The sequence below is a fragment of the Caulobacter sp. 10L414 genome (assembly GCF_056395525.1).
The window spans coordinates 1-55,670 of the sequence record NZ_JBFTJR010000015.1 but is presented as its reverse complement, the minus strand read 5'-3'; the positions used below and the strand labels follow the sequence as shown (position 1 = coordinate 55,670).

49 protein-coding genes, 1 tRNA gene and 3 pseudogenes (1 of these 53 running past the window's edge) are annotated in these 55,670 nt (G+C 69.8%); 28 read left to right on the top strand and 25 right to left on the bottom strand.

Features of this window, described 5'->3' with window-relative positions; all coding sequences use genetic code 11:
- A protein-coding gene (locus AC1DCG_RS08350; RefSeq protein WP_477028574.1) for an enoyl-CoA hydratase/isomerase family protein crosses the window boundary here: on the bottom strand, positions 1-491 show its 5' portion. It extends 238 nt beyond the left edge of the window; only the first 491 of its 729 coding nucleotides appear in the window; its start codon is at positions 489-491; its stop codon lies off the left edge, out of view.
- A 323-nt stretch (positions 492-814) separates the two neighbouring features.
- Here AC1DCG_RS08350 and ccrA point away from each other — a divergent pair, with 323 nt between their 5' ends.
- Positions 815-2,095 (top strand): crotonyl-CoA carboxylase/reductase, encoded by a 1,281-nt coding sequence (gene ccrA, locus AC1DCG_RS08345; protein ID WP_477028560.1) that lies wholly within the window; start codon positions 815-817, stop codon positions 2,093-2,095.
- Between the two features lie 96 nt (positions 2,096-2,191).
- Positions 2,192-2,431: a DUF2188 domain-containing protein gene (locus AC1DCG_RS08340; RefSeq protein ID WP_477028559.1), complete on the top strand. Its 240-nt coding sequence runs from the start codon at positions 2,192-2,194 to the stop codon at positions 2,429-2,431.
- Positions 2,432-2,440: 9 nt separating this feature from the next.
- Here AC1DCG_RS08340 and AC1DCG_RS08335 read toward each other — a convergent pair whose 3' ends face one another.
- Positions 2,441-5,752, bottom strand: coding sequence for a M1 family aminopeptidase (locus AC1DCG_RS08335; protein WP_477028558.1), 3,312 nt, complete (start codon positions 5,750-5,752; stop codon positions 2,441-2,443).
- Between the two features lie 159 nt (positions 5,753-5,911).
- Between AC1DCG_RS08335 and AC1DCG_RS08330 the strand changes: the two genes are divergently transcribed.
- From AC1DCG_RS08330 to AC1DCG_RS08320, 3 genes are all read left to right on the top strand, one after another.
- Positions 5,912-7,378 (top strand): M20 family peptidase, encoded by a 1,467-nt coding sequence (locus tag AC1DCG_RS08330; RefSeq protein WP_477028557.1) that lies wholly within the window; start codon positions 5,912-5,914, stop codon positions 7,376-7,378.
- A gap of 153 nt (positions 7,379-7,531) precedes the next feature.
- Positions 7,532-8,641, top strand: coding sequence for a Rieske 2Fe-2S domain-containing protein (locus AC1DCG_RS08325; RefSeq protein WP_477036586.1), 1,110 nt, complete (start codon positions 7,532-7,534; stop codon positions 8,639-8,641).
- The gene (locus AC1DCG_RS08320; RefSeq protein ID WP_477028555.1) at positions 8,638-9,141 is read left to right on the top strand and encodes a CPBP family glutamic-type intramembrane protease; all 504 of its coding nucleotides are present in this window, start codon (positions 8,638-8,640) and stop codon (positions 9,139-9,141) included. Before AC1DCG_RS08325 ends, AC1DCG_RS08320 begins: the two co-directional genes overlap by 4 nt.
- A gap of 23 nt (positions 9,142-9,164) precedes the next feature.
- Here the strand turns inward: AC1DCG_RS08320 and AC1DCG_RS08315 are convergent.
- Positions 9,165-9,321 (bottom strand): annotated as a pseudogene (locus AC1DCG_RS08315) (hypothetical protein); the annotation flags it as partial.
- 104 nt (positions 9,322-9,425) lie between these two features.
- Positions 9,426-10,001 carry an SH3 domain-containing protein gene (locus AC1DCG_RS08310; RefSeq protein WP_165260658.1) on the bottom strand — a complete coding sequence of 192 codons (576 nt, stop codon included), beginning with the start codon at positions 9,999-10,001 and terminating at the stop codon, positions 9,426-9,428.
- A gap of 250 nt (positions 10,002-10,251) precedes the next feature.
- On the opposite strand from AC1DCG_RS08310, the gene AC1DCG_RS08305 reads away from it, so the two are divergent.
- On the top strand, positions 10,252-11,670 hold the full coding sequence (locus tag AC1DCG_RS08305; protein ID WP_477028554.1) for a hypothetical protein: 1,419 nt from the start codon (positions 10,252-10,254) through the stop codon (positions 11,668-11,670).
- Between the two features lie 151 nt (positions 11,671-11,821).
- Positions 11,822-13,513 carry an acyl-CoA dehydrogenase family protein gene (locus AC1DCG_RS08300; protein WP_477036588.1) on the top strand — a complete coding sequence of 564 codons (1,692 nt, stop codon included), beginning with the start codon at positions 11,822-11,824 and terminating at the stop codon, positions 13,511-13,513.
- On the opposite strand, the gene AC1DCG_RS08295 is transcribed toward AC1DCG_RS08300, so the two are convergent.
- The 7 genes from AC1DCG_RS08295 to AC1DCG_RS08265 form a co-directional block, all read right to left on the bottom strand.
- A complete protein-coding gene (locus AC1DCG_RS08295) occupies positions 13,510-14,658 on the bottom strand; it encodes an ABC transporter permease (protein ID WP_477028552.1) in 1,149 nt (382 codons plus the stop codon). The genes AC1DCG_RS08300 and AC1DCG_RS08295 overlap by 4 nt on opposite strands.
- Entirely contained in the window at positions 14,655-15,575 is a 921-nt protein-coding gene (locus AC1DCG_RS08290) for an ABC transporter ATP-binding protein (protein WP_477028551.1), read from the bottom strand. The genes AC1DCG_RS08295 and AC1DCG_RS08290 overlap by 4 nt, the downstream gene beginning before the upstream one ends.
- On the bottom strand, positions 15,572-16,561 hold the full coding sequence (locus AC1DCG_RS08285) for an HlyD family secretion protein (RefSeq protein WP_477028550.1): 990 nt from the start codon (positions 16,559-16,561) through the stop codon (positions 15,572-15,574). The genes AC1DCG_RS08290 and AC1DCG_RS08285 overlap by 4 nt, the downstream gene beginning before the upstream one ends.
- A complete protein-coding gene (locus tag AC1DCG_RS08280; RefSeq protein ID WP_477028549.1) occupies positions 16,558-17,199 on the bottom strand; it encodes a TetR/AcrR family transcriptional regulator in 642 nt (213 codons plus the stop codon). Before AC1DCG_RS08280 ends, AC1DCG_RS08285 begins: the two co-directional genes overlap by 4 nt.
- A 239-nt stretch (positions 17,200-17,438) precedes the next feature.
- The gene (locus AC1DCG_RS08275) at positions 17,439-18,041 is read right to left on the bottom strand and encodes a TetR/AcrR family transcriptional regulator (RefSeq protein ID WP_101717068.1); all 603 of its coding nucleotides are present in this window, start codon (positions 18,039-18,041) and stop codon (positions 17,439-17,441) included.
- 138 nt (positions 18,042-18,179) lie between these two features.
- Entirely contained in the window at positions 18,180-18,827 is a 648-nt protein-coding gene (locus AC1DCG_RS08270) for a TetR/AcrR family transcriptional regulator (protein WP_101717069.1), read from the bottom strand.
- Entirely contained in the window at positions 18,824-19,051 is a 228-nt protein-coding gene (locus AC1DCG_RS08265; protein ID WP_165260970.1) for a CC0731 family SpdR-regulated protein, read from the bottom strand. Before AC1DCG_RS08265 ends, AC1DCG_RS08270 begins: the two co-directional genes overlap by 4 nt.
- A gap of 421 nt (positions 19,052-19,472) precedes the next feature.
- On the opposite strand from AC1DCG_RS08265, the gene AC1DCG_RS08260 reads away from it, so the two are divergent.
- From AC1DCG_RS08260 to AC1DCG_RS08245, 4 genes are read left to right on the top strand one after another with little or no spacing between them, the layout of a single operon-like run.
- Complete coding sequence (locus tag AC1DCG_RS08260; RefSeq protein ID WP_477028548.1) at positions 19,473-19,670, top strand: twin transmembrane helix small protein; 198 nt, start codon at positions 19,473-19,475, stop codon at positions 19,668-19,670.
- 46 nt (positions 19,671-19,716) lie between these two features.
- Positions 19,717-20,295 carry a cob(I)yrinic acid a,c-diamide adenosyltransferase gene (locus AC1DCG_RS08255; RefSeq protein ID WP_477028547.1) on the top strand — a complete coding sequence of 193 codons (579 nt, stop codon included), beginning with the start codon at positions 19,717-19,719 and terminating at the stop codon, positions 20,293-20,295.
- Positions 20,296-20,305: 10 nt separating this feature from the next.
- Positions 20,306-21,007 carry a type 1 glutamine amidotransferase gene (locus AC1DCG_RS08250; RefSeq protein ID WP_477028546.1) on the top strand — a complete coding sequence of 234 codons (702 nt, stop codon included), beginning with the start codon at positions 20,306-20,308 and terminating at the stop codon, positions 21,005-21,007.
- Between the two features lie 38 nt (positions 21,008-21,045).
- The gene (locus AC1DCG_RS08245; RefSeq protein WP_477028545.1) at positions 21,046-21,693 is read left to right on the top strand and encodes an Isoquinoline 1-oxidoreductase subunit; all 648 of its coding nucleotides are present in this window, start codon (positions 21,046-21,048) and stop codon (positions 21,691-21,693) included.
- On the opposite strand, the gene AC1DCG_RS08240 is transcribed toward AC1DCG_RS08245, so the two are convergent.
- The gene (locus AC1DCG_RS08240) at positions 21,683-22,378 is read right to left on the bottom strand and encodes a hypothetical protein (protein WP_477028544.1); all 696 of its coding nucleotides are present in this window, start codon (positions 22,376-22,378) and stop codon (positions 21,683-21,685) included. The two genes, AC1DCG_RS08245 and AC1DCG_RS08240, sit on opposite strands and share 11 nt — an antisense overlap.
- 141 nt (positions 22,379-22,519) lie before the next feature.
- Between AC1DCG_RS08240 and AC1DCG_RS08235 the strand changes: the two genes are divergently transcribed.
- Positions 22,520-24,379, top strand: a complete 1,860-nt coding sequence (locus tag AC1DCG_RS08235) for a glycoside hydrolase family 2 protein (RefSeq protein ID WP_477028543.1) — start codon at positions 22,520-22,522, stop codon at positions 24,377-24,379.
- A 100-nt stretch (positions 24,380-24,479) separates the two neighbouring features.
- On the opposite strand, the gene AC1DCG_RS08230 is transcribed toward AC1DCG_RS08235, so the two are convergent.
- Positions 24,480-24,959 carry an SRPBCC family protein gene (locus AC1DCG_RS08230; protein ID WP_477028542.1) on the bottom strand — a complete coding sequence of 160 codons (480 nt, stop codon included), beginning with the start codon at positions 24,957-24,959 and terminating at the stop codon, positions 24,480-24,482.
- A 159-nt stretch (positions 24,960-25,118) separates the two neighbouring features.
- Between AC1DCG_RS08230 and AC1DCG_RS08225 the strand changes: the two genes are divergently transcribed.
- The 3 genes from AC1DCG_RS08225 to AC1DCG_RS08215 all read left to right on the top strand — a co-directional run bounded on the left by AC1DCG_RS08225 (position 25,119) and on the right by AC1DCG_RS08215 (position 29,005).
- Positions 25,119-25,883: an SDR family oxidoreductase gene (locus AC1DCG_RS08225; RefSeq protein ID WP_477041446.1), complete on the top strand. Its 765-nt coding sequence runs from the start codon at positions 25,119-25,121 to the stop codon at positions 25,881-25,883.
- 126 nt (positions 25,884-26,009) lie between these two features.
- Complete coding sequence (locus AC1DCG_RS08220; protein ID WP_477041445.1) at positions 26,010-28,595, top strand: hybrid sensor histidine kinase/response regulator; 2,586 nt, start codon at positions 26,010-26,012, stop codon at positions 28,593-28,595.
- Positions 28,596-28,663: 68 nt separating this feature from the next.
- Entirely contained in the window at positions 28,664-29,005 is a 342-nt protein-coding gene (locus AC1DCG_RS08215; RefSeq protein WP_477028539.1) for a hypothetical protein, read from the top strand.
- On the opposite strand, the gene AC1DCG_RS08210 is transcribed toward AC1DCG_RS08215, so the two are convergent.
- Both AC1DCG_RS08210 and AC1DCG_RS08205 read right to left on the bottom strand, forming a co-directional pair.
- On the bottom strand, positions 29,002-29,454 hold the full coding sequence (locus tag AC1DCG_RS08210; protein WP_477028538.1) for a response regulator transcription factor: 453 nt from the start codon (positions 29,452-29,454) through the stop codon (positions 29,002-29,004). The two genes, AC1DCG_RS08215 and AC1DCG_RS08210, sit on opposite strands and share 4 nt — an antisense overlap.
- A gap of 101 nt (positions 29,455-29,555) precedes the next feature.
- The gene (locus AC1DCG_RS08205; protein ID WP_477028537.1) at positions 29,556-30,269 is read right to left on the bottom strand and encodes an extensin-like domain-containing protein; all 714 of its coding nucleotides are present in this window, start codon (positions 30,267-30,269) and stop codon (positions 29,556-29,558) included.
- A 113-nt stretch (positions 30,270-30,382) separates the two neighbouring features.
- Here AC1DCG_RS08205 and AC1DCG_RS08200 point away from each other — a divergent pair, with 113 nt between their 5' ends.
- Both AC1DCG_RS08200 and AC1DCG_RS08195 read left to right on the top strand, forming a co-directional pair.
- Positions 30,383-31,753 (top strand): MFS transporter, encoded by a 1,371-nt coding sequence (locus AC1DCG_RS08200; protein WP_477036591.1) that lies wholly within the window; start codon positions 30,383-30,385, stop codon positions 31,751-31,753.
- Between the two features lie 39 nt (positions 31,754-31,792).
- Entirely contained in the window at positions 31,793-32,611 is an 819-nt protein-coding gene (locus AC1DCG_RS08195; protein ID WP_477028535.1) for a nucleotidyltransferase domain-containing protein, read from the top strand.
- Here the strand turns inward: AC1DCG_RS08195 and AC1DCG_RS08190 are convergent.
- The 4 genes from AC1DCG_RS08190 to AC1DCG_RS08175 form a co-directional block, all read right to left on the bottom strand.
- Positions 32,608-33,450 (bottom strand): hypothetical protein, encoded by an 843-nt coding sequence (locus AC1DCG_RS08190; protein ID WP_477028534.1) that lies wholly within the window; start codon positions 33,448-33,450, stop codon positions 32,608-32,610. The genes AC1DCG_RS08195 and AC1DCG_RS08190 overlap by 4 nt on opposite strands.
- A gap of 31 nt (positions 33,451-33,481) precedes the next feature.
- Entirely contained in the window at positions 33,482-35,470 is a 1,989-nt protein-coding gene (locus AC1DCG_RS08185; protein WP_477028533.1) for a methylmalonyl-CoA mutase family protein, read from the bottom strand.
- A 254-nt stretch (positions 35,471-35,724) separates the two neighbouring features.
- Positions 35,725-36,210 (bottom strand): VOC family protein, encoded by a 486-nt coding sequence (locus AC1DCG_RS08180; RefSeq protein ID WP_477028532.1) that lies wholly within the window; start codon positions 36,208-36,210, stop codon positions 35,725-35,727.
- 14 nt (positions 36,211-36,224) lie between these two features.
- Positions 36,225-37,055, bottom strand: coding sequence for an oxidoreductase (locus AC1DCG_RS08175; RefSeq protein WP_477028531.1), 831 nt, complete (start codon positions 37,053-37,055; stop codon positions 36,225-36,227).
- Here AC1DCG_RS08175 and AC1DCG_RS08170 point away from each other — a divergent pair.
- Positions 37,054-37,149: pseudogene (locus AC1DCG_RS08170) on the top strand (hypothetical protein); the annotation flags it as partial. The gene AC1DCG_RS08175 and the pseudogene AC1DCG_RS08170 sit on opposite strands and share 2 nt — an antisense overlap.
- Positions 37,150-37,191: 42 nt before the next feature.
- Here AC1DCG_RS08170 and AC1DCG_RS08165 read toward each other — a convergent pair.
- On the bottom strand, positions 37,192-38,052 hold the full coding sequence (locus tag AC1DCG_RS08165) for a TauD/TfdA dioxygenase family protein (protein WP_477028530.1): 861 nt from the start codon (positions 38,050-38,052) through the stop codon (positions 37,192-37,194).
- A 272-nt stretch (positions 38,053-38,324) separates the two neighbouring features.
- Between AC1DCG_RS08165 and AC1DCG_RS08160 the strand changes: the two genes are divergently transcribed.
- From AC1DCG_RS08160 to AC1DCG_RS08140, 5 genes are all read left to right on the top strand, one after another.
- Complete coding sequence (locus tag AC1DCG_RS08160) at positions 38,325-39,530, top strand: aromatic ring-hydroxylating oxygenase subunit alpha (RefSeq protein WP_477028529.1); 1,206 nt, start codon at positions 38,325-38,327, stop codon at positions 39,528-39,530.
- A gap of 1 nt (position 39,531) precedes the next feature.
- The gene (gene ygiD / locus AC1DCG_RS08155) at positions 39,532-40,338 is read left to right on the top strand and encodes a 4,5-DOPA-extradiol-dioxygenase (RefSeq protein WP_477028528.1); all 807 of its coding nucleotides are present in this window, start codon (positions 39,532-39,534) and stop codon (positions 40,336-40,338) included.
- Between the two features lie 12 nt (positions 40,339-40,350).
- Complete coding sequence (locus AC1DCG_RS08150) at positions 40,351-41,424, top strand: acetamidase/formamidase family protein (RefSeq protein ID WP_477028527.1); 1,074 nt, start codon at positions 40,351-40,353, stop codon at positions 41,422-41,424.
- Between the two features lie 6 nt (positions 41,425-41,430).
- Positions 41,431-42,396, top strand: coding sequence for a helix-turn-helix domain-containing protein (locus tag AC1DCG_RS08145; protein WP_116567128.1), 966 nt, complete (start codon positions 41,431-41,433; stop codon positions 42,394-42,396).
- Positions 42,397-42,633: 237 nt separating this feature from the next.
- Positions 42,634-43,410 (top strand): polysaccharide deacetylase family protein, encoded by a 777-nt coding sequence (locus AC1DCG_RS08140; RefSeq protein ID WP_477028526.1) that lies wholly within the window; start codon positions 42,634-42,636, stop codon positions 43,408-43,410.
- A gap of 191 nt (positions 43,411-43,601) precedes the next feature.
- On the opposite strand, the gene AC1DCG_RS08135 is transcribed toward AC1DCG_RS08140, so the two are convergent.
- Positions 43,602-44,756, bottom strand: coding sequence for an aminotransferase (locus AC1DCG_RS08135; RefSeq protein WP_477036593.1), 1,155 nt, complete (start codon positions 44,754-44,756; stop codon positions 43,602-43,604).
- A gap of 201 nt (positions 44,757-44,957) precedes the next feature.
- Between AC1DCG_RS08135 and AC1DCG_RS08130 the strand changes: the two genes are divergently transcribed.
- The 3 genes from AC1DCG_RS08130 to AC1DCG_RS08120 all read left to right on the top strand — a co-directional run bounded on the left by AC1DCG_RS08130 (position 44,958) and on the right by AC1DCG_RS08120 (position 49,988).
- Complete coding sequence (locus AC1DCG_RS08130) at positions 44,958-45,209, top strand: GlsB/YeaQ/YmgE family stress response membrane protein (RefSeq protein WP_101717094.1); 252 nt, start codon at positions 44,958-44,960, stop codon at positions 45,207-45,209.
- Positions 45,209-46,522 carry a PQQ-dependent sugar dehydrogenase gene (locus AC1DCG_RS08125; RefSeq protein WP_477028523.1) on the top strand — a complete coding sequence of 438 codons (1,314 nt, stop codon included), beginning with the start codon at positions 45,209-45,211 and terminating at the stop codon, positions 46,520-46,522. The genes AC1DCG_RS08130 and AC1DCG_RS08125 overlap by 1 nt, the downstream gene beginning before the upstream one ends.
- 484 nt (positions 46,523-47,006) lie before the next feature.
- The gene (locus tag AC1DCG_RS08120) at positions 47,007-49,988 is read left to right on the top strand and encodes a TonB-dependent receptor plug domain-containing protein (protein ID WP_477028522.1); all 2,982 of its coding nucleotides are present in this window, start codon (positions 47,007-47,009) and stop codon (positions 49,986-49,988) included.
- A 163-nt stretch (positions 49,989-50,151) separates the two neighbouring features.
- Here AC1DCG_RS08120 and typA read toward each other — a convergent pair whose 3' ends face one another.
- Together typA and AC1DCG_RS08110 are read right to left on the bottom strand one after the other, a co-directional pair.
- Entirely contained in the window at positions 50,152-51,987 is a 1,836-nt protein-coding gene (typA, locus tag AC1DCG_RS08115; protein ID WP_165260722.1) for a translational GTPase TypA, read from the bottom strand.
- Between the two features lie 522 nt (positions 51,988-52,509).
- Positions 52,510-53,442 carry an N-formylglutamate amidohydrolase gene (locus AC1DCG_RS08110; RefSeq protein ID WP_477028521.1) on the bottom strand — a complete coding sequence of 311 codons (933 nt, stop codon included), beginning with the start codon at positions 53,440-53,442 and terminating at the stop codon, positions 52,510-52,512.
- A gap of 151 nt (positions 53,443-53,593) precedes the next feature.
- Here AC1DCG_RS08110 and cpdR point away from each other — a divergent pair, with 151 nt between their 5' ends.
- Together cpdR and AC1DCG_RS08100 are read left to right on the top strand one after the other, a co-directional pair.
- Positions 53,594-53,950 (top strand): cell cycle two-component system response regulator CpdR, encoded by a 357-nt coding sequence (gene cpdR, locus AC1DCG_RS08105; RefSeq protein ID WP_058350243.1) that lies wholly within the window; start codon positions 53,594-53,596, stop codon positions 53,948-53,950.
- Positions 53,951-54,058: 108 nt separating this feature from the next.
- Positions 54,059-54,133, top strand: a tRNA-Val gene (locus AC1DCG_RS08100).
- A 124-nt stretch (positions 54,134-54,257) separates the two neighbouring features.
- Here AC1DCG_RS08100 and AC1DCG_RS08095 read toward each other — a convergent pair.
- Both AC1DCG_RS08095 and AC1DCG_RS08090 read right to left on the bottom strand, forming a co-directional pair.
- The gene (locus tag AC1DCG_RS08095; RefSeq protein WP_477028520.1) at positions 54,258-55,259 is read right to left on the bottom strand and encodes an AraC-like ligand-binding domain-containing protein; all 1,002 of its coding nucleotides are present in this window, start codon (positions 55,257-55,259) and stop codon (positions 54,258-54,260) included.
- A 1-nt stretch (position 55,260) separates the two neighbouring features.
- A pseudogene (locus tag AC1DCG_RS08090) lies at positions 55,261-55,670 on the bottom strand (hypothetical protein); the annotation flags it as partial.

The following is a 55,670-nucleotide window of genomic DNA, read 5'->3' as shown; positions in this document are numbered from 1 at the left end:
GCGCGGGCGGCGTCGAACTGGGCGCCGGTCAGCAGGTGGGCCTTGGCCCGCGCGGCGCCGATCAGCCGCGGCAGGCGCGTGGCCGAGGCCACCAGGCCGATGTTCACTCCCGAGGCGGCGAAGGTCGACCGGTCGCTGGCCAGGCGGATGTCGCAGGCCAAAGCCAGTTCCAGCCCGCCGCCGAAGCACCAGCCGTCGATGGCGGCGATGGTCGGTACCCGCAGGGCCTCGACCCAGTCCATCAGCCGGTTGAAGTCTTCCACCGCCGCCAGGGCGCCGTCGCCGCGCACGGCGGCCTCGCGCAAGTCGTCCCCCGCGCAGAACACCCCGCCGCGCCCGGTTAGCACCACGGCGCGGACGTCGTCGTCGGTGGCGATCTCGTCCAGGGCCTTCACCAGCTGGGCGCGCAGCGGCAAGCCCAGAGCGTTGGCCGGCGGGGCGTCCAGCTCCAGCAGGATGATGGACCCCGTGGGGCGCGAGACGTGCAGCATAGGAGCCAGTGCTGGGGGGATCGTCGGCGTCATGTCCGCAACCTCGCCCGGCGCGCGGCGAATGGGAAGCATGCAACCTCGAAGGCGACGGGTGGTTTCATGTGCAACCATGCTGCGACGCACAAGGATTCCGCTTGCCAGATCCGAAGCCTTGTCTCAGCCTCAGCCGTACCGGCCTGCCGAGCGTGGCCGGAGAACACGATAAGAACGACGGTCAGGCGGCGCATTTTCACCCCGCGCCGAACCGTACCGCGGAGCGCAGACAGCCATTTCGGCGTTCATGTTGCAGCGCCGAAGAGCCGGGCCCAAAGCCGGGGAGTGACATGACGACCGCGACCCTCGAGACGACCGCGTCTCCCGTGAAGGACCTGTACGAGATCGGCGAGATCCCGCCGCCGTTCCACGTGCCCAAGTCGATGTACGCCTGGACGATCCGCAAGGAGCGGCACGGCGCGCCCGCCAGCGCCATGCAGGTCGAGGTGGTGCCCACCTGGGAGATCGGCGAGGACGAGGTGCTGGTTCTCGTGATGGCCGCCGGCGTCAACTACAACGGCATCTGGGCCGCGCTGGGCGAGCCGATCAGCCCCCTCGACGGCCACAAGCATCCCTTCCACATCGCCGGCTCCGACGCCTCGGGCATCGTCTGGGCGGTGGGCACCAAGGTGAAGCGCTGGAAGCTGGGCGACGAGGTGGTCATCCACTGCAATCAGGACGACGGCGACGACGAGGAGTGCAACGGCGGCGACCCGATGTACTCGTCCAGCCAGCGTATCTGGGGCTACGAGACGCCAGATGGCAGCTTCGCCCAGTTCTGCCGCGTGCAGTCGCGCCAGCTGATGCCCCGGCCCCGGCACCTGACCTGGGAAGAGGCGGCCTGCTACACCCTCACCCTCGCCACCGCCTATCGCATGCTGTTCGGCCACAAGCCGCATGAGCTCAAGCCCGGCCAGAACGTGCTGGTCTGGGGCGCCTCGGGCGGCCTGGGCGTCTTCGCCGTGCAGCTGGCGGCGGTCGCCGGCGCCAACGCGATCGGCGTGGTCAGCGACGACGACAAGCGCGAGTTCGTGCTGTCGATGGGCGCCAAGGCGGTGCTGAACCGCAAGGAGTTCAACTGCTGGGGCCAGCTGCCCAAGGTCAACGGCCCCGAGTTCGCCGACTACATGAAGGAGAGCCGCAAGTTCGGCAAAGCCATCTGGCAGATCACCGGCAATCGCGACGTCGACCTGGTGTTCGAGCACCCCGGCGAGTCGACCTTCCCGGTCAGCGTGTTCGTGGTCAAGCGCGGCGGCATGGTCGCCATCTGCGCCGGCACCAGCGGCTTCAACCTGACCATGGACGCCCGCTTTCTGTGGATGCGCCAGAAGCGCGTGCAGGGCAGCCACTTCGCCAACCTGATGCAGGCCAGCGCCGCCAACCAGCTGGTCATCGACCGCCGCGTCGACCCCTGCCTGTCGGAAGTGTTCCCCTGGGACCAGATCCCGGCGGCCCACGAGAAGATGCTGGCCAATCAGCACCTGCCCGGGAACATGGGCGTGCTGGTCTGCGCCCAGCGCCCCGGCCTTCGCACCTTCGAGGAGGTGCAGGAGCTCAGCGCCGAGGGGTGACGGCATGGAAACGGGGGAACGCGGCGCCTCCATGCAAGACGCCGGCCCGGAACCGGGGTCCCATGTCCCCAGTTTCGAGACCGAAGGAGCCTGCCCATGACCGACATCACCTACACCATCGTCGAGCACGACGGCGGCTGGGCCTACAAGCTGGGCGCGGTCTTCTCGGAAACCTATCCCAACCATGACGCCGCCCTGGCCGCGGCCAAGCGCGCGGCGGGCGAGCAGAAGGTGGCGGGCGACACGGTCGGCATCACCTACGAGGACGATCGCGGCCAGTGGCGGCAAGAGCTGTCCGACGGCCATGACCGCCCGACGACGCACGTGAAGGGCTAGGCCTCGGGCTCAGTCCCGGGCCATCGGCGCCGAGCTCGCCTTGGGGCCGGCGGTGAAGCCGATGAACAGCCTGCGCGCCGGATCACGGAAGGTCGGCTCGAGCGCCGCCCAGTCCTTGGCCGGGCAGGCGGCCTTCAGCGCGCCCATCAGGTCTTCCGAGGTCGGGTAGGGCGCGTTGCGGAAGCGATACCGCTGCACGAACCCGCGCAGTTGCCGGTGCAGGTTGTCCTCGCCGCAGCGGGCGCGGACCGCCAGCAGGGCCAGCGCCGCCCGCTGATAGGCGACGTAGTTCTCGCCGCCCGACGAGGTGACGGCCACGATGGCGGGTTCCGGCTCGCGTCGCCGGTTGCTGTCGCGGAAATAGCTGCTCATCGCCAGCGAGAAGCCCCGGTTGCCGACGCTGGGCCCGCGCAGCCTGTTCATCGCCATCAGCGCCGAATACTCGGCCAGGCCCTCGGTCAGGAAGCGCGCGCCCCGGGCGTCGGCGGGTTCGACCTGGTGGCCCCACCACTGGTGAGCCAGTTCGTGCAGGGTGGTGGCCGTGACATAGTCGTAGGCGTCCGGCTTGCGCAGGTCGGCGACGAAACCGCCCTTTTCCGAATAGGGAATGGCGCCGGCCCAGGCCATGGCGGCGATCTGGTCGTCATAGGCCGGGTACTCGATGATCCGGACGTGGTCGCGCGGATACGGGCCGAAGGCGGCCTCGAAGACCGGCAGGCCCTCGCGCACGGCGGCGACCATGCGCTCGACGTTCATCTCGTGGCCGGGCGTGTAGTAGATCTCGACGTCGACCCGGCCGGCCTTGGCGCGCCGCACGTGATAGCGGGCCGACTGCAGCGAGAAGTCGGCCTGCATCGGGGTGTCGGAGACGAAGCGCACGACGCGGCGGCCGTTCTCCATGCGGTCGAACACGCGGCGGCCCGGCGCGACGGGGATCTGGTCGCCGGCGGTGGTGACGGTGATGTCGCTGGTCAGCCAGTCGGCCCCGCCGCGGGCGCGCTGGGGCGCGAGGGGGTCGCTCGCCCCGCGGGTCGGCCGCTCGCGCGGCAGGCCCTGGCGTTCGCGCGCCAGGCTGTCGGTCAGGTAGCCGCCGAGCGCCACGCCCACGCGCGGCATGAACGCCGCCGAGTGCAGGAAGCTGCCGTTGTCGACGATGCCGAGCGAGCCGCCGTCGGCGCCGAAGCCGTTGTCGCGGATCCGGGTCTCGAAGCTCAGCCGACGCTGTTCGCCCGGCGCCATCGGCCGATCGAGGGTCAGGGTCACGACCTTGTACTCGCTCTCTTCCTGCCGGGCGCCGTCCAGGCGGATCTCCCAGTCGGAAAGGCCGGCGGGGATGTCGAGGTGAAAGGTCTTCAGCGGTCGGCCGGTGCGGTTCTCCAGCAGGTAGTCGCCCCTGGCCGTCAGCGCGTGGCGGCGGGGATCCAGGTCGATGGCGACGCGCATCGAGGCGATGGCCGGGCCGGGCGCGTCGCGCAGGGGGACCATGGCCTTCTCGAAGGCGCCCATGCCGGCCTCGAGCTCGTCGTCGGTGGAGAAGCTGTTGCGGACGTTGGTGTTGACGAAGATGAAGGTCCCGACGGCGGCCATGGCCAGCACGAGGGCGCCGCCGACCAGGGCGGGGCGTCCGGCCAGCCGTTGGCGCGAGCGGATCCAGCGTCGCCGCCAGCCCATCGGCAGGCCGCGCGGCCAGGCCAGCCAGGCCAGGGTCAGAAGGGCCCCCGCGCCGAGCGTCCAATAGAGGCTGAACCACCAGAACACGCCGGTTCCGTCGCCCATCAGGTTCATCTCGCTGGGCGAGCCGCTGGGGGTGTCCATGAAGTCCCACAGCGGGTGCGAGAAGCCCTTGGTCTGGCCGACGGCGGTCAGGGCCAGCAGTCCGGCCATGATCCCCCAGCCGACATAGCGGTTGGGGCTGAGGGCGGCGACGGCGATCGAGGTGGCGGCCAGCACGAACAGCGGCGCCAGGAGCGGCCCGACCAGCAGGACGAAATAGACCTCCGGCCGGCCGTCGACATAGGTCTGCCAGGCCTGCACGCCGAAGGCCGTGGCGCACGCGGCGGCGGCCACGGCGGCCAGCACCACGGCCATCGAGGCCAGCTTGGCCGCCATCAGCGCGAGGTCGGTGACCGGCGAGGCGTCGATGATCTCGGCCACCCGCAGGTCGCGGTCGCGCCAGACGATGTCGGCGGCGTGGAAGACGGCGATGGCCAGGCCCGCCAGCACCACCCAGGGCAGCAGCTCCGGCGTCAGGATGCGCAGGGCCGGTAGGCTGGGGGCGCTGTCGACCGTGGTGTGCGCCCGCAGGCCGAAGGTCGAGACCACCACCATGATCACGACCATCACCCACAGCGACGGACTGCGCCGCAGCCGGGCCAGCTCCCAGCGCAGGCGCGCGGCGAACATCGGCCAGGCCCCGCCGGCGAAGCTGGGGGCGATGCGCCAGGCGTGGTTGCGGTGGACGGGCGCCGGCGCGGCCTTGGGTCCGGCGCGCACCTTGGCGGTGTCGTCGCGCCGCTCGAAAGCCAGCGAGACCGCCAGCAGGACCAGATCGGCGCCCAGCCAGGCCAGGCGGTTGAGGATCAGCCAGCTGTTCTTGGGCAGGGCGTACAGCGCCTGCTGCTCGACGGTCATGTCGCTGACGTCGGCGCGCAGGGCGAACACGCCCATCGGCTCGGCCAGTGAGACGATGAGCCTGCCGGTGCTGTCGAGCAGGTCGAGCAGCCCCAGCGAGGCGACGAACACCATCAGGAAGGCCATCGCCGCGGTGGTGGTGGCGGCGATCGAGCGGGTGATGGCCGCCAGGCAGAAGAAGGCGGCGCTGACCGACATCGCCAGGGGCGCGACCATGACCGCCGCGACCAGCGCGATCTGCGGCCAGTGATAGGGGCCCATCGCCGAGGCCTGCACCCAGGGCGCGGCCGATCCGGCCAGCAGGCCGCAGAAGCCGACCAGGGCGGCGGCGACCGTCGCCGCCTGCACGCCGAGGAAACGGCCCAGCACGTGCTGCCAGCGCTGGATCGGCGTGGCCTGCAGTATCGGCTGAAAGCCGCTGCGGCCGTCGCGAACGGCCGCGTCTCCGGCCAGGGCGGCCATGATCACCACATAGGGCAGGCTCAGGAAGACGACGGCGATGGCCAGGGTGGTGGGGGCGTTGCGGGGCACCTGGCTGGAGCCCAGGGCGTCCATCGCCATCAGCCCGACGCCGCCGAGAAACAGCAGGATCGTCGAGATCCAGTAGAGCGGCTGGCGCACCTGCCGGCCGATCTCGAACAGCGCCATGTGCGCGACCAGGCGGCCGCGCCCGACGATGGAACGCCACAAGACGGAAAAACTGAAAAGCCCCACGCGATCAACCTATGCGGCTGTTCCGTGCCGTACAAGGCTTTCCGATATTTCGATGCGATTAGTATCGAAATGGGGATTGGCAACCTCGCCGCCCCGTCGCACAGTCGCGCCCTGACATTTGGGCGGAGGGGCGTCATGGGGTGGAAGAGCAAGGTCGCGCTGGGCGCGGTCGGCGTTGTCGCGGTGCTGGCCGGCGTGGTCGTGGTGCGCACGGCGACCTTCAAGCCGCCGGCCCCGGCGGGCGACGTCGCCCTGGCCGCGGCCCGTCCGTTCGATGCGGCGAGGGCCGCCGCCCACCTGGGCGAGGCCGTCCGCTTCCAGACCATCAGCCACCAAAACGCCGCCGAAAACGATCTTTCCCAGTGGGACGCCCTGCACGCCTGGCTGCAGGCGACCTATCCGGCCGCCCACAAGGCCATGACCCGCGAGGTCGTCGGCGGCCACGCCCTGATCTACACCTGGAAGGGCTCTGATCCGTCGCTGCCGCCGCTGGTGCTGATGGCCCACCAGGACGTGGTGCCCGTCACCGCCGGCACCGAGAAGGACTGGAAGCACCCGCCGTTCGGCGGCGTGGTGGCCGACGGCGCGGTCTGGGGCCGCGGCTCGGTCGACGACAAGGGCTCGCTGGTCGGCCTGTTCGAGGCGGTCGAGGGTCTTGCGGCCGCGGGCTTTACCCCCAAGCGCACCGTGATCATCGCCAGCGGCCACGACGAGGAGGTCGGCGGGGCCGGCGCCCGGGCCATGGCCGCCACGCTGAAGGCGCGCGGCGTCAAGGCCTGGTTCGTGCTCGACGAGGGCATGGTGGTGGTGGCCGACAACCCGGTCACCCAGGGTCCGGCGGCGATCATCGGCGTCGCCGAGAAGGGCTACGGCACGCTCAAGGTCACTGCTCCGGCCCCCGGGGGTCACTCCTCGACCCCGCCGCCGCAGACCGGGGTGACCACCCTGGCCAGCGCCGTGCTGGCCATCGCCGACCATCCGCACCCGATGAAGTTCGAGGGCCCCGGCGCCGACATGCTGAAGTCGCTGGCCCCCAGCGCCTCGCCGGTGGTGAAGATGGCGGCGGCCAACACCTGGCTGTTCTCGCCGCTGCTGATCAAGCAGACGGCCCGCTCGCCGGCGGGCGCGGCCATGCTGCACACGACGACGGCCCCGACCATGCTGAAGGGCTCGCCCAAGGAGAACGTGCTGCCCCAGGACGCCACGGCCTGGATCAACTACCGCATCGCGCCCGGCGACAGCTCGGCCGCCGTGATGGCCCGCGCCAAGAGCGCCGTCGGCGACCTGCCGGTGACCCTGGCCTGGGAGCGCCAGCTCAACGAGCCCTCGCCCGTGTCGTCGACCGCCTCGGACGGCTGGAAGACCCTGGCCTCGCTGGCCGGGAACGAGACCGGCGCGCCGGTCGCGCCCGGCCTGGTCATCGCCGCCACCGACAGCCGCTTCATGTCGCCGATCGCCGACGACATCTACCGCTTCCAGCCGATCACCCTGTCGATGGACGGCACCAAGATGATCCACGGCACCAACGAGCACATGACCGTGGCCAACCTGGAAGAGATGGTGCGGTTCTACCAGCGGCTGGTGGAGACGGCGGGGCGGTAGCTCTCATTACGCCTGTCATCCCGGCTGGAGGCGCGCAGCGCCGGAGCGCCGGGATCTTCCACGTTTCCAGATACGGCGCCGTGGGAGATCCCGGCTCTTCGCTTTGCTACGGCCGGGATGACAATCGAGGGGAGCCAGGGCTAGAACCGCCTCATGCCCGCCGACGACGCACCCGCCGCGACCAAGACCGCCAAGGCCCCGCCCGCCAAGTTCGGCAAGGGCTTCCTGTTCGACGCCTGGTACTACGCGGCCCTGTCGCGCGAGGTGAAGACCGGCAAGCTCACGCGCTACGAGATCCTGGGCGAGCCGGTGCTGGTCAGCCGGGGCAAGGACGGCAAGGTGTTCGCGATCCGCGACGTCTGCCCGCACCGCGCCGCCCCCCTGTCGGGCGGCAAGCTGACTCAGGAGGCCGACGGCCGCTCCAGCGTCGAGTGCCCCTATCACGGCTGGCGGTTCGGCTCGGACGGCGTCTGCGCCTCGATCCCATCGCTGACCAGCGACCAGAGCCTCGAGGTCTCGCGCATCCGCGTGCGGCGCTATCCGGCGGCCGAGAGCCAGGGGATGGTGTTCGTCTGGATCAGCGGCGACCCGCGCTTCGACGGCGAGCCGGCCGAACCGCCGCCGTCCTTCCCCGGCGTGGTGGGCGGGCAGGCCAAGATCGTCGACTCGATGATCTTCGAGACCCACATGGACCATGCGGTGGTCGGCCTGATGGACCCCACCCACGCGCCCTATGTGCACGAGGCCTGGTGGGCGCGCTCGTCCAAGCGGCAGTCGGAGAAGACCAAGGTCTTCGCGCCCTCGCCGGAGGGCTTCGTGATGCGCCGCCACGGGCGCAGCAAGGCCAATCGCCTGTACGACATCCTGGGCGGCGCGCCGCAGATCGAGATCACCTTCCGCCTGCCCGGCTATCGCTGGGAGCACATCGTGGTGGGCAAGCGTCAGGTGCTGGCCCTGACCTGCCTGACGCCGCTGACCGAGACCAGCACGCGGATCAGTCAGCTGATCTGGTCGGACCATCCGGTGATGATGTTCCGCGCCCTGATCGCCCCCTTCGCCCGCGAGTTCCTGCGCCAGGACGGCCGCATGGTGAACCTGCAGAACGAGGGGCTGAAGTACGATCCGGCCCTGATCTGGATCGACGACGCCGACACCCAGGCCAAGTGGTACCAGCAGCTGAAGCGCGAATGGACCGCCAGCCGCGCCGAGGGCCGGCCGTTCGTCAATCCGGTCAAGGAAACCACGCTGAAGTGGCGCAGTTGACGGCAGTCCGGCGGCGCCTCGTCGCCGTCCTGACGACCCTGCCCGATGCGTCCGGCTGGCGCTGGTGCGCGCTGGCGGCCTTGGCCTGCGGGGCGGCGATGGCCGCGATCGGCTTTACGACCGGCCTCTATCGACTGACCGACATCGCGCCGGGCCTGCCGCTGCGGCTGCTGACCGTCTGGATCATCCCGGCCCTGGGCGAGGAGATCCCGTTCCGCGCCCTTCTGCTGCCCGGCCGCGACGAGACCCGCCGCCCCTGGCTGTGGGTCGCCGTCTCGACCGCGCTCTATGTCGCCTGGCATCCGCTGGAGACGCTGACCTTCCTGCCGCACGCGACGATGTTCCTGCGCTGGGACTTCCTGCTGTGCACGGCGATCCTGGGCGTCGCCTGCGCCCTGACGCGCCTGCGCACCGGCTCGCTGTGGCCGGCGGTGCTGCTGCACGGCGGCTTCGTCGTGGCGTGGCAGACCTGGCTGGGCGGGGTGAGCGCGCTGGGGTGAGGACGACAGTTCGTCCGCTTGTTTCCCGTCATTCCCGCCCTTGTGGCGGGAACCCCTGGTTCCGCTGGTACGTGAGACGCAAGCGGACTGCTCAGCAGTCCGCCCCATCCGTCCTTGCGGCTGACAGAGGGTTTCCCGCCACAAGGGCGGGAATGACGGGGAGAATAGGGGAGCGGCCAGGCGGTCCCTCCAAACACGAAAAAGCCCGCCTGGCCGGGGGACCAGGCGGGCTCGCTCAGGGCGCGCGGGGACGGGGGTTGGGGGGAGCGCGCCCCAAACCTCGATTAGGCGCGGTAGACGTAGGCGCTGGAGACGTAGCCGACGCCGACGCCGTTCTGGCCGACCAGGATCCACTTGCCGTCGCCGGTGCGGCCCAGGGCCTGGAAGGTCTCGCCGGCGACGACCGAGCCGACGCGCATGCCGCTGGTCGAGGCCGAGGCGCGCAGGTTCAGGTTCGAGCGGGCGACGTACTTGCCGGTGATCTTGGTCATCGGCGCGGAGTCGACGTTGTGCGAGATCTTGATGCCGTTGCTGGTCTTGTAAGAGCCGCCGACGTCGTTCGAAGCCTGCTTCTTCTGCATGCTGCAGCCGACGTAGGAACCGGCGCCCGCGCCGACGACGGCGCCGATGGCCGTGCCCGTGCCGCGGTCGTTCTTGGCCAGGTTCGAGCCGGCGACGGCGCCCAGCAGGCCGCCGATGACCGCGCCCGCTTCCTGCTTCTTGCCCGAGGCGTCGCAGCCGACGACGCCGCCCAGGCGCTGTTCGACGGCGTTGGCGGCCGGGGCCGAGGCCATGGTGAAGGCGGTGGCGGCGGCGGCGATGGTCAGGCCGATAGTCTTGATCTTGTTGGTCTTGTGCATGGCGATAATCCTTCGTCCCTTTGAATTGGTCCGGAGCCGTCGGCCCCGTGAGACGCAACATCGCAGGCCGAAGCTGAACCGGGCCGTCAGGTCGTTCGACAGAATTCGTTCATGTTGGAATTTTTTTGAAATGGGGTTCGCGACGATCGAAAAGTCGTGGTGCGCAAATACACAACTCTTGGGCGTATTGTTGAGGTAGGATGTGTCGATGGCGCGGCCCGCAACCCCGCGTCGGGGAGGGGACCGACCCATGAGGAAGATCGCGATTGCGACGGCCGCGACCGTCGCGCTGTGCGCCGGCCTGGCCGGCTGCGACAAGGCGCCGGAAGTCGCCGCGCCCAAGCCCGAGGCGCTGCTGGACGTGGCCGTCATCACTCCGGTGCCGCTGCCGACCACGGCGGACTATCCGGTGGCCGCCGCCACGATCAACGGCTGGATCGCCAACGCGGACACCGCCGCGATGCGCAATCACGCCTGGCAGATCTGGCGGGCCATGGCCCAGCCGTCGGGCCAGTCGTTCAACGGCCAGTCGCTGCCGATCTGGGAAACCTGGGCCGGCACCGACGACGTCTTCCCGCCCGCGCCGCCGGCCGGAACCGCGGCTGCCACGACCGCCACGACGGTGGCCCAGCGCGTGGCCGCGCCGCGCAAGCTGCGCGTCTTCCAGCAGCCCAACCAGTTCCACCACGGCCGCGGCGGCATCACGCCGACCAAGTTCGACACCACGGTCACCTCGTTCAACAAGTTCAGCCCCGAGGCGGCGACCTTCCTGGACGCCTCGCATCCGGGTCCGGGCGGGGTCTCCTATCGCTACTCCAGCACCAGCGACATGCAGAAGCTGAACACCTCCTGGCCGGCGGGCACGACGCCCCAGAACCGCGGCGTGCAGGAGTTCCCGGTGCGCGGCCTCGAGCTGAAGCCGGTGTTCGGCCTGGTCCACGCCAAGGGCCTGACCGTCCAGCCGCTGTGGCAGGGACCGGCGGCCTCGACCAACGCCCAGAACCCCGAACCCCAGACCTGGACCACCTGCGTGCTGGTGGCGCCGACGGGCCAGGGCCCGGTGCGCCCGGCCACCCCGCGCGAGAAGGCCAGCGTCCGCGACCCGGGCGCCTGCACCACCTTCCTGTGGGCGCCGATGAGCACCTTCTACTCGGTCAAGCTCAGCGCCGCCGAGGCCAAGGACTACAACACCGCCAACGGTCTGACCGGCGACGCCGCCGCCGTGGCCGGCGACTTCGCCGTGCTGCAGGCCATGCACGTCAACAGCAAGGAAATCCCGTTCTGGACCTGGCAGACCTTCTGGTGGCAGCCGGGCGCCGACACGCCAAACGGCTTCCCCGGCAGCAAGCAGGGCCAGCCCGCCAGCCTGACCGGTCCGTGGACCAACTACGCCACCTGCACGGCCTACGACCAGACGACCACGCAGGGCGGCTCGACCATGACCGTCTGCTTCAACCCCTATCTGGAGACCAGCACCGGCATCCCGGCCGGCATCACCTCCAACTGCATGAGCTGCCACGGGGTGGCGGTGATCACCGCCGGCAACGCGCCCTATCCGGCCGACTACAAGAAGCCGATCGCGTTCTTCAGCGACCCGCTCTACTTCACGACCAGCAACACCCACGCCGACTTCTCGTGGGCGCTGGCGGGCAATTCCGACCCGAACTGACGACCCTGCGCCCGTCCCTTCCGGGGGCGGGCGCACGCCTTCCCGATCCCGGCTCTCGCGCAACCGCATGCTGCGTCGCGGCATTGCTCGCAGGTGCGAAAGGGATCACAGTGCCGGAAAACATAAGTCCGGCGCAGGGGAGTTTGAGAGCATGACCGACGCGGTCGCCCAAGAGTCCAAGTCCCTGATTCTGCCGGGCCTGACGGGCCTGCTGCGCGAGGCGGCGACCTCGGCCCAGACCTTCGTCGCCGAGGCCCGGCCCGCGGTGAGGGCCGCCGTCGCCGGCGCCGACGGCAAGATCGACCGCAAGCTGGCCGACGCCCAGCAGCACGCCGTGCACGGCTTTGGCTGGTACGCCGCCTATGCCGAACTGATGAACCAGGTCGCCGGCTGGGCCGAGCGGCTGGAGGGCGAGGGGCGGTTCAGCGAGGTCGAGGCCCTGCTGGCCCAGCTGCTGTTCTCCGAATACGCCGCCCAGCTGATCGGCGGCGTGCCGATGAACCAGGGCGAGATCGTTCGTCCCGCCCACCTGGTCATCGATCGCGCGGTGATGAACCGCCTGTTCTCCAACGGCACCATGAAGCTGATGGTCGAGGGCGGGACGCAAGCGGTGAAGACCCGCCTCGCCCAGCGCCTGGCCGAGGCCAAGGGCCGCCCGACGCTGGAGCACACCGGCCTCGACGAGACCTTCGAGATGATCCGCGACCAGTTCCACGCCTTCGCCGAGGAAAAGGTCACGCCCTTCGCCCACGACTGGCACCTGAAGGACCAACTGATCCCGATCGAGCTCGTCCAGGAACTGGGCGAACTGGGCGTCTTCGGCCTGACCATCCCCGAGGAATACGGCGGCAGCGGCATGGGCAAGACGGCCATGTGCGTGGTCTCCGAAGAGCTGTCGCGGGCCTGGATCGGGGTGGGCTCGCTGGCCACCCGCTCGGAGATCGCCGGCGAGCTGATCCTGACCGGCGGGACCGAAGAGCAGAAGCAATACTGGTTGCCGAAGATCGCCAGCGCCGAGATCCTGCCGACGGCGGTCTTCACCGAGCCCAACACCGGCTCGGACCTCGGCTCCTTGCGCACCCGCGCCGTGCTGGAGGGCGAGGCCTATGTGGTGACCGGCAACAAGACCTGGATCACCCACGCCGCCCGCGCCGACGTGATGACGCTGCTGGTCCGCACCGATCCGGCGACCAGCGACTATCGCGGCCTCTCCATGCTGCTGGCCCCCAAGCCGCGCGGCGCCCCGGGCGACGACTTTCCGGCCCAGGGCATGAGCGGCGGCGAGATCGGGGTCATCGGCTATCGCGGCATGAAGGAGTACGAGCTGGCCTTCGACGGCTTTTCCGTGCCGGCCGAGAACCTGCTGGGCGGCGTTCCGGGCCAGGGCTTCAAGCAGCTGATGGCCACCTTCGAGAGCGCCCGCATCCAGACGGCGGCCCGCGCGGTGGGCGTGGCCCAGGCGGCGCTGGAGGTCGGGCTGTCCTACGCGCTGGACCGCAAGCAGTTCGGCGATGCGATCTTCGCCTTCCCCCGAGTGCACAACAAGCTGGCCATGATGGCCGCCGAGATCATGGGCGTGCGCCAGCTGACCTATTTCGCCGCCCGCCAGAAGGACGAGGGCAAGCGCTGCGACCTGGAGGCCGGCATGGCCAAGCTGGTCGCCGCCCGCGTGGCCTGGGCCGCCGCCGACAACGCCCTGCAGATCCACGGCGGCAACGGCTTTGCGATGGAGTACGCCGCCAGCCGGCTACTGGCCGACGCCCGCATCCTCAACATCTTCGAGGGGGCCGGCGAGATCCAGGCCCAGGTCATCGCCCGCCGCCTGCTGGAGGACGGCAACTAGTCCAGCGTCGTCCGATAGCGGGCCATGGCCGCGCCGGCGATCACCACCACGAACAGCGCCAGCGCCCCCAGGCTGGGCCACAGGGCGACGACGTCGAGGCCCTTGAGCAGGGCGCCGCGCACCACCCGCAGGAAGTGGGTCACGGGGATCACGCTGCCCAGGGCCTGGGCCCAGTCCGGCATGCCCCGGAACGGGAACATGAAGCCCGACAGCAGGATCGACGGCATCATGTAGAAGAACGACATCTGCATGGCCTGCAGCTGGGTGCGGGCCACGGTCGAGATCAGGAAGCCCAGCGCCAGCGAGCCGACGATGAACAGCAGGACGCCCAGGCCAAGGGCGATCCAGCCGCCGGCCATCGGCACCGCGAACAGCACCCTGGCCAGGATCAGGATCACCGCCGTCTGGATCAGGCCCACCACCACATAGGGCGCCAGCTTGCCGATCATCACCTCGATGGGACGGGCGGGGGTGGCCAGCAGGCTCTCCATCGTGCCGCGCTCGTACTCGCGGGTGACGCCCAGGGCGGTCATCATCACCAGGGTCATCGACAGGATCACGCCCAGCAGGCCGGGCACGATGTTGTAGGCGGTGACGGCTTCGGGATTGTAGCGGCGGTGGATGACCACCTCGAACGGATCGGCGCCGGGCTTGCCGGCCGCGCCCACGAGGTCGCGCGACAGGGCCGTGCGCGGCAGGCTGGCCAGGGCGGCGATCGCCCCGCCGGTGGCGGCCGGATCGGAGGCGTCGGCCTCGACCAGGATCTGGGCGCCGTCGCCGCGCATCACGCGCCGGGTGAAATCGGCGGGAATGGTCAGGGCGAACTGCACCTCGCCGCGCGCCACGGCCGCGTCCAGTTCGGCGGGCGAGGACGCGGTGCGGACGATCTCGAAATAGCCGCTGTTGACCAGGGCCGACAGGGTCGAGCGGGCCATCGGCCCCTGGTCCTGCACCAGCACCGCGGTGGGCAGGTCGCGCGGGTCGCTGTTGATGGCGTAGCCGAACAGCAGAAGCTGGACGATCGGCATGACCAGGATCATGGCGTAGGTCAGCCGGTCGCGGGTGAGCTGGATGAACTCCTTGATCAGCACCGCCAGGATGCGCGCGCCCGAAAGGCCCGACCTGCGCTCGACGGCTCCGTTCATTGGAAGTTGTCCGACGACTGGCCCATCAGCCGGATGAACACGTCCTCCAGCGTCGGCTGGACCTCTGTCCAGGTCACCGGCGGCTTGCGGTAGGGGGCGATGGCGGCCTCCAGCGCGGCGCGGTCGGTTCCGCTGACGTGCAGGGCCGCGCCGAACGGGGCGGCCATGGCCACGCCCGGCGCCTTGGCCAGGTCCCGCGCCAGCCGGTCGGCGCCCGGTCCCTCGCCGCGGAAGGTGACCAGGCCCGAGCGGGCGATCACCTCCTCGGCCGTGCCCCGCGCCATCAGCCGGCCGTAGGCGATGTAGGCGATGTCATGGCAGCGCTCGGCCTCGTCCATGTAGTGGGTCGAGACCATGACGGTCAGGCCCTCGGCCGACAGGGCGTGGATCTCGTCCCAGAACTCGCGGCGGGCCTTGGGATCGACCCCGGCCGTCGGCTCGTCGAGCAGCAGCAGCCGGGGCTCGTGCATGATGCTGGCGGCCAGGGCCAGGCGCTGCTTCCAGCCGCCCGACAGGCTGCCGGCCAGCTGCTTCCTGCGGGCGGTCAGGCCCAGGCGCTCCAGGCTGTCGGCCACCCGTTCGCGGCGGCGGGGCAGCTCGTGCACGCGGGCGACGAAGTCGAGGTTCTCCTCGATCGACAGGTCCTCGTAGAGCGAGAACTTCTGAGTCATGTAGCCGGTCTGGCGCTTGACCGCCTCGGCCTGCCTGCGGAAGTCCAGGCCCAGCACCTGGCCCTCGCCGCTGTCGGGCGTCAGCAGGCCGCACAGCATGCGCAGGGTGGTGGTCTTGCCCGAGCCGTTGGGGCCCAGGAAGCCGGAGATGCGGCCCTTCTCGACCTGGATCGACACGTCCTGCACCACGTGGCGCGGGCCGAAGCTCTTGTTCAGCCCCGAGACGTCGACCGCCAGGTCGCTCACTTGCCCGCCTCCAGCGGCGCGACGTCGACCGGCAGGCCCGGCGCCAGGGCCGGCCCGGGCGCGGGCCGGGCCTCGACCAAGAACACCAGGCGCTGGCGGGTCTCGCGGCTGTAGATCACCGGCGGGGTGAACTCGGCGCGGGGGCTGACATAGTTGATCCGGGCCGAGCGTTCGGCGCCGCAGCCGTCGCACGAGAACCTTATGTCGGCGCCCACGCGATAGCGGGCGATCTCGGCCTCGGGCACGAAGAAGCGCAGGCGCACGCGCTCGTCGGCCAGCAGCGCCACGACCGGCTGGTTGGCGGCCGCCCACTCGCCGGGCTGGTAGAAGACGTCCTGCACCAGGGCCGCGGCCGGGGCCTTGGGACTGATCTGGTCGAGGCGATCCTGGGCGGCGGCCAGGGCCTGGCGCGCGGCGTCGACGGCCGCGCGGGCGGCGGCCACCGTATCGGGGCGCTGGCCCAGGGTTCCGACGGCCTTGCGGCGGGCCACGGCGACGGCGTTGGCGCGGGCCGTGTCGCGGGCGGCGCGGGCCTGGTCCAGGCGGGTCGGGGCGTAGATGCCCTTGGCGACCAGCGGCGCGATGCGGTCGTAGTCGGCCTGGGCCTGGCGAACCGCCGCCTCGGCGGCCGCGCGCTCGGCGTCGAACACCGCCAGTTCCTGCGGGCGCTGGCCCTTCTCGGCGTCTTGCAGCTGGGCCTGGGCCGTCTGCACCTGGGCGGCGGCCTGGTCGCGGGCGGCGGTCAGCTGGGCCGCGTCGAGGGCGAACAGCGGCTGGCCGGCCTTGACCCGATCGCCGCGCTGCACGGCGACGGCGCTGACCGGCCCGGCCGACGAGGCGGCGACGTACAGCGTCTCGCCCTCGACATAGCCCGACAGCCGGCGAGGGCGATGGGCGTCCGGACCCAGCAGCCGCCAGCCCACGAAGCCGACGACGGCGATCCCGATCCCGATGGCGACGGCGGCGATGCGGGCGGCGGGCTTCATGCCGTGGCCTCCGTGCGCGGGGTCAGGCCCAGCAGCACCGTGTCGGCGTGCTGGTGCACCAGGGCCTCCAGGTTCATGGCCGGCGCGCCGACGGGAGTGAAGGTCTCCTTCCAGATCACGCCCATCAGGATCGGGCCGACGATGCTGAAGGCGTAGAGCCGCGGGTCGCCTGGCGCCACCTCGCCGCGCGCCTGGGCCCGGGCGATGGCGCCGCTCATCAGCGACAGGGCGCGGCTGACCACCTCGTCGTGCCAGACGCGGGCCAGTTCCGGAAAGTTGCGGGACTCGCCGATCACCAGCTTGGCCACCGCGCCCAGGCGCGAGGTTCCGATCAGCTGCACGACCTGGGCGAAGACCATGCGCAGCAGGTCGGGGAAGGGCAGGGTCGCCTGGGCCAGCACCGCCTCGACCCGGTCGAGATTGGGCGCGACCGCCTCGCGCACCACGGCGCGGAAGATGTCGTCCTTGGTCTCGAAATAGAGATAGAGCGCGCCCTTGGAGATGCCGGCCTTGGCGGCGATCTCGTCCAGCCTGGCTCCGGCGAAGCCGCGTTCGGCGAAGACCTCCAGCGCGGCCTGGACGATCTCGCCTGGGCGGGCTTCGCTGCGCCGTCGCCATTTGGGCGGGCCTGGCTGCATGGTCTGCGTCTTCCATATATAACTGACCAGATAGTTATATGCGGCGCTGTGGATAACTCAAGAGGCAGGTGAGCCGGCAAAGCAAAGGCCGCCCTCCTTTCGGAAGGCGGCCTGCAAGGCTTCTGAAAGAAAAAGGGGCCTGCCGCCCGGGCCGGATCGACATTAGCCAACCTGGCCCTTTCCCACCGAGCTCCCCCTCCTTCGCGGGGGGAAACCTGTCGGGGGAGCGTCGAGAGGCTCTAGCGCGGCGCCCAGCCGCTGGCGATCAGGCCGACCTGCCGGTCCATGACGGCCGACATCTCGGCCGCGTTGGCGCCGCGGGCGGCGGCCAGGCGATAGTTGGAGGCGTAGCAGGCCTTGAGCACTTCCACGGTCAGCGGGAAGTCGAGGTCGGGCCGCACGTCGCCGCGCGCCACGCCCTCCTGCAGCACCTGCTCGAGCATGTCCGACAGTCGCTCGTTACGGCCGTAAGGCGTCACGCCCGGGTCGTTGCTGGGGCTGTAGGAGGCGGCGATGTGGGCCAGGAACAGCCGCACCCGCCGAGTCTCGAACTCGTAGTGGATGGCGAAGATCGAGCACAGCCGGTCGGCCGTGGAGCCGCGCAGGAACGGCAGCACCCGGTCGAATTCGGCATAGAGATCGCCCAGGCGGCGCTCCATCACGTGGCTGAGAACCTCGGCCTTGGACGCAAAGGTCGTGAAGACGCTGCCCACCGACACGCTCGCCCGTTCGGCGATGGCGCGGATCGTGGTCTCTTCGTAACCGGTCTCGTTGAACAGGTCTCGCGCGGCTTCGAGCACGCGCTCGCGCGTCGCCTGTTTCTGTTCGTCGCGTACGCCCACGCAGTTCCCCCTCCGGACACGCAGCGCTGATTTCAACACATCAAGACGTGCGCCCGACCCCAACGGGCGCTCGTCTCGTTCTTCTTGTCGTTGACCTGGACGACCGGGGGACGCTTCCGCCCCCCGGCGGAACCGTCCTTAGGCGCGGACGCCGGCGAGGATCAGCTTCAGCTGTTCACGCAGGTGAGCCACCAGGTTTTCGACCGTCCAGCCGTCGTAGACGGCGCGGCGGTAGTTGGCGACATACACGTCCCAAGCGATCTCGGCCACGAGTTTCGCGTCCACGTCGGCCTTCAGTTCGCCGGCCTGCACGCCGCGCTCCAGGGCGTCGGTGATCAGGGCGAACAGGTGCTTGATATCCGTGCGGGCGCGCTTTTCGGCGGCGTCCGAACGGGTCCAGCTGACGGCGATGCTGGCCTGCAGCAGCGGCAGTTGCTCCAGGTGGAAGCTGTAGGCCACGCCGAACAGGCCGATCAGGGCGTCGGCGACGGTTTCGCCTTCGCGGGCGGCCTGCTTCATCTGGGCGTAGATGACTTCGTAGTCGGCGGTCAGGATCTCGTCGAACAGTTCCGACTTGTCCGAGAAGCTGGCGAACACCGCGCCGGTCGACATGCCGGCGGCCTGGGCGATGTCACGGATCGTGGCGCCTTCGTAGCCGCGCTCGCTGAACAGGCGGCGGGCGGCCGACAGAACGCGTTCGCGGGTGCGCTGCTTGGCCAGCGCGCGGCGGGTCAGCTTCACCGGGGTTTCAGAACCGGACTCGATGTTGACGGAAACAAAGCTCATGCGGCGGCCTCCAGGCGGGCGAGCGCGGCTTCGGCGCGCTTTTCAAATTCGATGCAGTACTCGTCGACGACGTTTTGCAGGACGTCGGCGTAGCGGCGGGCGAGATCGCGCCCGTCCTGGGCGGCGTCTCGAAGGTCGGTAATCAGTTGGCGGACTTCCGCGAGGGCTTCTTCCCTCTCGGTCCCGTCGGAACGGGCCGCGGCGAGCCGGGCGCTCTGCGACATGACTTCTCTCTCCAGGCCGGCCGCGGGGAACAAACTGCGCTGAACGATCCGCGGCTTGGCGTTGATCATGTTCAACGAACGCGCACTGTGAATTCAGGTGGGGCCGTCTACCCTTGTGTGCAAGGGAGTTCAACCCACAAAACGTACCAAAATCGATCAACCTTGGCTGAAAATCGTTCTATGGTAGCGCTGCTCATCCGTCGATGCGACAAATGCGCTCAACGAACACACTCGGCGAACATGTTTTGCGATTTTGAGGCGAGCGGGGCGGCGCTGGCGTTCGCTAAACGAGAGGCGCAGAGCCCGCCCGTTTCGGATCTCGATCCGAAACGGATGAGCGGGCTCGCCAATTTCATCTTAGAGGGTGACGGCCGCCGAAAAGCGCTCACGCTTTCGGCTGTCACCCTCTAGGTTGAGCGCCATGGCCAACCTGTTCCAAATCGCCATCCCCGTCGCCCTGTTCGCCGTGCTGGCGACGCTGTGCGTGGGGATCTACGCCCTCTTTCGCGGCGGCGACTTCGGCCGCTCCTATTCCAACCGGCTGATGCGCCTGCGCGTGGTGCTGCAGCTCGTCGCCGTGCTGGTTCTTGTGGCGGCCTTCTGGTGGAGCCACCGGTAAAGCTCTAGCCGGCTGATTTTGCAGCTTTGTTTCAGGAGGTAACGGCGTGGTCGTGCTCAACCGCATCTATACGCGCACGGGCGACAAGGGCTCGACGCGCCTGTCGACCGGCGAGCCGGTCAGCAAGGCCTCCCTGCGGGTCGAGGCCTATGGCGGCGTCGACGAGACCAACGCCTTTATCGGCGTGGCCCGCCAGCACGCCGGCGGTGATCCCGACCTCGACGCCATGCTCGAGCGGATCCAGAACGACCTCTTCGACCTGGGCGCGGATCTGGCCACCCCCGAGCAGAACGAGAAGCCCGAGTGGGAGCCGCTGCGCGTGGTCGAGGCCCAGGTCGCGCGCCTGGAGGCCGAGATCGACCTGATCAACGAACGCCTCTCGCCGCTGACCTCGTTCGTGCTGCCGGCGGGATCGCCGCTATCGGCCGCCCTGCACGTGGCCCGCACCGTCTGCCGCCGGGCCGAGCGGACCTGCGTGGCCCTGGCCGCGACGGAAGGCGAGATCGTCGGGACGCCGGCGCTCAAATATCTCAATCGCCTGTCGGACCTCTTGTTCGTGGCCGCACGGCGCGCCAACTCCGACGGCGCGAGCGACGTGCTGTGGAAGCCTGGCGCGACGCGATAGGATCTCTTCGATGCGCATCGGTCTTCTGGAGACGGGCGAGCCGCCCGAAAGCCTGATCTCGGACTACGGCCGCTACGGCGGCATGTTCCAGCGCCTGCTGGGGCCGGGCCACGACTACGCGACCTTCGACGTCCAGGCCGGCGTGCTGCCCAAGGCGATCGACGCCTGCGACGCCTATGTCGTCACCGGCAGTTCGGCGGGGGTCTATGACGACCTGCCGTGGATCGACCCGCTGAAGGGGTTCCTGGCCAGCGCCCGCGACCAGGTTCCGCTGGTCGGGGTGTGTTTCGGCCACCAGGTGATGGCCGAGGCGTTCGGCGGCAGCGCGGTGAAGTCCGACAAGGGCTGGGGCATCGGCCTGCAGAGCTATTCGGTCTCGCGGGCGGCGCCCTGGATGGACGACGCGGCCCATGTCAGCGCGCCAGGCTCGCACCAGGACCAGGTCGTGGCCCTGGCGCCGGGCGGCCAGGTGCTGGCCGGCAGCGACTTCACGCCGTTCGGCGTGCTGGCCTATGGCGACAAGGCCATCTCGATGCAGTTCCATCCGGAGTTCGATCCGGCCTACGCCACGGCGCTGATCGAAAGCCGGCGGGGCACGCGCTTTTCCGAAGAGCAGGCCGACGCGGCCGTGGCCTCGCTGGCCGCGCCCAACGACAGCAACCGCATCGCCGGCTGGATCGGCGCGTTTCTGGAAAAAGCAACCAAGGCCTGACTTGGCCGTTGCGGCTGGGCAAGCGGGAGAACAACGCCATGCGTCTCGCCACCGTGATGTTCGCCGCCGGCCTGACCCTCGCGGGCGGCGCCGTGATCGCCATGACCCAGGGCGCGGCCGGTCCCGCGCCCGCCGCGCCGCCGGCCGAGGGCCTGAAGACCGTCGCCAGCTTCCAGTCGATCAAGGATCCGGCCGCCCGTTCGGTCGCCCTGTTCACCGAGGCGGGCAAGGTGATCCAGAGCCCGCGCTGCCTGAACTGCCACCCGGCGACCCGGGCGCCGACCCAGGGCGACGACCTGCATCCGCACAATCCGCCGATGGTCGCCGGCCAGAGCGGCCATGGGCCTGTCGGCATGCCCTGCCTGTCGTGTCACGGCCCGGCCAATGTCAGGACCTTCGGCCAGCAGGTCAAAAGCATCCCCGGCGATCCGCACTGGGCGCTGGCCCCGGCCGAGATGGCCTGGCAGGGTAAGCCGCTGGGAGCGATCTGCGCCCAGCTGAAGGATCCGGCCCGCAACGGCGGCAAGACCCTGGCCCAGATCCACGAGCACATGGCCCGCGACCACCTGGTCGGCTGGGGCTGGAACCCCGGCGAGGGCCGCAAGGCCGCCCACGGCACGCAGGCTCAGTTCGGCGAGATCATCAAGGCCTGGATCGACACCGGGGCCAAGTGTCCTAAGGCTTGACCGGCGGAGCCTCGGCAGCCCTCTCCACCATCAGGAGAGGGCGGACGAAGAAGGTCGGGCGCGGCAGGGGATCGCGATAGCCCCTGCAGCAGGGCGGCGGGGGCGGGGTGTGCAGCGCCAGCACGGTCCAGCCGCCGGGCGGGCGCGCCGCGGCGGCGTGGAAGACGATGGTCGGCAGGGCGTAAGGGGGGCGCGTCGTGCCGCAGTGCCACACGGGGACGGTCTCGCCGCGAACGGTCACTGGGCCCGTAGAGGACACCATGGGCGGCGTGAACTTGCTGTTGCCCGGCAGGGCGCCGGCGCCCATCGTCAGCTTGAAGGCCTTGGGCAGCCCTCGGCAGAAGGCCTGGTCGAGCACCGGCGCGGTCGGCGCCTCCTTGGCGAAGACCAGGCGCTCGACGACGCCCGTCTCGTCCGAGTACTCGCAATGGGCCGCCTGGTCCCCCGGCTGGCCCGGCAGTGCGCCGAGGCCGGCGCCGCTGAGCATCGTGCCGGCGCCGGCGGCCGGACATGAAAAGCCGCTGGCCTTGTGGATCAGCTTGCCGTCTGCGGCGGCGAAGACCGCCTGCGCCTCGGGCGTCGCCCGGGCGAGGACGGCGGCGACATCGACGCTCGGCGTCGGTTGTGCGAGGGCCGGGAAGGCGACGGCGGTCAGCAGGGCAGGCAGGGCGGCACGCGCGAACATGGCCGCATAGGTCCATAAGCTCAACCATAAGGCAAGATCGCCTTCCACCTTCGCCCTCTGGACAATCCGCAATCGGCCTGACCAATATCCCGGCAAATGACAACGTTGGCATTACCAGCGTTGCGGAACAGGGAGAGGTGGATGCGACGGGTGTTCGAGCGCGTTCTGGCGGCCGCGGCCGTGCTGGTCATGGCCGCCTCGGCGGCGCAGGCGGGACCGACCCTGACACGGGCCGACCGGCGCGACGGCCAGGACCTGTCGGGAACCTGGAACTACTCGGTGGACCCCTATCGCGACGGGATCGCCGGCTTCCACCGCGGCCCGCCCGGCGTCGGCCACCGCCGCTACGACGACAGCGACGTCGAGCAGGTCACCCGCGCCGATCCCAAGGCGCTCTACGAATACGACATGCAGCGCTCGCCGACCGCGACCCTGCCGGCCTCGTGGCTGACCCACGCGCCGGAGATGCGTCACTACCAGGGCCTCGTGTGGTACCAGCGGCGGTTCGAGACGCCGGCGCTGAAGCCCGGCCAGCGGGCCTTCCTGCGCTTCGAGGCCGCCAACTACACCGCCAAGGTCTATCTGAACGGCCAGGCCGCGGGCGAGCACGAGGGCGGCTTCACGCCGTTCTCGCTGGAGGTGACCAGGCTGCTGCGCGCCGGTCAGAACCAGGTGACCGTCGGCGTCGACTCCACCCCCGCCGTCGACGGCGCGCCGCCACCGGTCACCGACTGGGAGAACTATGGCGGGATCACCCGGCCCGTGCGGCTGGTGATCACGCCCGAGACCTTTGTCGACGAGGCCTGGGTGCGCCTGACCCGCGACGGCAAGGCGATCGCCGCCGACGTGCGGCTCGACGGTCCGGCGGCGGCCGGCGCGGCGGTCAGCGTCAAGGTCGCCGGGCTGAATCTGACCCTCTCCGGCCAGGCCGGTTCCGACGGCGTGGCCCGGCTTTCGGCTCTCGCGCCCAAGGGCCTCAAGCGCTGGGCGCCCGGCGCGCCGGCGCTCTACGACGTGCGTGTCGAGGCCGGCGGCGACGTGCTGACCGACCGCGTCGGCTTCCGCACGGTCGAGGTGCGCGGCGGCGAGATCCTGGTCAACGGCAAGCCGGTGTTCCTGCGCGGAATCTGCCTGCACGAGGAGGAGCTGGGCGAGAACCCGGCCCGCACGATCACCGACGCCTCCGCCCACGCCCTGCTGGCCGAGGCGCGCGATGGTTTGCACGCCAACTTCGTGCGCCTGGCCCACTATCCGCACGCCGAGGTGACCACGCGCCTGGCCGACGAGATGGGCCTGCTGGTCTGGAGCGAGGTCCCGATCTACTGGCTGGTCGACTTCGGCAACGCCCGCACTCTGAAGCTGGCGCGCGACATGCTGGCCGACTCCATCCGCCGGGATCGCAACCGCGCCTCGATCGTGCTGTGGAGCGTGGCCAACGAGACCCCGATCAGCGACGCCCGCAACGCCTTCCTGGGAACCCTGGCCGACGACGTCCGCGCGCTGGACGACACCCGCCTGGTCACCGCCGCCCTGCTGGCCGACCGCAAGGTCGAAGGCGGCAAGCAGGTGATGGGCATCGACGATCCGCTGGCCGCCAAGCTCGACGTGCTGGCGGTCAACACCTATGCCGGCTGGTATTCCGACGACAGCCTGGACGCGGTGGCCAAGATCGCCTGGCGGCAGACCGACAAGCCGATGGTGTTCTCCGAGTTCGGCGCCGACGCCCTGGCCGGGTTCAGCGACCCGGCCCTGATGCGCAAGTTCTCCGAGGACTTCCAGGCCCGCTACTATGTCCAGACCCTGGCCATGGCGGCCAACGCGCCGTCCCTGCGGGGCATGTCGCCCTGGATCCTCAAGGACTTCCGCTCGCCCCGCCGCCAGCACCCGGTCTACCAGCAGGGCTGGAACCGCAAGGGCCTGATCTCGCCCACCGGCCGGCGCAAGGCCGCCTTCAGGGTGCTGGCCGACTATTACGAGAAGCTGGCGGGAGAGGGACGGTAGTTCGTTCCCTCATCTCTTCCCGCCCGTCATTCCCGCCACAAGGGCGGGAATGACGGGAATGAGAAGGACGCGCCCCTAAAGGCGCCGCCCGATACGCTCCCTAGAGCCTCGCCGCCAGGGCCGTCATCTGGTCGGCGGCGACGCCCCAGCCTTCGTGGAAGCCCATCTGCTCGTGCATGGCCTTGTCCTCGGCCGACCAGTGGCGGGCGATGGCGGTGTAGCGGGTCTTGCCGTCGCCCAGGTCCTCGAAGCGGACGACACCGACCATGAACGGCTTGTCGGACGGAACCCAGGCGCTGGTGAAGGCGTCGGTGAAGACGATCAGCTGGTTCTCGACGACCTCCAGATAGACGCCGCGGTTGGGCATCTCCTCGCCGTTCGGGCCGCTCATGACGATCAGGCTGGAGCCGCCGGTGCGCACGTCCATCTCGGCGTGGCTGACGCGCCAGGGCGGGGGGCAGAACCATTCGGGCAGCAGCTCGGGCGTGGTCCAGCACTTGAAGAGCTTTTCGGCCGGCTGGTCGATGATCCGGGTCAGGACCAGTTCGTGAGCGGCGGCGGGGGCGGCGTCGAGGGCCATGGCGTCTTCTCCGTATCGTTGAAAGCAGTGTTCGGCCCAAGGACGACCGGCGTCGCCCCGTCCCGACAGGCTCCGGCTGATTTTTCGCAAGCCGGTTGACCGGCCCGGTCGCGGGGGCCACTGTGCCGGAAATTCAAACAAACGTTTAGGGAGCGCGCCGTGAGCCTCTTCGACCTGTCCGGCAAGGTGGCCGTCATCACCGGATCCTCGCGCGGGATCGGCAAGGCCATCGCCGAGCGCATGGCCGAGCATGGGGCCAAGGTGGTGATCTCCTCGCGCAAGGCCGGCCCCTGCGAGGAGGTGGCGGCGKCGCTCAATGAGAAGCACGGCGCCGGAACCGCCATCGCCGTTGCGGCCAACATCGCCTCCAAGGAGGACCTGCAGCGCCTGGTMGACGAGACCCGCGCCGCCTTCGGCCGCATCGACGTCTGCGTCTGCAACGCCGCCAGCAACCCCTATTACGGCCCGCTGGCCGGGATCAGCGACGACCAGTTCCGCAAGATCCTCGACAACAACATCATCAGCAATCACTGGCTGATCTCGATGGTCGCCCCGGAGATGCGCGAGCGGAAGGACGGTTCGATCGTCATCGTCAGCTCGATCGGCGGCCTGCGCGGCAACGCCATCATCGGGGCCTACAACATCTCCAAGGCGGCCGATTTCCAGCTGGCGCGCAACCTCGCCCACGAGTTCGGGCCCGACAACGTGCGGGTCAACTGCATCGCGCCGGGCCTGATCAAGACCGATTTCGCCAAGGCCCTGTGGGACGACCCCAAGACCCTGGAGCGCTCGACCGCCGGCGTACCGCTGCGCCGAATCGGCGAGCCGGACGAGATCGCCGGGGCGGCGGTCTACCTCGCGTCAAGCGCGGGCAGCTTCATGACGGGGCAAGCTCTGGTGGTGGACGGCGGGGCGACCATCTGAGGCGCGCTCCACCGTCACGTGATAACGGCGGTTTTTGGTGCGGCCTAGGGACGCGCCCCGTCGGAAATTAACCGTCAGCGTAAGAGGTTGCCGCTAGGAAATACGGGTCAATCGAGGACCCGCCGCTTGAAGCGAATCCTGCCCCTGCTGCTCGCGCTTGTCGCCCTGGCCGGCGTGGCGCCGGCTATCGCCGCATCGCCTGATATCGGCGGCCAGGCGGGCAAGCTGCAGACGCTCTATCGCGAGATCGGCGTCCAGCGGGTCGGGCCCGCGCCGCACGCCAACGAGGATGTCGAGCGGGCGGGTCGCCGCGCCCTGCGCCAGCGGGGCGACACGCGGCTCTATGCCCTGTGGCGCGTGCTCTACGCCTACAAGAGCAATCACGTCGACCAGGCCTTCAAGGACTGGATCGCCACGGTGCGCGCCACGGCCCGCTCAGACGGCGACGCCGAGCTGACCACCCTGGCCGAGATGATGGAGGCCGCCTACGAGCTGGAGACCCGGGGGCCGAGCGGCGTCGACGACGCCCGCTGGGCCAGGTTCCTGGAAGGCTCGGGTCGCGAGATCGGCCTGATGGCCGGGGTCGAGCGCATTCGCCTGCTGGCCCGCAGCGGCCGCTGGACCCAGGCCAGCCAGTTCGCCGGCGAGCTGTTCGAGGATCTGGAGGAGCGCGGCTCCATCGCCCGGCCGCTGCTGGCCGAGGCCCATCAGGTGCACTCCTACACGCTGTCGGAAATCGGCGACAAGGACGGCGCCCTGGACCACATGGCCGAAGCCGCGCGGCTGGACGAGCGCGACGCCTTCTACATGCGCAAGATCGAGCGGCTGTACGACATCGCCTACACCGCCGCCGAGCTGGGCGAGATCCAGGCCGCCGAACGGTTCGCCCAGATGCACCACCGGATGAGCGAGGCCACGGGCGACCAGGACCTGCTGACCTGGGACCAGAACCTGTGCGCGGTGATCGCCGACGCCCGTGACGACCCGCGGGCGGTTCTGCGGTGCCTGGTCGACGCCGGCCCCGCCCTGGCCGCGCCGCGCGACCGGGTGTCGGTGTCGATGCTGCGCCTGCGGGCCAAGGCCCTGGCGCGCACCGGCTACGCGGCCCGGGCCCGCGCCGACCTGGCCGTGCTCGACCAGGCGCCGCCGCGCGCGGCGCGCCCCGATCCGATCGGCCGCCTGCTGGTCGAGGCCTACATCGCCAACGCCGAGGGGCGCGGCAAGGACGCTTTCGCCCTGTTCGACCGCTGGCGCGTCACCCACGCCCGCGAAGCCAGCGCCACCCAGGCCGCCACCGCCGCCCAGATCTCGTCGGCCCTGGAGGCCGAACTGCGGGCCAAGCGCAGCGAAAGCCGCCGCCTGACCGCCGAGGTCGAGCTGACCCGCCGCCTGGCCCAGGCCACCGGCGTCATCGCCGCCCTGATGGCCCTGCTGGTGGTCGGCGGGATCGCCTGGGCGGTCTACATGCGCCGGGCCCAGGCCAACCTGAAGGACGCCCGCGGCCGGGCCGAGGCGGCCAGCGACGCCAAGTCCTCGTTCCTGGCGGTGATGAGCCACGAGCTGCGTACGCCGCTGAACGGTATGCTGGGCATGGCCCAGGCCCTGCGCGCCGACGAGCTGGGCGCTGGCCAGCGCGAGCAGGTCGACCTGCTGATCGACTCCGGCGAGACCCTGCTGGTGCTGCTGAACGACATCCTCGACCTGTCGAAGATCGAGGCCGGCAAGCTGGACATCGCCCCGACGGCCGGCGACCTGGTCCAGACCGTCGGCCGCCTGGTCAACGGCTTCCAGCCGACCGCGCGCGAGAAGGGCATCGTCCTGTCGTTCAATGTCGACGGCGATCCGCCGCCGTGCCTGATGTTCGACGTGGTGCGGGTGCGCCAGTGCGTGGCCAATCTGGTGTCCAACGCCCTGAAGTTCACCAGCGAGGGCCGGGTCGAGGTGACCCTGGCCTGCGCGCTGGAGCCCAACAGCGGCCGTCAGGCCGTGCGCCTGACCGTCAGCGACACCGGCATCGGCATGAGTTCCGCCACGCTGGACAAGCTGTTCGGCGCCTTCACCCAGGCCGACGCCTCGACCACCCGCAACTACGGGGGCTCGGGTCTTGGGCTGAACATCACGCGCCGTCTGGCCGAGCTGATGGGCGGCTCGGTCAACGTGCGCAGCCGCGAGGGCGAGGGCTCGCTGTTCACCCTGCGGTTCCTGGCCGATGTCGTCGAGGCGCAGACCGCCCTTGTCGCGCCGGCCGCGGCGCCGGCGGCCGTTCTGGAACTGGACGCCCTGGCCTCGCTGAGCGGGCGACGGGTGCTGGTGGTCGACGACCACCCGGTCAACCGCCGGGTCATCCGCCTGTTCCTGGAACCGTTCGGCTGCGAACTGGTCGAGGTCGAAAACGGCCAGGAGGCGCTGGCCGCAGTCGAGGCCGAGGCCTTCGACATCGTGCTGATGGACGTCAACATGCCGGTGATGGACGGGCTGGAGGCCACCCGCCGCCTGCGCGCCGACCCGCGCTGGCGCAACCTGCCGATCGTCGCCCTGACCGCCGATGTGATGAGCACCCAGATCCGCACCTGCCTGGAGGCGGGCATGGACGCCCACGTCGCCAAGCCGATCGACATGCGCAACCTGCTGACCATCCTCGCCCAGGTGGTGGTCGCCGCGCAGACGCGGGCGTCGGTGCGGTCGCGGAAAGTCGCCTGGGCGCGGGCCTGACGAGGCGATCGCTTCTGGATCGCGCTATCCTCCTTCTGCGATAGTCGGGCGATCGAAGGGGCGGTCGGATGATGATCCTGCTGGCGAGCCTTATGCTCGCGGGAGAGCCGCAAGGGCTGAAGCTGCTGACCGGCGAGGAACTCAAGGCGACGGTGGTCGGCGCGCGGTTCTCGTACGGCGGGGGCGAGGGCGACGAAAGTTTCGGGACCGACGGCAGATACGTCGTGTTTCACCGCGCGCCCGTGGCGGGAGCCTATGTCGTCACGGACGATCAGGTGTGCGTCACCGGCTTCGACGAGCGTCGCTGCCGGCGGCTGCTGCGTGATCGCCAAGGCGGCTACGTCGTGGATTTCCCGTTGCCGGGCGGGCAGCGCGCCTTGCAACGCGTCTCGATCAGGCCGGACGGCTAGTCGATCTCGAAGGTGTCGGGCTGGCGCGGTGGCGCGGGCCTGGCGGCCGGCGGAGGAGCCGGCGGCGGGGGCGCGGCCTTGGGCTCGTGGGCCAGCAGGGCGTTGACGCGCTTGGACAGGTCGGCGGCGGTGAACGGCTTGACGATATAGCCGTTGGCGCCTTCGTTCAGGGCCAGCTTGACGGTGTCGATGTCGCCGCGGGCGGTGATCATCATCACCGGGGTGCGCAGCCTGCGATGCTTGCGCATCAGCCGCAGCACCTCCAGCCCGCTCATGCCGGGCATCTGGATGTCGAGCAGCACCAGGTCGGCGCGCGCGTGGCTGAGCGTCTCCAGGCCGATCGTCCCGTTAGGCGCGGCCGACACGCGGTGGCCCGACTGGCTCAGCACCAGGTCGACGAAGTCGCGGATCAGGGGATCGTCGTCGATCACCAGGACGGCGTGCGGCATCGGCGGGATTTCCAGAATCTACGCGTCGGGTACTCGACCAACTATAGCGCGCGTCGAGCCCGTGTCGCACCCCCGCGTGCGCCGCGCTTATTGTCGCGGTTTCAGCGGCACAGGCGATACGGGCTGAGGTCCAGGTGCAGGTGGTCGGCGTGGGCGGCGTTGTAGTCGGGACCCAGCACCGCGCCGAACAGGTCGCAGGCCCCCGCCCGGGCGACGCGCAGGAATCGGCCCTCGGGGCCGTCCTTGCGGAAGTCGCCGGCGATGGTCAGGCGGCGGCCGTCCTTCAGGCGCACGCCCGAGACGTCCAGCGCCGAGGCGCTGGCGTGCTGGCTGGGCCGCTCGCCGGCGCGGCCGTAGATCGTCCGGCAGGCATAGGTTCCCAGGTGCTCGACCCGGACGAGGTCGTCGTCCAGCAGGCGCCGGGCGGCCGGTTCCAGCACCTGCCGCTCCCAGACCGCATAGCGCAGGGCCAGCAGACAGGTCATGACCGGCGCCGCGGGCGACAGGCGGCTTTGCGCGCGCACGGTGTCGCGCGTCGAGCAGAACCCGTCCTCGCGAACGGGCTGGTCGACGAAGGCGACCCCGCCGGCGCGCAGGGCCGCGCGGCAGCCGGCCGGATCGGCGCCGATCCGCGCCAGCTTGCCCTTCGTGGCCAGGCCCAGCGGCTGATCGATGGAGAACGGCTTCCAGGCCAGGTCCTGCGGCGGCGCGATGCGGTCGACCAGCGCAAGCAGCAGTAGGCCGGCGAGGGCTGCGTCCAGCAGCAGGCCGCCGATCTCGGCCAGCGCCAGGGCCTGGGGCGAAGCGGGTTTCACGCAGACCGCAACGGCCGGACGCGCCGTCCGGTTCGCCGCGACGGCTTGGCGAGCGGGGCGGAAACGGGCATGACCGCCTGCCCGGTCGGAAGCGGCCGCACCAGAGACCTTGGATGTCCGCCCACCGCACCGCCTTGCTCGACCGCGCCCTGCTGCCGCGTTTCGGCCTGCTGTGCCTGGGCATCTGGCTGAACGCCGCCGACACCCTGGTCACCGCCACCATCATGCCCAGCGTCGCCCGCGAGATCGGCGGCCACCAGTACTTCGGCTGGTCGGTGGCGGCCTATCTGATCGGCTCGATCGTGGCCGGAGCGTGCAGCGGCAAGCTCTCGCAGGGGCTTGGCCTGCGGCGCGCCACGGCCTTCGCCGGCGTGGTCTACGCGATCGGCTGCGCCATGAGCGCGCTGGCGCCCGACTTCGTCACCTTCGTCGCCGGCCGCCTGGTGCAGGGCCTGGGCGCGGGGGCGGTGGTGGCGCTGTGCTACGTGGCGATCACGGCCCTGTTTCCCGAAAGCCTGTGGCCGCGCGTCTATGGCGCGGTGGCCGGGGTGTGGGGCGGAGCCACCTTGCTGGGGCCGATGCTGGGCGGGGTGTTCGCCGCCGCCGGCTTCTGGCGCGGGGCGTTCTGGGCCTTCGTGATCCAGGGCGTGGTCTTCGTCGTCGCCGTGCTGGCCATGCTGCCGGGCGAGAAGCGGCAGGCGGGCGCGACCCGCATTCCCAGCCGCCAGCTGCTGCTGCTGGTCGTCGGCGTCGGCCTGATCGGCGCGGCCGGGGTCGTGGCCTCGCCCCCCGTCGCGGGCGTCTGCGCGCTCTTCGGCGTCGCGGCCATGGCGGCGATGCTGGCCGTCAACCGCGCCTCGCCCGACCGCCTGCTGCCCCGCTCGGCCGCCGACCTGTCGACCGCCACGGGCCTTGGCCTCCTGACCATGTTCGCCTGCGAGGCCGCCGCCATCGGCTTCACCGTCTATGGACCCGCCTTCATCCAGGCCCGCCACGGCGCCTCGCCCCTGGTCGCCGGCTACGTCACCGGGGGCATAGCGGCGGGCTGGACCGTCTGCGCCATGCTGGTCGCGCGCCTGAAGGCCGAGCAAGAGCCCCTGGCCATCCGCGCCGGCGCCCTGGTGATCCTGGTCGGGGTGGCGCTCTCGGCCCTGGCCGTCACGCGCGGCGGCCTGTGGAGCACGGGCCTGTCGCTGCTGGCCGTCGGCTGCGGCTTTGGCCTGTGCTGGGCGTTCCTGGCCCGTCGCACCATCGCCGGCGCGCCGGTCGAGGAGCAGGCCCTGGCCTCGTCAGCCGTGCCGACCGTGCAACTGATCGGCGGCGCGGCCGGCTCGGCCGCCGCCGGGGCCATGGCCAACCTACTGGGCTTCGGCCACGGCATCGACCCGGCCGCCGCCTTCGCCCACGGCCCCTGGCTGTTCGCGGCGTTCACGCCCCTGGCCCTGGTGGGCTGCGCGGCGGCCTGGCGGCTGGCGCGCAGCTGACGCCTTGCGGTCAAGCTTTCCGGCGGCCACAACGCCAGGATGACCATCGATCACAGCTTCGCCGACGCCGTATCCGAAGACCGCCGCGCCCAGGTCGTCGAGCGCCTTGACGCCATCGCTCGCGAGGAAGGCGTGCGCATCCTGCTGGCCGTGGAGTCGGGAAGCCGTGCCTGGGGATTCCACTCGCCCGACAGCGACTACGACGTGCGGTTCGTCTATGCCCGGCCGGTGGCCGACTATCTGACCCTGACCCCGTCGCGCGACGTTATCGAGCGCCCGATCGACGATGATCTCGACATCGGCGGCTGGGACGTGAGCAAGGCGCTGAAGCTGGTGGCGCGCGGAAACGCGGTGGTCTCCGAGTGGCTGTCCTCACCCATTCTCTATGCCGAGGATCCGGGGTTCCGCCCGGTGTTCGAACCGATCGCCCGGGCTTGGCGCGATTTGCACGGTGATGTCGGCCACTATCACGGCCTGGCCCGCCGTCAGTGGGGCAGCTTCATCGAGGGCCGCGAAGAGGTTCGGCTGAAGAAGTATTTCTACGTCATCAGGCCGGCGGTGGCCCTGCAATGGCTGCGCGAGCATCCGGGCGAGCGACCGCCAATGAGCCTGCCGCGCCTGCTCGATAAGGTGCGCTTGCCGGCCGAAACCGCCGAAGCCTTGGAGGACCTGCGCCGCCGCAAGCAGGCAGCCGGCGAGGCGGTCGGCGTGGGCGCGCGCATCCCGGCCATCGACGCCTATGTGCGCGAGCAGATGATGTGGGCGGTGAGCGCCAAGCCTTCCTTCGCGCCGCGCGATCCGGCGCTCTGGGCGCGAACCGAGGGCGCCTTCCGCGCTCTGGTCGGCTTCGACGGCTAGTCCGAGCCGCCCATCGCCAGCAGGATGGCGGGGTTCTGGGCGATCAGGATGACGCCGACGGCGCCCAAGGCGGTGTCGTCGCGCTCGTCGGACTCGGTGGCCGCGCCGGGGATCGGGACGACGATCGCGCCGTCGAGCTGTTGGCTGGAAGCGGCATCGAGGTCGGGGCGATGGCGCAGGATCTCGGCGCGCACCGTGTCGACGCCCACGGCCATCGGGGCCAGATCGATCTCGATGTCGGTTCCCACCGCGCGGTCGGCGGGGGTGAGGCCGGGCAGGTCGTTGGGGCCCAGGCGCAGGCACAGCTTGCCGCGGCGGTCGGCGCTGCGCGGGCGCACCGCCTGGATCGCCGCCCACGGGACGGTCCAGCCCAGCCCGCGGTCATAGACGCCGGCCTCGTCGACCCGCAGTTCGACGGCCGCCGGCTCCAGCGGCGGGCGCCGCCAGATCAGCCAGCCGAAGGCCAGGTTCAGGGCCATGGCGTAGATCACGCCCCAGAGGTCGCCGTACCACCAGGACTGGCCGGTCAGCAGCAGCGCGATCGCCAGGCCCGCGAAGGGAAGGCGGTGTTTCCAGCGGGCCTGGAACCGGGTCTTGCGGCTGGCGCGCCAGACGCCCGGTGCGGGCTGGTCGGGGGCGTCCTCGCGCCGGCCCGCGATCCAGAAGGCAAGGGCCAGGCCGAAACCGGCGATCCACAACGGCGGCTGCACCTCGGGCGAGCCGCCCCAGACGCCCAGGGTCAGGCCGCCCCAGGCCGCCGTCGGCGCGATCTCGCGGCCAAGCTGCGCGGCGGACATGTGGACGCGGACGCCGTCGGCGACCTTGCGGAGCGGGTTCATGCTCGCGAAGGTAGCGCTTGTCTGGCCGGACTCAAGCCTGCTCCAGCGCCGTCGCCTCTACCAGCCGGACAACGTCGCCCATGATCTGCGTGATGCGGAAGTCCTTGGGGGTGTAGATCCGCGCCACGCCCATCTGCTTGAGGATCAGGGCGTCGGCCTCGGGGATGATGCCGCCGGCCACCACGGGCACGTGCTCCAGTCCCTCGGCGCGCATCAGCCGCACCACTTCCTGCACCAGATCCAGGTGCGAGCCCGACAGGATCGACAGGCCCACGACATGGGCGCGGCTCTCCTTGGCGCGGCGGACGATCTCTTCGGGCGTCGAGCGGATGCCGTCATAGACCACCTCCATGCCGCAGGCGCGGGCGCGGGTGGCGATCTGCTCGGCGCCGTTGGAGTGGCCGTCCAGGCCCGGCTTGCCAACGAGATAGGTCAGGGTGCGGCCCAGCACCTGCGAGACCCGCTCGACCTCGGCCTTCACCGCCTCGACATCCTCGGCCTCGCCGGTGGAGACGACGACGGCCACGCCCGTCGGGCCGCGATACTCGCCGAAGATCTCGCGAAGCGCTCCCGCCCACTCGCCGGTGGTGACCCCGGCCCGGGCGGCGGCGATCGAGGGCTCCATGATGTTGCGACCGTCGATCGCGGCGGCCTTCAGCTCGGCCAGCGCAGCCTCGACGGCGGCCGCATCGCGGTCGGCGCGCCAGGCCTGGGTGCGGGCGACGACCTCGGCCTCCAGCTTCGGATCGACGGTCTCGATGCTGCCTTCGCCGGCCGACAGGGGCGAGGGCTCGCTGTCGGTCCAGCGATTGACGCCGACCACGGTCAGCTCGCCGGTCTCGACGGCCCGCACGCGCCTGGCGTTCGAGCCGACCAGCTGGGCTTTCATGTAGTCGATGGCGCTGGCCGCGCCGCCCATCTCGTCGATCAGGGCCAGCTGCTCCAGCGCGCCCTTCGACAGCTCAGCGACCTTGGCCTCGACCACGTGGCTGCCGGCGAACAGGTCTTCGTATTCCAGTAGGTCGGTCTCGTAGGCCAGCACCTGCTGGAGGCGCAGCGACCACTGCTGGTCCCACGGGCGCGGCAGGCCCAGCGCCTCGTTCCAGGCCGGCAGTTGCAGGGCCCGGCAGCGGGCGTCCTTGGAAAGCGTCACCGCCAGGGCCTCGATCAGGATGCGGTAGACGTTGTTCTCGGGCTGCGGCTCGGTGAGGCCCAGGCTGTTGACCTGCACGCCATAGCGGAAGCGGCGGGCCTTCTTGTCCTGCACGCCGTAGCGCTGCAGCAGGATCTGGTCCCACAGCTGGGTGAAGGCCCTCATCTTGCAGAGCTCGGTGACGAACCGCACCCCGGCGTTGACGAAGAAGCTGATCCGCGAGGCGACGATCTCGAAGTCTTCTTCCGGAACCTGGCCGCCGGCCTTGACGGTGTCGAGCACCGAGATGGCGGTCGCCAGGGCGAAGGCCAGCTCCTGCTCCGGCGTCGCGCCGGCCTCCTGCAGGTGGTAGCTGCAGACGTTCATCGGGTTCCATTTGGGAACCTCGCGATAGCACCAGGCGATCATGTCGCCGATCAGCCGCAGGCTCGGGCCCGGCGGGAAGATGTAGGTGCCGCGGGACAGGTATTCCTTGATCAGGTCGTTCTGGGTGGTGCCCTGCAGAAGCCTGCGATCGGCCCCCTGCTCGTCGGCCAGCGCCACGTACATCGCCAGCAGCCAGGCGGCCGGCGCGTTGATGGTCATCGAGGTGTTCATCTTCTCCAGCGGGATCTCGCTGAAGAGGGCGCGCATGTCGCCCAGGTGGCTGATCGGCACCCCCACCTTGCCGACCTCGCCGCGCGAAAGGATGTGGTCGGGGTCGTAGCCGGTCTGGGTGGGCAGGTCGAAGGCCACCGAAAGGCCGGTCTGGCCGCGCGCCAGATTCGAGCGATAGAGCGCGTTGGACTTCTGCGCCGTCGAGTGGCCGGCATAGGTCCGGAAGATCCACGGCGGATCGGGCGCGTGCTGATAGGCCTTGTCCGACATCCTCGCGCTCCCGGCGGTCTTTTATGATTATCGCGGGATGATGCGCCGGTGTTGGGTGCGGTGCAATATGGGGCTTCGCAGGTGCGAGGATGGCCGAGCCCGAACCTCATGGAACCTCCCCCTGTGGGGGAGGTGTCGCCGGAGGCGACGGTTGGGGGTGTAGGTGATGACCTTCCAGCGCTGCGGTAGCTGAGAATTTCCCCCCACCGGCCTTCGGCCGCCTCCCCCACAGGGGGAGGTTCCTTTGGGCGCGGCTACTCCCGGCTGAAGCTCGCCGGAATTTCCGGGTTCGCCCCCGCCTTGCCCCACAGCACGATCTCGTTGCCCCAGGGGTCGCGGAAGGCGTGGTTGTAGCCGTTGAACTCGGCCCAGTAGTGGTCGCGCCACAGCAGGGTCGCGCCCAGGTCTTGCGCGGTTCCCAGGATGCGGTCGGCGCTGTCGTCGTCGCTGATCAGGATCCAGATGCGCGGCTTGCGGCCATCGGTCGACAGGGTGCGCGGCTCGACCCCGGCGGGCTCCGGGTGAGGGCGGGCGTTGGCGGCGTCGAAGATGCCAAGGTGCAGGTTGCCGATCTGGCTGTCGGAGCCGTCGGGGTTCTTGAACTGACCGCCCGGGACCATGCGGTGATAGATCCCCTGCGGCCGGGCGTCGTTCTGCCAGCCGAACACCTTTGCATAGAACTCGCCGGCCTTGGCGGGGTCGTCGCTGGCCAGGTCGACGAAGATCAGGGTGTTGGTCACGGGGAAGTCCTCGTTCAGTCGAAGGCGATGGAAAGGGAGAGCTCGCGCCAGGCCTCGATGTCGGCCTTCAGGCCGTCGGCGGCGTAGGCGGCGTACTTCAGGGCGTCGTCGCCCAGCAGCAGGTGCAGGGGCGGGTTCTCGGCGTCGACGATCGCCAGCACGGCCAGCGCGGCCTTCTTCGGATCGCCGGGCTCGGATCCCGCATGGTCGGCCATGATCCGCTCGGCGTCGCGGGCCAGGCCCTCGTAGTCGGCGATCTTGTCGGCCACGATGGTCTTGGAGCCCTTGGCGAAGCTGGTGCGCAGGCCGCCCGGGGCGACATTGACGACCTTGACCCCCAGTTCGGCGACCTCGGCGGCCAGCGACTGGGTCAGGGCCTCCAGCGCCCACTTGCTGGCGCAATAGACGCCGGTGCCGGCCCAGACCGCCAGGCCCGAGACCGAGGTGATGTTGACGATCCGGCCCGCGCGCCGCGCCCGCATGGCCGGCAGCACGGCTTTCAGCACGGTCAGCGGCCCGAAGACATTGGTCTCGAACTGGGCGCGCACCTCGTCGAGCGAGGCCTCTTCCACCGCGCCGACCAGGCCGTAGCCGGCGTTGTTGACCAGCACGTCGATCTGGCCGGTCAGGGCTTCGGCGGCCTTCACCGCGTTCTCGACCGCGACCGGATCGGTGACGTCCATCACCAGGCCGTGGGCGCGGCCGGGCGCCAGGGCCTCGAAGGCGGCGACGTCGGCCTTCTTGCGCACCGTGCCGGCGACGACGTCGCCCCGCGCCAGCGCCGCCGCGGCGATCTCGCGCCCGAGCCCGCCGGACACGCCGGTGATCAGCCAGGTCTGGGTCATGTTCGCATTTCCTATTGCTCGTCATCCCGGCCGTAGCGCAGCGGAGAGCCGGGACCCAGGGGCGACAGCAGTGCGCCGGCTCCTGGGTCCCGGATAAGCCCTTCGGGCTTTCCGGGATGACGGCCTTTATTGCACTTCAGAACGGCGCGTCGCCCTTCACCCACAGGCGGTGCATGGTCCGGAAGTACTTCTTGTCGTCGTACAGGGTGCCGGTGTGCAGGGTACAGCGGTTGTCCCACATCAGGATGTCGCCGACGCGCCACTTGTGGCGGTGGACGAAGCGCTCCTGCGTCATGAACTCCACCAGCTCGTCCAGCAGGGCCAGGCCTTCCGGGCCGGGCTTGCCGATCACCTCGGTCACCGTGCCGGTCGAGGGCCACAGCGCCTTGCGGCCGTCGGCCGGGTGAGTGCGGATCAGCGGGTGCTCGACGTCGGGATTGGCCGCCTCCATCTCGGGCGACAGGATCTGGGCGCCGAACTCGCGGGTGGCCATGAAGTGCTTGTAGCTGTGGTGCAGGCGCAGCGGCAGCAGCTCGGCCTGCTTCTCGGCGCTCAAGGCCTCCCAGGCCGCGCAGCCGTCGGCCAGCAGGGTGTCGGAGCCTTCCTCCGGCGCCTCCACGCAATAGAGCATGGTCAGCATGACGGGCTGGGGCTTGTAGCTGTAGTCGGTGTGCCAGCCGACGCCGTCGTTGTGGGCCCCGATCGGCTTTCCGTCGACCACGCGGTTGGAGAGGATGAAGATCTTCGGATAGCCCGGCAGGGTGAAGCGGGTCTGGGTGTGGTCCTCCGGATCGCCGAACCGGCCGATGAAGGCCATCAGGTCGTCCGGGGTCATCTTCTGGTCGCGCACCAGCACCGCGCCGTGGGCGTGGAAGGCGGCGACCACGCCGTCGAGCTCGGCGTCGGTGGCGGTCGGCAGGTCGACGCCGAGGACCTCCGCGCCGAAGTCGTCTTTCAGCGGCTTCCTGGCCAGGACGGGCGGGGCTTCGGCAAGCATGGGGTCGACCTTTGGTGACTGTCTGGCGATGAGCCTAGGCGGCTGAAAAATCACGGTCTTGCCTCAGCGCGCACTGTCTCTTGCCTGCCTCTCGTGCGCGTATGGTCAAAAGCGGGGTCCTTGCGCAGCACGGCGACAGCAGCGCCCGATCGGCGGGCGACCATGCGGCCCGGGCCTGCCGCTGACCAAGTTTTCGTGCGCGCTGGAGCAAGACCGGGGCGGGGCGCTGCGCCAGCCTTGAGGGGTCTTCTCCCAAAAGCGAGCGCCCGGCCGTGACCCTGTTCAGCGACGCCTTCTTCGACGGGCTGTCCAGCTCCACCCACGAGGTGGGCGCGGCCGAGACCCTGCCGCCGGCCTGCTACACCGACGCTGAGTTCTACGAGTTCGAGAAGGCCGCCCTGTTCGACCGCGAATGGCTGTGCGTGGGCCGGGTGGACCAGGTGCAGGAGCCGGGCGACTTCTTCACCACCGAGATCGTCGGCGAGCCGATCCTGGTCACCCGCAACCGGGCCGGCGAGATCAAGGCGATGTCGTCGGTGTGCCAGCACCGCGCCATGCTGGTGGCCGAGGGCAAGGGCAACGCCCGCGGTTTCGTCTGCCCCTATCACCACTGGGTCTATTCGTTGAACGGCGACCTGGTGAACGCCCCGGCCATGGACCGCACCTGCGGCTTCGACAAGAAGAAGATCAGCCTGCCGACCTTCAAGGTCGAGATCTGGCTGGGCTTCATCTTCGTCAATTTCGATGCGGACGCCGAGCCCTTGGCTCCGCGCCTGGTCGCCGTCGAAGCCGCCATCGCCAATTTCGACCTGGAGGCCGCCGAGGCGCTCGAACCGATGACCGGCCAGTTCGCCTGGAACTGGAAGGTGATGTTCGAGAACAACAACGACGGCTACCACGCCAGCAAGCTGCATCGCGGCGTGCTGCACGACTTCATCCCCAGCGAGCTGGCCAGCTTCCCCGAGGCCGCGCCCGGCGATGCGGGCTTCCTGCGCTACAACGGCACCCTGCACCCGGACGCCAGCTTCAACCCGACCCAGAAGGCGGTGCTGCCGATCTTCCCCAAGCTGTCGGACGAGGACCGCGGCCGGGCGACCTTCGCCAACATCCCGCCGACCCTGTCGCTCGTCATGACCAGCGACATGGTCATCTACCTGATCCTGCGCCCCACGGGGCCTGAGACCATGGCCCAGGACACCGGCATCCTGGTCGCCCCCGGCGCGCGTGACAGCTACGGCTTCAAGGAGCGGCTGGAGATGATCATGACCTCGGCCGGCCAGATCATCGCCCAGGACATGCATGTCGACGAGCTGGTCCAGAAGGGCCTGCGTTCGCGCTTCGCCATCCGCGGCCGCTATTCCTGGCAGGAGGGGGCGCAGGTGCAGTTCAACCGCTGGCTCGCCCCGCGCTACCAGGCCCAGTGGGACCGGATGAAGGGCGCGCCCGCCGCGTCTTCCACCCCGGTGGAGGCCGCCTGAGATGACCTCGCGCCTTCCCGTCGTCTTCTTCGGTCACGGCAGCCCGATGATCGCGCTGGAGACCAACGACACCACCAAGACCTGGCGCGCCATGGCCGCCGAGATCGAGGCCAAGCACGGCAAGCCCAAGGCCATCCTCTGCGTCTCGGCTCACTGGATCACCCGGGGCGTCGGCGTCACGGCCATGACCCGCCCCCGCACCATCCACGACTTCGGCGCCTCGTTCCCCCGCGCCCTGTTCGAGGTGCAGTACCCCGCGCCGGGCTCGCCCGAGCTGGCCGCGCGGGTGCGCGACCTGCTGTCGCCCGAGGTTCCGGTGGTGCTGGACGAGCGCCAGTGGGGCCTGGATCACGGAACCTGGTCGGTGCTGTGCAAGGCGTATCCCGACGCCGACGTGCCGGTGATCCAGCTGTCGATGGACGGCACGAAGTCGCCCGACTGGCACTACGAGATGGGCAGGCGCCTGGCGCCGCTGCGTGACGAGGGCGTGCTGATCGTCGGCACCGGCAACATCGTCCACAACCTGCCGGCCATGGATTGGGGTGATCGGCACTGCGCGCCCTATGACTGGTCGCAGCGCTTCAACGAGGCGATCAAGGCGGCGATCGCGCACGACCAGCCGCTGACCGCCGTCGAATTCGAGAAGCTGGGCGAGGACGCCCGCCGGTCCGTGCCGACGCCCGACCACTACTGGCCGCTGCTCTATGTGCTGGGTGCGCGCCTGCCCGGCGACGTCGCCCGCTTTTCCCCCGACCACATCGAGCACGGCTCGCTGAGCATGACCAGCGTGACGCTGGCGGCCGCCTAAACGGAGATCCCGATGCCCTTCATCTGCGAACCCGGCCAGGTCCGCCCCGACGTCGCGCCCGGCGCCCTGCATCACCTGAAGGCCACGCCCGAGACCATCCACTGGGGCTATTTCGATCCGTCGATCAAGCCGGCCCTGCGCATCAAGAGCGGCGACCTGATCCAGGCCGAGGCCATCACCCACCACGCCGGCGACGCCCCCGAGCTGATGATGGACGAGGCGGTCACGCGCATCTTCACCGAAGTGCCGGAGGACGACCGCAATCCCGGCGTCCACATCATGACCGGGCCGATCTATGTCGAGGACGCCAAGCCCGGCGACGTGCTGGAGGTGCGCTATCTGCGCATGGTTCCGCGCAACCGCTACGGCTCCAACCTCGCGGCCAACTGGGGCTATCTCTACAAGGAGTTCGGCGAGAAGGAGCGGGTGACGATCTACGAGCTGGACGCCGACTTCAACACCGCCAGCGCCCTCTACGCCTACGACTTTCCGGGCAAGTACCTGACGCCGGGCACGATCACCAACTGCCCCGAATGCGACCGCCAGAGCGCGCTGCCGGGCGTGCGCATCCCGGCCCGGCCGCACCTGGGCACCGCCGGCGTCGCGCCGGCCGTCGACGGTCGCGTCAGCACCATCCCGCCCGGCCTGCACGGCGGCAATATCGACAACTGGCGCATCGGCGCGGGGGCGACGATGTACTATCCCGTTCAGGTGGAGGGCGGGCTGTTCTCCATCGGAGATCCCCACGTCAGCCAGGGCGATGGCGAACTTTCAGGCACCGCGATCGAAAGTTCGCTCAACGTCCTGATGCAGATCGTGCTGCGGAAGGATTTCGGGACCCCCGGGCCTTTGCTGGAGACCCCCAAGTGGTGGATCGTCCACGGGTTCGACGAGGACCTCAACGTGGCCATGAAGCAAGCCTCCCTCAACATGCTGAGCCTGCTGTCCGATCACGTGGGCCTGAGCAAGAACGACGCCTATTCGCTGATGAGCGTGGCCTCCGACTTCGGCGTCACCCAGGTGGTCGACGGCAAGCAGGGCTGCCACGTGCGCATCCCGCGCGACATCTTCCCGACCAAGGCCTGATCCGCCTTGCGGGCCTGGTCGTTCAGCACCGACAGCTATCCCCGGGCCGAGCGTTCGGACGCCTGGCGCGAGGCCATGTCGCGCCTGGGCCTGCCGGTCGAGGGGCTGTCGGAGCTGGAGCCGGCCTCGACCTCGGTGGTCTGCCTGACCAGCCCGCTGGGCATCGAGTTCGCCTTGGTCAACGCCGGGGCCCAGACCATCTCGGGCCGCCTGACCAACCAGCCGGCGGCGGTGTGGATGGCGGTGCTGCTCGACGGCCAGGCGGCGGTGGTCAGCGATGACCTGGCCGAAGACCTGACGGTGGGCGACATCGCCTTCGGCCCCACCGGCCAGGCCGCCGCCCTGCGGCTTTCCACCCGCTGCCGGCTGATGTTCGTCCGGGCGCCGCGCGTCGCTTTGAACCATCGCCTGGTCGCGCCGCGCGCCCTGCGCGTGGGCCGGCTGCGCGGGGAGGGCGGGGTCAAGCACATCCTGTCGGGCCTGCTGCGCTCGACCGCCGACTCGCTGGAGGACCTGACCGTCGACCAGCTGCGCCCCGTCGAGCTGGCCTTGGCCGAGTTCCTGGGCCTGTGCCTGCTGGAAGCCGGCGAGGAGCGCGGCGCGGCCTGGCCGACCGACGCCCGCAGCGCCCACCTGCAGCGCCTGCGCCAGACCATCGAGACCCTGCTGCCCGACCCCAACCTGACCATCCGCCGGGTGGCCGACGAGGAGGGCGTCTCGCCGCGCTACGTGCAGAAGCTGTTTGAGGGCGTCGAGGAGACCTTCAGCCATTACCTGCGCACCCGACGCCTCGAGCGCTGCCGCAACGACCTGGCCAGCCCGCAGTTCGCGCGCCTCTCGATCTCGGAGATCTGCTTTCGCTGGGGCTTCAACGGCAGCGCCCACTTCAGCCGCGCCTTCCGCGACCAGTACGGCTGCTCGCCGAGGGATTTCCGCCGCAGCGTGCGGGACGAGGAGCGGGTGGCGGCCTGAGGGGCCTCGCTACTCGGCACCACTCGTTGTCATCCCGGCCGCAGCGAAGCGGAGCGCCGGGATCTCCCACGGTTGCCGATCTTGCTGACGTGGGAGATCCCGGCTCTACGGGCCGCTAAGGCGCCCCTCCGGCCGGGATGACAGTGGAGGGAAGGGGAAATTCGTTTTCCTTAATCCCGTTGCCTCCTTCCCCGGCCGCCCCTAGCGTCCCCCCACAACAACGGGGGAGGGCGGCCGATGAAGGCGCTGCTGGCGATCGTCATGAGCCTGGCGTGCGGGATCACCGCCGCCAACGCCGCCCAATGGCCGAACGGCGCCAAGGCGGCCGTGGCCTTGACCTATGACGACGCCCTGGCCTCGCAGCTCGACAACGCCGTCCCGGCGCTGGATGCGGCGGGCCTCAAGGGCAGCTTCTTCCTGTCGGGCGTGAAGGCGGCCGACCTTCCGCGCTGGCGCGCCGTCGCCGCCGGAGGGCACGAGCTGGCCAACCACACGATCTTCCACGCCTGCCCGGCCGCCAGCTTTCCGGCCGATCCGCGCTACGTGGCCGAGGCCTACACCCCCGCCAGCCTGCTCAAGGAGATCGAGCAGCAGAACGTCCTGCTGACCGCCATCGACGGCAAGGCCCGCCACGGCTTCGCCACGCCCTGCGGGGCCAGCAAGGCCGGCGGGGTCGATTATCTGGAGGCGCTGCGGGCCTCAGGCCTGGTGACCTATGCGCGGGGCGTGGTGACGACGCCGGAGGACCTGGCCGGCGCGAAGATCGACCCGATGCACGTGCCCTCGCGCGGCTTTCCCGAAGGCGTCACCGGCGCCCAGCTGATCGACTTCGCCAAGAGCGCCGCGGCCGGCGGCGGCGCAGCGGTGTTCCTGTTCCATGGCGTGGGCGGGGATTACCTGCAGGTGTCCAATCCGGCGCACCAGGAACTGCTGGCCTGGCTGAAGGCGCATCCGAAAGAGGTCTGGGTCGCGCCGTTGCAGGAGGTGATGGACTGGGCCGCGGCGCATCCTTGATGGGGCCTTCCCCAGCCACCCCAAAGCTCGTCATCCCGGCCGTAGCGTAGCGAAGAGCCGGGACCCAGGAGACTGGGCGCGATGGCGGGGTTCTCCGCCAGGGCGGTCGTCGGCGCTGTGCGGCGGCCCCTGGGTCCCGGATAAGCGCTGCGCGCTTTCCGGGATGACGATGAAGGGGGCGTAAGAGGACCTTACCCGCCCTTCGCCCGCGCCAGCCGCTCCACCGCCGCGTCCAGCACGTCGTCGCCCTTGGCGAAGCACAGCCGCAGCACGCTGGTCACCGGATCCTCCGCGTAGAAGGCCGACACCGGAATGGCCGCCACGCCGTGCTCGCGCACCGCCCGCAACGCGAAGGCGCGGTCGGGCTCGTCGACGCCCGAGGCGGCCAGGTCGACATTGAGGAAGTAGGTGCCGCCGCTGCTCAGCACGGTGAAACCCGCCTGCCGCAGGCCCGTCGCCAGCCGGTCGCGCGAGCGCTGCAGGCCGGCGGGCATGGCCTCGAACCAGTCGCCCGGCTCGTCCAGCCCGAAGGCGACGGCGGCCTGCAGGTTGGGCGGGGTGGTGAAGGTCAGGAACTGGTGGGCGCCGGCCAGCGCGCGGGCCAGGGGCGGGGCGGCGCACAGGAAGCCGACCTTCCAGCCGGTCATGCCGAACATCTTGCCGGCCGAACCGATCTTGACCGTCCGCTCGCGCATGCCGGGGAAACTCATCAGCGGCCGGTGGATCCGGCCGTCGAAGACCACGGCCTCCCACACCTCGTCGCAGACGGCCGTGACGTCGAAGCGCACGCAGAACTGCGCGAGCAGAGCCAGGTCCTCGTCGGGCATGACGACGCCGGCCGGGTTCAGCGGGCTGTTGAGCACCACCATCCTGGTCCGCTCGCTGAACGCCGCCTCCAGCATCGCCTGGTCGAACCGCCAGTGCGGCGGGGTCAGGCGCACCAGGCGCGGGATCCCGCCCGCGCGCCGCACCATCGGCAGATAAGCGTCGTAGAGCGGCTGGAACAGCACCACCTCGTCGCCGGGCGAGATCAAGCTGAGGAAGGCCGCCGCCAGCGCCTCGGTCGCGCCCGAGGTGACGATGACCTCGCGGTCGGGATCAAGGTCCAGGCCCTGAGCGCGGCCATAGTGGCCGGCTGCGGCGCGGCGCAGTTCCGGCAGGCCGCGCATCGGCGGATACTGGTTGGAGCCCTCGATCAGCGCCTGCCCGGCCTTGCGCCGCAGGGCGATCGGTCCCTGGTCGTCCGGGAAGCCCTGGCCCAGGTTGATCGCCCCCAGCTCACGGGCGAGACCGCTCATCTCCTCGAACACGGTGACGGGCAGGTCGGCGAAGACGGGGTGGACCATGGGGCGCTCGTGATGTGGGCGGCGACCTTGGCGCGGGCTGGCGCGAGAGCCAAGACTTTCCGCCGCGCCGACCCCCTCCGGCCCTCCGGGCCACCTCCCCCAGAGGGGGAGCTGTCGCGGAGCGACTGAGGGGGGGCAAGGCAACCTCTGCCGCACTCCGCGCATTTCCCTCACCGCCAAGGGCTGCAGGAGGAAGACGGCATGAACGGCGTGGGTTTCATCGGCGCGATCATCATCGGTATCTTCGCCGGATGGCTGGCCGAGAAGATCATGAAGCGCGACCACGGGCTGCTGACCAATCTGGTCGTGGGTCTGGTCGGGTCGCTGATCGGCGCCTTCCTGGCCAGCATGCTGGGCCTGGGCGCGACAGGCTGGATCGGCAGCCTGGTGGTTTCGACCGTCGGCGCGGTGGTGCTGCTGGCCCTGCTGGGCCTGTTCCGCCGGCGCGCCTGATGCAGCGCCTGCTGGTCGTCGCCGCGAGCGCGGCGGCGCTGAGCCTGGCGGCCTGCGGCGAGCGGGCCGACCTCGACGTGGCCGCCGGCACCGGCGCGAACCCGCAGTTGCCGGCGCCCAAGAAGACGCTGCTGCCGACGGTCAACATCGCGCCCGCCAGGGGCTGGCCGGCCGGCGGCGCGCCGCGTCCGGCCGAAGGGCTGGTCGTGCAGGCCTTCGCCGACAAGCTGGATCATCCGCGCTGGATCCACGTGCTGCCCAACGGCGACGTGCTGGTGGCCGAGACCAACGCCCCGCCCAAGCCCGAGGACGGCAAGGGCCTGAAGGCCAAGATCCAGGGGATGGTGATGAAGCGCGCGGGCGCGGCGACCAAGAGCGCCAACCGCATCACCCTGCTGCGCGACACCGACGGCGACGGCGTCGCCGACCTGCGCTCGACCTTCCTGTCGGGCCTCAATTCGCCGTTCGGCATGGCCCTGGTGGGCGAGACCTTCTACGTGGCCGACACCGACGCGTTGCTGGCCTTTCCGTACAAGGCAGGCGAGACCGCCATCACCGCGCCGCGCCGGCGGGTGACCGACCTGCCGGCCGGGCCGCGCAACCACCACTGGACCAAGAGTCTGATCGCCAGCCGCGACGGGACGCGCCTCTACGCAACCGTCGGCTCCAACAGCAATGTCGGCGAGAACGGCCTGGCGGAAGAAGAGGGCAGGGCCGCCATCTGGGAAATCGATGTGGCCACCGGCGCCAAGCGGCTGTTCGCCACCGGCCTGCGCAATCCCAACGGCATGGACTGGGAGCCGACCTCCGGCGCGCTGTGGACGGTGGTCAACGAGCGCGACGAGATCGGCAGCGATCTGGTGCCCGACTACATGACCTCGGTGAAGGACGGCGGGTTCTACGGCTGGCCCTACAGCTATTACGGCCAGCATGTGGACGCGCGGGTCAAGCCGCAGCGGCCGGACCTGGTGGCCCGGGCGATCAAGCCGGACTATGCGCTGGGGCCGCACACCGCCTCGCTGGGCCTGGCCTTCGACGGCGGCTCGGCCCTGCTTGGGCCGTCGCGCGGCGGGGCGTTCATCGGCCAGCACGGGTCGTGGAACCGCAAGCCCCACAGCGGCTACAAGGTAGTCTTCGTGCCCTTCGCCGGCGGCAAGCCGTCGGGTCCGCCGAAGGACATCCTGACAGGCTTCCTCAACGCCGACGGCGAGGCCCTGGGGCGGCCGGTGGGCGTGGCGCTCGACACGCGCGGCGGCCTGCTGGTGGCCGACGATGTCGGCGACGTCATCTGGCGGGTCTCCCGGCGGCGCTGAGGTGATCGCCCGCTTCCCTGCCCGCGCGGCGATCGGGCGGAACGATACGTTCATGGGAAGGCGGGGGCGGCGCGCTCTGATTCACCCGCAAACGTCTGCGGCGCCCAAAAGCCGGGCGGTCGCGGAGCCGTCCGATCCGCCTCCAGCGGCGAGACGCTGTCATTCACAACCTTCGAGATGGAGAAGGTATCCGGCAGTATCTATGTATTTCTAGAATGAATTCACAAAACTATTAAATAGAATACATGTCTTTCGGTCGCGAGATAACGGCCGAACTGTGACGAACTAATGTCCTGCCCATGATCTTCGGCGGCGAACTATTGCCGACGAAGGCGGCTTTGCCGGGAAATATGGATGAAAAGCCGACTTGAAGGGCGTGTTCGCGCTCCCTGGCCGGCTTCGACGTCCTAAAGACCCCGTCAGAGCAGGAGCTTCGCGAGGGGCGAAGTTTCCACGCACACCTATCCATGGGGGCATACTCTAGATGCTTGATCGCAAGTTGCTGCTGGCCTCGTCGGTGATCGCCGGCCTGGGGCTGGCGCCCGTCGGCGCCTGGGCGCAGACGCAAACCCAGGCTTCGGCCAAATCCGAAAAGGCCGCGGAAGACGGCGACGCCGTCGAGGCCATCGTCGTCACCGGCTCGCGCATCAAGCGCAACGCCTACAACAGCGCCTCGCCGATCCAGGTGATCACCTCGGAACAGAGTGAACTGGAGGGCCTGGTCAACACCACCGAGATCATCCAGAGCTCGTCTCTGGCCAGCGGCTCGTTCCAGGTGGCCGACGAACTGACCGGCTACAACGTCACCGGCGGCCCGGGCGTGAACACCATCTCGCTGCGGGGCCTGGGCGCCAACCGCACCCTGGTGCTGCTGAACGGCCGTCGCCTGACGCCGTCGGGCGTGCGCGGCACGGTCGGCCCGGTCGACCTGAACACCATCCCCAACGCGATGATCGACCGCGTCGAGATCCTCAAGGACGGCGCCTCGTCGATCTACGGCTCGGACGCCGTGGCCGGCGTCGTCAACTACATCACCAAGACCGACTATGACGGCGGCCGGGTGCGGGTCTACGGCAACGCGCCCTTCGCCAAGGGCGGCGGCGGCCAGGAGTATTCGGCCGAAGCCTCGTGGGGCAAGACCTTCGACCGCGGCTACATCAGCGCCTCGGCCAGCTACTACAAGCAGATGGCCCTGCGTCGCGGCGACCGCGACTACACCAGCTGCTCGGCCGACAACTACTACAGCACCACCAACGGCGCCCGCGTCGACCTGACCGATCCGGCCACCGGCGACTACAAGTGCTTCAACCAGATCAACAACGTCGCCTACACCAGCGGCTACGGCGGCTACTTCCAGTACATGCAGCCGGGCACGAGCTACTCGTACACCGGCAACACCGCCCCGGGCTTCGTGGCCAGCAACGCCGCCTTTGCCAACCTCGCCCGCGTGGCGCGCGCCAACTATCCGGAGACCTACCGGGTCGCCAACTACGACTCGTCGGTCTGGCAGCGGGCCACGGTGATCAGCCCGGTCGAGCGGGCCAGCTTCTACGTGACCGGCGGCTATGACCTGGGCGCCGGCGTCGAGGCCTATGGCGAGTTCCTCTACAACCGCCGCAACTCCGAACAGAACGGCGCCCGCCAGCTGTTCCCCACCGTCGCCACGACCAACCCGAACAACATCTTCGGTGCGGCCGGCGGCACGGCCTATCCGGTCATCGCGGTGGCCTACGACTCGATCCAGAAGGTCGACTACTACCGCGGCCTGGGCGGCCTGCGCGGCGACTTCAAGTTCCTGGAAGGCTCCAAGCTGGGCTTCCTGAGCGGCTGGGACTGGGACGTCTATGGCCAGTACGGCAAGTCGGACGGCACCTATTCGGTCAGCTCGATCAACAGCGACGCCATCGCCGCCACCACGGCCGCCGGCGCGACCAACTACTGCGTCCAGTCGCTGGTGACGATCTCGGGCGGCGACTGCTCGACCCTGCCCACCGGCATCCCGTGGTTCAGCTCGCGCGTCCTGGCCGGCCAGTTCACCGACGCCGAAAAGGCCTTCCTGTTCGGCGTGGACGTGGGTCACACCACCTATGAGCAGTCGCTGGTCGAGGCCAGCTTCTCGGGCGAGCTGTTCAGCCTGCCGGCCGGCAAGGTCGGGGCCGCCTTCGGCTTCACCTATCGTCACGACGACTTCGACGACAGCCCGGGCACGGCGTCGCTGAACAACAACAACTGGAACCTGACCCGCGCCGGCCACACCTTCGGCACGGACACGACGACMGAGGCCTTCGCCGAAATCGACGTGCCGGTGCTGAAGGACCTGTTCCTGGTCAAGAGCCTGGACCTGCAGGTCTCGGGCCGTCACACCGAGGTCGACAGCTACGGCGACAGCGACACCTACAAGATCGGCCTGAACTGGCAGATCACCCCGACCTGGCGCCTGCGCATGAGCGACGGCACCTCGTTCCGCGCCCCGTCGCTGTACGAGCTCTACCTCGCCGACCAGACGGGCTACAGTGTCGCCGATCCCTGCATCCTGTACGGCAGCAGCGGCGCCAGCCAGACCATCGTCACCAACTGCGCCGCCCAGGGCGTGTCGGCCACCCAGGCCAGCTACTCCACCCTGGTCACGGCCGGCGGCGGCAAGGGCATCCTGAAGGCCGAGACCTCGGAGTCGAAGACCATCGGCGTGGTGTTCACCCCGAGCTTCATCAACCTGAAGGTCGCGGTCGACTACGCCGAAATCGACATCAGCAACGAGATCACCCAGTTCGGCGCCGCCAAGATCGCCGCCCGCTGCTACGAGTCGGTGGGCCTCTCCAGCCCGTTCTGCTCGCTGGTGACGCGCGATCCGACCACGCACCTGCTGACCCTGGTCAAGAACGACTACGTCAACGTCGCCTCGCAGAAGAGCCGCGCGATCGACCTGACCACCGACTACCGCCACGACTTCGACAACGGCGGGCAGCTCTATTTCAACAGCCAGTTCAGCTGGCAGCTGCAGGACACCTCCAACCTGTTCGGCGAGACCGAGGAGGACGACTACAACGGCACGACCTACATCTACGATGGTCCCGACTTCTCGGGTAAGGCCAGCCTGTCGTACCGCAAGGGGCCGTGGACCTACACTTGGTCGTCGACCATCACCGGCAAGGCCTCGGACGCCGAGATCCTGGGCGACACCGTGGGCAGCGCCAAGTACGCCACCTCGACCAGCTACGACTACGTGGTCGGCTCGACGTACTACAAGTACGTCCACGTGAAGTACCACACCGAGTTCATGGCCTATCACAACGTCTCGGCCCGCAAGCAGATCGACGACAAGACGACCATGACCTTCGGCGTGCAGAACCTGTTCGACGAGGCCCCGCCCTCGATCTCGAGCAGCTATCGCGTCGGCAACTCGGAAATCTGGGGCTACGAGCTGCGGGGCCGTCGCGGCTTCCTCAGCATCGAGCGCAGCTGGTAAGCGCACCCCGGCCTGAAAGCCGGAAAGGCCGTCGCCCCGCCGGGCGGCGGCCTTTTCTTTTGGATCCTCTCCAACGAGCGGGGGAGGAGCGCGGCAGGCACGAAAAAGGCCGCCGACCCGAAGGTCGGCGGCCCGTTTCAGATCCCGAAGGACCCTGCGAAGACTAGTCTTCCTTCACGCGCTTCTTGCGGAACGAGGGGTTCAGCGTCTGCTTGCGGAGGCGGATGTTCTTCGGGGTCACTTCGACCAGCTCGTCTTCCTCGATGTAGGCGATGGCCTGCTCGAGGGTCATCTTGCGCGGCGGGGTCAGGCGGATCGACTCGTCCTTGCCCGAGGCGCGGACGTTGGTCAGCTGCTTGGCCTTCATCGGGTTGACGTCCATGTCATCCTGGCGGCTGTTCTCGCCGATGATCATGCCCTGATAGGTCTTCTCGCCGGCGCCGACGAACATCACGCCGCGCTCTTCCAGGTTCCACAGCGCGTAGGCGGCGGTTTCCCCGTCCGAGTTGCTGATCAGCACGCCCTTGCGCTGCTGGTCGATGGCGCCCTTGTAGGCTTCGTAGTGGCTGAACACGCGGTTCAGCACGCCCGAACCGCGGGTGTCGGTCAGGAATTCGCCCTGGTAGCCGATCAGCGAGCGCGACGGGGCGGTCAGCTGGATGCGGGTCTTGCCCGCGCCCGACGGGCCCATGTCGCGCAGCTCGGCCTTACGCAGCGACAGCTTCTCGATGACGATGCCCGAGAACTCGTCGTCGACGTCGATCATGACGTCTTCCATCGGCTCCAGGCGCTTGCCGGTTTCCGGATCGGCCTGGAACACGACGCGCGGACGCGAGATCGAGACCTCGAAGCCTTCGCGGCGCATGTTTTCGATCAGCACGCCCAGCTGCAGTTCGCCGCGGCCCGACACTTCATAGGCGTCGCCTTCGGTGCTCTCGGTGACGCGGATGGCGACGTTGCTCTCGGCTTCCTTCAGCAGGCGGTCGCGGATGACGCGCGACTGGACCTTGTCGCCTTCACGGCCGGCCAGCGGGCTGTCGTTGACCGAGACGGTCATCGAGATGGTCGGCGGGTCGATCGGCTGCGAGGGCAGGGCCTCGGTGACTTCCAGGGCGCACAGGGTGTCGGCCACGGTCGCCTTGCTCATGCCGGCGATGGCGACGATGTCGCCAGCTTCCGCGCCCTCGTCGATCGGCTGGCGCTTCAGGCCGCGGAAGGCCAGCACCTTGGTGATGCGGCCGCGCTCGATTTCCTTGCCGTTGCGGTCCAGGGCGTGGATGGCCATGCCCGGGACGGCCTTGCCGCTCTCGATGCGGCCGGTCAGCAGGCGGCCCAGGAACGGGTCGCTTTCGATCAGCACGTTCAGGATCTGGAACGGCTCGTCGCGCTTGGCGATCTGCTTGGGTTCCGGCACGTGGCGGACGATCAGGTCGAACAGCGGGGCGAGGTTGTCGCTCGGCACGTTCAGGTCCAGCGTGGCCCAGCCCGAGCGGCCCGAGGCGTAGATGTGCGGGAAGTCCAGCTGCTCGTCCGTGGCGCCGATGGCGGCGAACAGGTCGAAGGCGGCGTTGTGCACGCGGTCCGGATCGGCGTGGGCGCGGTCGACCTTGTTGATGCAGAGGATCGGGCGCAGGCCCATCTTCAGCGCCTTGGTCAGCACGAACTTGGTCTGCGGCATGACGCCTTCTTCGGCGTCGATCAGCAGGACGCAGCCGTCCACCATGCCGAGGATCCGCTCGACCTCGCCGCCGAAGTCGGCGTGTCCGGGGGTGTCGATGATGTTGATGCGGGTTTCGCCCGCTTCACCATTCCACAGGACGCTGGTGCACTTGGCCAGGATGGTGATGCCGCGCTCGCGCTCCTGGTCGTTGGAGTCCATGGCGCGTTCGGTCGTCGCCTCGTTGGCGCGGAACACGCCCGACTGGGCCAGCAGCTGGTCGACGAGGGTGGTCTTGCCATGATCGACGTGCGCGATGATGGCGATATTTCGCATGGACATGGGAGGACGGCGGGCTTTCGGAGAAAATCGGATGAGACGCTGCGCGCGTCAGGCGCGCGGCTTTTACGCGACTGCGCTGCGTTTATCCACCCCGTGCGTAAGGCGCCTTATGTCGCGGTTACCGGTGTCATCTCGCAAACCCTTATTCCTACCGGGTTTGAGGTGGTTTCTGGCGGTTGTCGTTTCTTTGGCAACTAATGCTGCAGCGCAGCAATGCCTATTTTATGGTCAAGCTTGAAGATCGGCGTTCTCCGATCCTTGCTGTGCATGGGGTTGCTTCATGTTGTCGCGGAAAATTCGACAACGTTGTCCAACTTTCCGCTTGCTCGATTTCGCAGCGCACCCTATAAGGAAGGTGTGAGGCGGCGCTGCCGCTTCTGCCCTTCCTGGGCGTTTCCTCCCTAATGAACTAGCCCGGCCTTACCGCCGGGCTTTTTTTTGGCCTGAGCCCGACGCGGCGCGAGTTTGCAGCCCTTTGCGGCGGTTTGCGGGCGCAAGGGGCCTCGCGCCCGCTCGTTTTCCCTATTTCAGCGCCGCCCAGTCCGCCTGCGTCAGCAGCGCGGTCAACTGCTCCACGCGCGCGGTCAGCACCGCCAGGCCCTCGGTCGGCTCGCGCGTCGTCTCGTTCATGTAGAGCGCGCGGTTGATCTCGATCTGCAGCGCATGGGTGCGGCGGGCCGGCCGGCCGTAATGCTCGGTGGTGTAGCCGCCGGCATAGGGGCTGTTGCGGGCCACGCGATAGCCCATGGCCTCCAGGGCCTCCTCGACCAGCTTGGTCAGGCCCGGCGCGCAGGCCGCGCCGAAGCGGTCGCCCAGCACGATGTCGCACGGGCCGCCGACCCTGGCCCGGGTGCCGCGCGTCGCGGCCGCCGGCATCGAGTGCCAGTCGATCAGCACCGCCAGGCCGTGGGCGGCGCGGGCCTGGGCCAGGAGGCGGTCGAGCATGTCGTGATAGGGGCGGTGGCCGTGCTCGACCCGGGCCTTGGCCTCCTCGAAGGTCAGCTTGCGGGCGTAGATCGGCCGGCCGTCGGCGACGCGGGCGATCGCGCCCAGGCCGGCGGCGACGCGCGCGGTGCGGCCGCGGGCGAACTCGGGCAGGGCGTCGTCCTCGAACATCGCCGGGTCCAGTTCCCACGGGTCGCGGTTGAGGTCGATATAGGCGCGGGCCAGGCGCGAGCGGATCGTGGCCACGCCCCGCGCCGGGGCCCCGGCGATCAGCCGGTCGACGAAGGCGTCCTCCGAGCCTCTCAGCACCGTCTCGGGCAGGCGGGCGGCGGCCATCATCTCCGGCGGATACTGGGCGCCCGAATGCGGCGAGGCGAACACCACGGGCGTCGGCGCGGGCGAGCCGTCCGGCGCGGCGCGCACGGCCTCGAACGCCGGTTCGCGCCCGAGCGCGGCTCCGCCGGCCTGGGCGGAGGCCGTTTCCGGCGTGATCGGATCCCATGCGTTCATGCGTCACATAGTCGAGGGCGCCGGGCTTGCGGTCAAATGCCCTCGCGCCCTGTCGTATCTGTGGACGGACCGCGCCGGTTCACCGGCGATTTACCGTCCTGGACATAAGATTCGGGCTCCAGAGACGAGATCCAACGGACACGTAAGCGACATGGCCCGCATCCTCCTCGCCGAAGACGACGACTCGCTGCGGGGCTTCCTGGCCCGGGCGTTGGAACGGGCAGGCTTCGAAGTCACCGCCTGCGCCGACGGCGAAGAGGCCGTCAGCCACCTCGAGCATCCGTGGGACCTGCTGCTGACCGACATCGTCATGCCCGGCATGGACGGCATCGAAGTGGCGCGCCAGGCCGCCGCCCGCGACCCGGCCCTGCGCATCATGTTCATCACCGGCTTCGCCGCCGTGGCCCTTTCGGCCCAGGATCGCGCGCCGGCCGGCGCCAAGGTGCTGTCCAAGCCCGTCCACCTGCGCGACCTCGTTTCCGAGGTCGAAAAGATGATGGCGGCATAAGGCGCGAAAAAGTTTTCAAGGCGGCTTGCGCACCGGCCAAGCCGCCGCTATACCCCCACACCTTCCCGGCCGGGACGCCTTCACGAAGGCGCTTCGGATCGCTTCGGCGGACGCGTAGCTCAGCGGGAGAGCACTACGTTGACATCGTAGGGGTCACAGGTTCAATCCCTGTCGCGTCCACCATCCCTTCTCTTCATTCAGTTCGATTTGAAGCGCCGCCAGCGCATGCGTGCGCGGCTTTTCGCGCGTCCGGGCATGGGCGGGCCTTCGGCGCAGATCGAATCGCGGGCTCAGGCGCGCGGCGCCCTCATCCCAGTTCTCCGAGCCAGCCGTCCCAGCGTCGTTTGCTGACGCCGGGATCGTCGCGCGGTTTGTCGGCCAGGGCGGAGCGGTAGGCCTGCAGGCTGTCGCCATAGGCCTCGGCGAACAGGCGGGCCATCTGGGCGGGGCTGGAGAAGCCCAGGCGTTCGGCCAGGGCGGCGTCGTTCGGGGCGGCGGGGTCGCGGGCGTCGAGCACGCGGCGCAGGGCGTCCAGGCGCGTCAGCTGGATGAAGCGGGCCACGCCGCCCTGCTTTTCGAACAGGCGATAGAGCGACGAGCGCGAGATGCCGGCCCCGGCGGCGATGGCCTCGACCGACAGCGACCGGTCCGCCAGGCGCGGAATGACGAAGCGGCGCACCGCCTCGCGGCGCGAGAGGTCGCGGCGCTGGTCCTCGCGGCCGACCCGCGCCGCGTCGCCGCCCACCGACGAGAGGATGTCGACGAAGGCGCGGCCCAGGGCGGGCAGGGCGGCCGAGCCCAGGGTGTCGCCGTGACGGGCCAGCGAGGCCAGGAAGTCGGCCAGGACCAGATTGTCCGGCGGGGCGAGGATCTGGCCGTGCAGGCGGCCGGCCGGGCCCATCGCCGCCTCGATCACGTCGCGGGCGATGCTGGCGGTCAGGATCCGGGCGTCGTCGTGCTCGGTGCGCATCGGCCGGCGGGTGTCGAGCAGCACGCTGGTTCCGGGTCCCAGGACGCGCGGCGGCCCGGGGACCTCCAGGCGCACCTGGCCGTCCAGCACGTGGGTCAGCACGAAGTGGTCGAAGCCGTCGCCGGCGATCCGCTCGCGGCGGGCGTGGACGACGCCCGACAGCCGGCGCTCGAACAGCAGCACCTTGTCCAGTCGCCAGCCGCGCACCTGGGCGAAGAACCGGCCCTCGCCGCGGCTGACGTCGGAGCCGCGCGAATAGAGGGTCGCATAGAGGGCGAAGGCCTCGTCGGAGGGATGGTCGTCGCTGGAGAAGCGGAAACTGTCGGTGGCGGTGGGCATGTCAGGCGCCGGCGGCCTCGCGGGTTTCGCGGGCCAGGGCTCGCCACGCCCCCGCGCCGAGGGCGGCGGCCAGCGTCGCCAGGGTCGCCGCCAGCACCGTGACCAGCGCCAGGGCCATGGCCAGGCCGTGCGGGCCCGTGAACAGGCGATCGCTGACCAGGCCGGTCAGCAGCGGGCCAAAGCCCAGTCCGGCCACGGTGACGAAAGCCAGGTAGAGGCCGTTCATCGCCGGGCGCAGGGGCGGGGGGCTCAGCGGCTGCAGGCCGGCCAGGGCGGCCAGCGCCGCGCCGCCGCCGCCCGCGGTGATCAGGAACAGCGCGCCGGCCGCGGTGAAGGGGGCGGCGGCGCCCGCCAGCAGCACGGCCCCGAGGACGGCCGTGGCGAGGCCGCCGGCCAACACCAGGGCCGGGC

What these genes read in the sequence shown, in the direction of transcription:
- AC1DCG_RS08330 (WP_477028557.1), top strand. Translation starts at nt 5,912, where the DNA reads ATGGGGTGGAAGAGCAAGGTCGCGCTGGGCGCGGTCGGCGTTGTCGCG.
- AC1DCG_RS08310 (WP_165260658.1), bottom strand. Translation starts at nt 10,001, where the DNA reads ATGCACAAGACCAACAAGATCAAGACTATCGGCCTGACCATCGCCGCC.
- AC1DCG_RS08300 (WP_477036588.1), top strand. Translation starts at nt 11,822, where the DNA reads ATGACCGACGCGGTCGCCCAAGAGTCCAAGTCCCTGATTCTGCCGGGC.
- AC1DCG_RS08240 (WP_477028544.1), bottom strand. Translation starts at nt 22,378, where the DNA reads ATGTTCGCGCGTGCCGCCCTGCCTGCCCTGCTGACCGCCGTCGCCTTC.
- AC1DCG_RS08265 (WP_165260970.1), bottom strand. Translation starts at nt 19,051, where the DNA reads ATGTCGCAGAGCGCCCGGCTCGCCGCGGCCCGTTCCGACGGGACCGAG.
- AC1DCG_RS08250 (WP_477028546.1), top strand. Translation starts at nt 20,306, where the DNA reads ATGCGCATCGGTCTTCTGGAGACGGGCGAGCCGCCCGAAAGCCTGATC.
- AC1DCG_RS08305 (WP_477028554.1), top strand. Translation starts at nt 10,252, where the DNA reads ATGAGGAAGATCGCGATTGCGACGGCCGCGACCGTCGCGCTGTGCGCC.
- AC1DCG_RS08215 (WP_477028539.1), top strand. Translation starts at nt 28,664, where the DNA reads ATGATGATCCTGCTGGCGAGCCTTATGCTCGCGGGAGAGCCGCAAGGG.
- AC1DCG_RS08340 (WP_477028559.1), top strand. Translation starts at nt 2,192, where the DNA reads ATGACCGACATCACCTACACCATCGTCGAGCACGACGGCGGCTGGGCC.
- AC1DCG_RS08230 (WP_477028542.1), bottom strand. Translation starts at nt 24,959, where the DNA reads ATGGCCCTCGACGCCGCCCCCGCCGCCGCTCACGAACTGGTCCTGACC.
- typA (WP_165260722.1), bottom strand. Translation starts at nt 51,987, where the DNA reads ATGTCCATGCGAAATATCGCCATCATCGCGCACGTCGATCATGGCAAG.
- AC1DCG_RS08285 (WP_477028550.1), bottom strand. Translation starts at nt 16,561, where the DNA reads ATGAAGCCCGCCGCCCGCATCGCCGCCGTCGCCATCGGGATCGGGATC.
- AC1DCG_RS08210 (WP_477028538.1), bottom strand. Translation starts at nt 29,454, where the DNA reads ATGCCGCACGCCGTCCTGGTGATCGACGACGATCCCCTGATCCGCGAC.
- AC1DCG_RS08110 (WP_477028521.1), bottom strand. Translation starts at nt 53,442, where the DNA reads ATGAACGCATGGGATCCGATCACGCCGGAAACGGCCTCCGCCCAGGCC.
- AC1DCG_RS08195 (WP_477028535.1), top strand. Translation starts at nt 31,793, where the DNA reads ATGACCATCGATCACAGCTTCGCCGACGCCGTATCCGAAGACCGCCGC.
- AC1DCG_RS08140 (WP_477028526.1), top strand. Translation starts at nt 42,634, where the DNA reads ATGAAGGCGCTGCTGGCGATCGTCATGAGCCTGGCGTGCGGGATCACC.
- AC1DCG_RS08175 (WP_477028531.1), bottom strand. Translation starts at nt 37,055, where the DNA reads ATGACCCAGACCTGGCTGATCACCGGCGTGTCCGGCGGGCTCGGGCGC.
- cpdR (WP_058350243.1), top strand. Translation starts at nt 53,594, where the DNA reads ATGGCCCGCATCCTCCTCGCCGAAGACGACGACTCGCTGCGGGGCTTC.
- ygiD (WP_477028528.1), top strand. Translation starts at nt 39,532, where the DNA reads ATGACCTCGCGCCTTCCCGTCGTCTTCTTCGGTCACGGCAGCCCGATG.
- AC1DCG_RS08165 (WP_477028530.1), bottom strand. Translation starts at nt 38,052, where the DNA reads ATGCTTGCCGAAGCCCCGCCCGTCCTGGCCAGGAAGCCGCTGAAAGAC.
- AC1DCG_RS08235 (WP_477028543.1), top strand. Translation starts at nt 22,520, where the DNA reads ATGCGACGGGTGTTCGAGCGCGTTCTGGCGGCCGCGGCCGTGCTGGTC.
- AC1DCG_RS08200 (WP_477036591.1), top strand. Translation starts at nt 30,383, where the DNA reads ATGTCCGCCCACCGCACCGCCTTGCTCGACCGCGCCCTGCTGCCGCGT.
- ccrA (WP_477028560.1), top strand. Translation starts at nt 815, where the DNA reads ATGACGACCGCGACCCTCGAGACGACCGCGTCTCCCGTGAAGGACCTG.
- AC1DCG_RS08185 (WP_477028533.1), bottom strand. Translation starts at nt 35,470, where the DNA reads ATGTCGGACAAGGCCTATCAGCACGCGCCCGATCCGCCGTGGATCTTC.
- AC1DCG_RS08135 (WP_477036593.1), bottom strand. Translation starts at nt 44,756, where the DNA reads ATGGTCCACCCCGTCTTCGCCGACCTGCCCGTCACCGTGTTCGAGGAG.
- AC1DCG_RS08245 (WP_477028545.1), top strand. Translation starts at nt 21,046, where the DNA reads ATGCGTCTCGCCACCGTGATGTTCGCCGCCGGCCTGACCCTCGCGGGC.
- AC1DCG_RS08095 (WP_477028520.1), bottom strand. Translation starts at nt 55,259, where the DNA reads ATGCCCACCGCCACCGACAGTTTCCGCTTCTCCAGCGACGACCATCCC.
- AC1DCG_RS08260 (WP_477028548.1), top strand. Translation starts at nt 19,473, where the DNA reads ATGGCCAACCTGTTCCAAATCGCCATCCCCGTCGCCCTGTTCGCCGTG.
- AC1DCG_RS08280 (WP_477028549.1), bottom strand. Translation starts at nt 17,199, where the DNA reads ATGCAGCCAGGCCCGCCCAAATGGCGACGGCGCAGCGAAGCCCGCCCA.
- AC1DCG_RS08130 (WP_101717094.1), top strand. Translation starts at nt 44,958, where the DNA reads ATGAACGGCGTGGGTTTCATCGGCGCGATCATCATCGGTATCTTCGCC.
- AC1DCG_RS08325 (WP_477036586.1), top strand. Translation starts at nt 7,532, where the DNA reads ATGCCCGCCGACGACGCACCCGCCGCGACCAAGACCGCCAAGGCCCCG.
- AC1DCG_RS08150 (WP_477028527.1), top strand. Translation starts at nt 40,351, where the DNA reads ATGCCCTTCATCTGCGAACCCGGCCAGGTCCGCCCCGACGTCGCGCCC.
- AC1DCG_RS08270 (WP_101717069.1), bottom strand. Translation starts at nt 18,827, where the DNA reads ATGAGCTTTGTTTCCGTCAACATCGAGTCCGGTTCTGAAACCCCGGTG.
- AC1DCG_RS08125 (WP_477028523.1), top strand. Translation starts at nt 45,209, where the DNA reads ATGCAGCGCCTGCTGGTCGTCGCCGCGAGCGCGGCGGCGCTGAGCCTG.
- AC1DCG_RS08190 (WP_477028534.1), bottom strand. Translation starts at nt 33,450, where the DNA reads ATGAACCCGCTCCGCAAGGTCGCCGACGGCGTCCGCGTCCACATGTCC.
- AC1DCG_RS08295 (WP_477028552.1), bottom strand. Translation starts at nt 14,658, where the DNA reads ATGAACGGAGCCGTCGAGCGCAGGTCGGGCCTTTCGGGCGCGCGCATC.